Source organism: Kitasatospora sp. NPDC089509 (genome assembly GCF_044749365.1).
GTDB lineage: Bacteria > Actinomycetota > Actinomycetes > Streptomycetales > Streptomycetaceae > Kitasatospora.
Map to the genome: position 1 here is coordinate 360,786 of NZ_JBIVHS010000005.1, position 57,671 is coordinate 418,456.

Here is a 57,671-nt window from a genome sequence, read left to right on the forward strand (position 1 = left end):
GGACGACCCCGGCGACAGCCGGTGACACGGGCGGTGCCGCTGCTCAGGGACGGACCAGGAACAGGGCCACGCAGGCGAGCAGCAGCACCGCCCAACCGAACCAGAGCCAGCCGTCGGGGCCGATCGTCACGCTGTAGAGGCAGACCACCAGCAGTAGCGCCCCGGTCACCCCGGCGACCTGCCGGTTGTGCTGGGCGGCCGCCCGCGCGCGGCTGCGCGGTTGCCGTACGCGGTGCCGTACCGTCCTGGCCATGCCGACCTCCCGGGGAGGGTCGAAGCGGGCGACCGGTCAGCCCGGGGTCCGGGCCGAGGCCGCCTCGTCGTACTCGTAGCGCCAGAACCAGCTCAGCCCCCGCACCTGCTTGGTCCGGACGTACACCAGTGTGCGCGCCGGGGAGTCGCCGTGCGCGGGGACCGGGACCTTGTACTTCTTGGGCACGCCCAGCATCGGCCCCAGCGGGATCGGGAGGACCTTCCCGTCCAGGGGGCCGCCGACGAATTCGGTGTCCGCGCTCTTCATCCCTCCAGGGTCTCACCTCCACGCGGCGGCCACGGTGGGAGCACCGGGAGGGCACCCGGGGGGCACCGAGGGGGCACCTCGGGGCGCGGGCCCGGTGTGGGCGCGGTGCCCGGGATGTGACCGGAGAGGCACCGCCCCCGGTCATCCGGAGGCCCCGCGCACCCCTATCCTTGCCTGTACGCCCCTGGGGTCCACCCCGGGTCAGCGGGCCCCGTACGGGCCGGGCGAGGCGCGAGTCAGCGTGCCCTCCGGCCGTCACCGGCGCGGACAGCGTGCTGCCGCGACAGGCGTACCGAGACCCTGGCGCCGTCCGTCCGGTGACCCCGGGCCGCGGTCGGCGGGGCGCCGAACAGCAGGGCCGAGCACCGACCGGGAAGCAGCCGGGGGCGCCGTGCGTTGCGTCGGATGGTACGTCGGACGCTGTGTCGCACCAGGCACGGCAGTTGCGCGGAAGGGGCCCGATGGAAGCCGGCAACAGGTGGACGACCTGGTGGCAGAAGCGTGACCGGGAGCGGACCCGCCCGGGGGGTGCGGATCCGGCCGCCAGACTGGACCAGCTGCTCGGCGCGGTGCGCGCCGGATTCCCCCTCGCGCCCGCCGCCCACCCGGCCGGCTACCGATGTTCCTGCGACCGGGTGGCCTGTCCGGCCCCGGCCCGGCACCCGGTCTCCTTCGCCTGGCAGACCCAGGCCACCACCGACCCCGAGCAGCTCTCCCGCTGGCTCACCCGCGACCCCCAGGCCAACTTCGTCACCGCCACCGGCCGGGTGCACGACGTGCTGGACGTCCCGGCCGAGGCCGGCCGGCTCGCCCTGGAACGGCTGACCGCGCTGGGCGTCGAGGGTCCGGTCGCCGCCGTCGGCGAGGACCGCTACCTGTTCTTCACCGCCACCCGCGGCACCCCGCAGGACGAGGACGAGTGGTGGGACAGCGCGCTCGACTCCACCCCGGACACCGTGTCCGAACACCCGGGCCTACGCTGGCACTGCCGCGGCTCCTACACTCTGCTGCCGCCGGCCGCGCTGCCGGACGGCTCCGAGGTGCGGTGGCTGCGCGGGCCGGAGCTGCCGCTGCCGGACCCGCTGCGGGTGCTGGACGTGCTCACCGACGCCTGCACCGAGGTGGGCGCCGTCGCCGAGGAGCAGTGGCTCATCGGCTGACACGGTTACTCGCCCGCTCGCCTCCGGGGCTGTGTTTACGCCCGCTCGCCTCCGGGGCGCTCTGACCCGGTGCCGACGGTCGTCGCTCCCTCGCTCCTTCGTCGCTCCCTCGCTTCTCCCTTTCGGCACCGGCGCGCCCCTTCGGCTCGGGGCGGGCCGGGGCGCACCGGGGCGCACCGGGGCGGGCGGGCCGGGTCGGTCACGGCAGGGTGAGGATCTCCGCGCCGTCCGCCGTGACCACCAGGGTGTGCTCGAACTGGGCGGTGCGCTTGCGGTCCTTGGTGACGACCGTCCAGCCGTCCGGCCAGATCTCGTAGTCGTAGGTGCCCAGGGTGAGCATCGGCTCGATGGTGAAGGTCATGCCGGGCTTGATGACCTCGGTGGCCCGCTCGCTGTCGTAGTGCGGGATGATCAGGCCGGAGTGGAACGACGTGTTGATGCCGTGTCCGGTGAAGTCCCGCACCACGCCGTAGTCGAAGCGCTTGGCGTAGGACTCGATGACCCGTCCGATGACGTTGATCTGGCGGCCCGGCTTGACGGCCTTGATCGCCCGGTTGAGCGACTCCCGGGTGCGCTCGACCAGCAGTCGGGACTCCTCGTCCACGTCGCCGACCAGGTAGGTGGCGTTGAGGTCGCCGTGCACCCCGTGGATGTACGCGGTGGCGTCGATGTTGACGATGTCGCCGTCCTGCAGCACGGTCGAGTCCGGGATGCCGTGGCAGATCACCTCGTTGATCGAGGTGCAGACGGACTTGGGGAAGCCGCGGTAGCCCAGGTCGGACGGGTAGGCGCCGTGGTCGCACATGTACGCGTGGGCGACGGCGTCCAGCTCGTCGGTGGTGACGCCGGGGGCGATCAGCTCGGCGGCCGCCGCCATCGCCCGGGCGGCGATCCCGCCCGCGATCCGCATCTTCTCGATGGTCTCGGCGGTCTGCACCTCGGGCCCGGTGTACGGCGTCGGGGCGGGCTTCCCGACGTACTCGGGGCGCGTGATGTGCGCCGGGACCTTGCGGATGGGGGACTGGATGCCGGGTACGAGAGCCATGGCGGCGAGTCTAGGCCCTGTCCGGCCCGCGCCCGGAGGTTCCCCCGCGGTGTGCAGGGCGGCCCCGGCCGGGGAATGATCGGTACCGACCCCAGATCTGGAACGGGAGACTGCCATGCCCCTCGGATTCAACCGCAAGCCGACCGGCAAGCCCGGTGAGTGGTTCTACTGCATCAAGCACGGCAAGGTCGAGGAGGGCCCGGAGTGCCCGGCCAAGGACCGCCTCGGCCCGTACGCCACCCCGGAGGAGGCCGCCCAGGCCCTCCGGATCGCGGACGAACGCAACCGCGAGTGGCAGAACGACCCGCGCTGGACCGACCAGCCGAAGGACGAGGAGGGCCGGTAGTCGCTCAGGCCGGGGTGGCCGCCTCCCGTTCCGTGCGTTCGTGTTCGGCGCGGACGGCGGCGGTGTGCGGGTCGGTGCGGTCGTCGTAGGCGAGCAGGCGGGGGAGGGCGGCGGCTACGGCGAGGACGGCGGCGACGCAGGCCAGGCCGCCGGTCCAGACCGCGGCGCGGGCGCCGATCAGGCCGGCCATGGTGCCGGCCCGGACCTGGCCGAGCTGGGGGCCGACGGAGAAGCTGAGCAGCTCGACGCCGGCCATCCGGCCGCGGACCGCGTCCGGGATGGACTGGTTCCACATGGTCGAGCGGGCGATCCCGCTGATCTCGTCCGCACCGCCGGCCAGGGCCAGTCCGAGCAGCACCACCCAGACGCTCCCGGACAGCCCGGCCAGTGCCATGGCCGCGCCCCAGGCGACCGCGGCGGCCACCAGCAGCCGGCCGTGCCGGTGAACCCGGGAGGTCCAGCCGCTGGTCGCGCCGACCAGCAGGGCGCCGACGGCGGAGGCCGCGTACATCGGGCCGAGCGCCCAGTCCGCGCCCAACTCCGAGGCCAGGAAGGGGAAGACGGCCACCGGGAAGGCGAACAGCATGGCGCAGGTGTCGATCGCGTAGGTGCCGAGCAGGTCCTTGCGACTCCACGCGTACCGCACACCGGTCAACACCGCCCGCACGGAAGGCCGTTCGGCGCCGGTGGGCGGCGGTACCGCCTTGATCCGGACCAGCAGCAGCAGGGAGGCGGCGAAGGTGAGCACGTCCAGCGCGTACGCGGTCTGCACTCCGGAGAAGGCCACCACGACACCGGCCAGCGCCGGTCCGGCCACCGAAGCGACGTTGTGGTACAGGGACTTGAGGGCGAAGGCGGCCGACAGGTGCTGGTGCGCGACGATCCGCGGCAGCAGCGAGTCCAGCGCCGGGCGCTGTAGTCCGTCGCAGGCCGCGACCAGCGCGGCGACCAGGTAGATCGGCCAGAGCACCGGGTGCGGCAGCAGGGCGTTGAGCAGCAGCAGTCCGGCCAGCAGGCCGAGCGCGGCCTCGGAGCGCAGCACCAGCTTGCGCCGGTCCAGGGCGTCGGCGAGGGCGCCGCCCCAGAGGCCGAAGACGATCAGCGGGACGAGTTCGACGGCGCCGATCAGCCCGACCGCGAAGGAGGAGTCGGTGAGCTCCTTGATCTGCATCGGCACGGCGACGTACGTCAGGAAGCTGCCGAAGGTGGTGATGCAGCCGCTGATCCACAGGTGGCGGAAGTCGCGGGAGGCGCGCCACGGCGAGAGGTCGGGTGCGAGTGAGCGCAGCAGGGCGCGCCGCCGACCGGTATGGGGTGGTTCGTCGTCGTTCACGAACGACCATCCTGGGACCGCTGGTTGGCACCCCGCAACGGGTTTTTCACCAGCGGCTGAGCGTGGGCGCCGAGGTCAGCCGTTCGGCGAGCCCGGCCAGCCGGTCCAGGGCGGAGCGGCGGCCGGGCGGCTGTCCGGCGGCGGCGCTGACCAGGTGCTGGGCCAGGTCGAAGGGCTCCTCGGCGGCGGTCCCGACGGCGAGCCGCTCGTGCGCGAGACCGGCGAGGTCGGCGAGGTCGGTCAGGTCAGCCAGGTCGGCGGGGGCGCCGAGGCCACCCGGTGCGGCCGCGCCGTCCAGGGCGAGCACCGTCGCACCGTGCCGACGGGCGTCCTGCACCCGTTCCAGCAGCGGGGCGCCCGCCGCCCCCGGGGCCACCACCAGCACGGTGGCGCCGCGCCCGGCCTCGGTGAGCCGCCGCAGGTCGTGCGCCAGGTGGGCGGGGGCGGCGGCGGGCGGGCGGTGCCGCAGCAAGGTGGGGGCCAGCCGGGGGACGGCGGACCAGGCGGCCTCGTCCGCCAGATGGGCGGCCAGGTGCCAGGGCTCGTACGCCTCGGTGCCGACCAGCAGCAACTCGCCCGCCCCGCGCCGCTCCACCGAACGCCGCAGGGTGCCGGCGAAGCCGCCGACCGCCTCCAGCCAGCCGGTGCCGGTCAGTCGTTCCCGGAGTGCCGAAACTCTCACCGCGTCCATGCGGGCCAGGATGTCGCGCCGGGCGCGCGGTTTGGCAGGATCAGCCCATGACTTCCCTCGATTCAGCGACAAACCCGGCAACAAACCCGGCAGCAAACCCGGCTCACGAACTGCCGGACGTCTCCGAGCTGGTGGTCGGCGTCCTCGGCGGCACCGGCGACCAGGGGCGCGGCCTGGCCCTGCGGCTGGCCAAGGCCGGCCAGCAGGTGATCATCGGTTCCCGCGATGCCGCCCGGGCCGAGGCCTCGGCCGCCGAACTGGGCGTCGGCGTGCGCGGCGCCGACAACGCTACCGTCGCCCGGGAGAGTGACGTGGTGATCGTCGCCGTCCCGTGGGACGGTCACGCCGCCACCCTGACCGCGCTGCGCGCGGAGCTGGCCGGGAAGATCGTCGTCGACTGCGTCAACCCGCTCGGCTTCGACAAGCAGGGCGCCTACGCGCTCAAGCCGGAGGAGGGCAGCGCCGCCCAGCAGGCCGCCGCCCTGCTGCCGGACTCCCGGGTGACCGCCGCCTTCCACCACCTCTCGGCGGTGCTGCTGCAGGACGAGTCGGTGGAGCGGATCGACACCGACGTCATGGTGCTCGGCGACGACCGGGCCGCCACCGACGTGGTGCGGGCGCTGGCGGGCCTGATCCCCGGCATGCGCGGCATCTTCTCCGGCCGGCTGCGCAACGCCCACCAGGTGGAGGCGCTGGTGGCGAACCTGATCTCGGTCAACCGCCGCTACAAGGCCCACGCCGGCCTGCGGATCACCGACGTGTGACCGGTGGACCCCGTGTCGACCTCACCCCTGGAAGGCTTCCGGAGGTGAGGTCGGCGACAATGGGGGACGGCCGCCATCCGGCCGTCCGTACCCGGTCCTAGGAGTCCCGCGCCATGCCTCGCACGTCCCTGTTCGCCCTGCTCGTCGTCGTCCTCGCGCTGGCGGCCGCCGTGGTCTCGATGGTCGAGGGCTTCTGGATCGGGCTGATCTGGCTCCCGCTGGCCGGTGTGGCGAGCAACGTGCTGTGGATGAACCGGCGCAGGGCCAAGCTCGCCGAGGCGGCCGCCGCCGCCGAGCAGGGCTAGGGATTGTCGGACACGCCCTATCGTCGGCTAGCTCTTCCAGAAGCTGAACAGGTAGCGGCCGATCGTCGCGTAGTCGGTGCTCACGCCGAACAGGCCCATCAGGTCGTGGACGATCCCGAAGACGAACGAGTTCACCTCGGGCTGCCACAGCAGGGCGAACACCGCCAGCATCCCGTACGGGGCGAAGGGCTCGACCGCGCGCCGGGTCTTGGCGGAGAGCCAGGGCTCGACGATCCCGTAGCCGTCCAGGCCGGGGATCGGCAGCAGGTTCAGCAGCGCCGCGCTGAGTTGCAGCAGGCCGAGGAAGCCGAGGGCGCAGGCGAAGGGGGAGGCGTTGTACTCGTAGCCGTAGTACGTGGAGTGCAGGTCCGAGTCGTCCAGCCAGCCCGCGCCGACCGGGATCAGCAGCGCCGCCCCGATCAGCACGTTCACCAGCGGGCCGGCCGCCGAGATCAGGCTGTGCTTGAGCCGGCCGTGGATCCGGCTGCGCTCGATCCACACCGAGCCGCCGGGCAGGCCGATGCCGCCGAGGATCATGAAGACGATCGGCAGCACGAGGCTGAGCAGCATGTTGGCGTACTTCAGCGGGTTGAGCGTGAGGTAGCCCTTGGCCCCGACGGTGATGTCGCCGCCGTGCAGGGCGGTGCGCGCGTGGGCGTACTCGTGGAGGCAGAGCGAGACGACCCACCCCGACACCACGAACAGGAACACCCCGAAGCGGGCGTTGCCGAAGCCCGAGTACACCGCCCAGGCGGAGGTGCCCAGGGTGGCGAGGAGCACCCAGAACACCGGGCTGATCCGGCGGTCCTCGCTGCGGGAACGCGGCGTGGCGGCGAAGGTCATCTGTGGGTGCTCCGTGGACAGAGGGACGGGGGACTACCGGCAGGGACCGATCATGCCGGGCGGGTCGGTGGCCGGACAAGCCACCCGGGGTGAACGTCCGAGGTGCCGGGGCCGGTTCCACCGGACCGCCGGTGGCGGATCGGGTACAGCACAATTGTGCGCCCCCGCCGCCGCCGATCGACCAGAATGGCCCGGTGCACTACGGCATCCTCGGTACCACCACAGCCCATCACGACGACGGCACGCCGGTCGCGCTCGGCGGCGCCCGGCTGCGGGCGCTGCTCACCGCGCTGGCCCTGCGGCAGGGGCGGCCCGTTCCGGCCGACCTGCTGGTGGACGAGGTGTGGGAGGCCGAGCCGCCGCAGGACGCCTCGGCCGCGCTGCAGACCCTGGTCGGCAGACTGCGCCGCACCATCGGCCGGGACCGGGTCGGCTCCGGCCCGGCCGGGTACTGGCTGACCGACCCGGCCACCGACCTCGCCGACTTCCAGCGGCTGGGCGGCGAGGGCCGGCGCGCCCTCGACGCCGGCGACCACGCGCTGGCCGCCGAGCGGCTGGGCGCCGCGCTGGCGCTGTGGCGCGGCCCCGCGCTGGCCGACCTGCCGGACCGGGCCGGCCCGGCCGCCCGGCTGGAGGCCCAGCGGGAGGAGGCCCGCCGGCATCGGATCACCGCCGACCTCGGGCTCGGCCGGGCCGCCGAGCTGGTCGCCGAACTCGCCGAACTGTGCGAACGGCAGCCGCTGGACGAGCCCCTGCAGCTGCTGATGCTGCGGGCCCTGCACGGGAGCGGGCGCACCGCCGAGGCGCTGCGCCACTACGAGCGGACCAGGCGTGCGCTGGCGGACGAGCTCGGCGTCGACCCGGGCCGCCAACTCCAGGCCTGTTACGCCGAGTTGCTCGGCTCGGCGGCGTCGGCCCCGGCTCCAACTCCGGCCCCGGCCGCCGTCCCGCCGGCACCCGCCCCCGCCGCCCCCGCCACCCCGGCCCCGGCGCCCGAACCCATGCCCCAACTCCCGCGCCCCACCGGCAATCTGCGCGGCCGGCTGACCAGCTTCGTCGGCCGGGAGGGCGATCTCACCGCCCTGCGCGGCCTGGTGACGGAACGTCGGCTGGTCACCCTGACCGGTCCGGGCGGCTCCGGCAAGACCCGGCTGTCGGTGGAGGCCGGCCGCGCCGAGCAGTCCGCCGGGCACTGGCCGGACGGCGTCTGGGTGGCCGAACTCGCCCCGCTGGAGAGCCCGGAGGCGGTGCCCGCCGCCGTGGTCTCGGCGCTCGGCCTGCGCGAACTCGTGCTGCACGGCGGCGGCCGGGTCGCCGAGGTGATGGAGAAGCGCGCCGAGGACCCGCTGCGCCGACTGGTCGAGCACTGCGGCCACCGCCGGATGCTGCTGGTCCTGGACAACTGCGAGCACCTGATCCAGGCCGCCGCCGACCTGGCCGACACCCTGCTCGCCGAGTGCCCCGGGCTGACCGTGCTCGCCACCAGCCGGGAGCCGCTCGGCGTGCCCGGTGAGACCGTCCTGCCGGTCGAGCCGCTGCCCGACCCGGTGGCGCTGCGGCTGCTCGCCGAGCGGGCCGCCGCCGCCCGTCCCGGCTTCGACCCGGAGGGCGACCCGGAGGCCTGTGCCGAGATCTGCCGCCGCCTGGACGGCCTGCCGCTGGCCATCGAACTGGCCGCCGCCCGGCTGCGGGTGATGACGGCCCGGCAGATCGCCGACCGGCTGGACGGCCGGTTCGCCCTGCTCACCGCCGGCAGTCGCACTCTGCTGCCGCGCCAGCAGACCCTGCGCGCGGTGGTCGACTGGAGCTGGGACCTGCTGGGCAAGCGGGAGCGGGCGGTGCTGCGCCGGCTCTCGGTGTTCGCTGGCGGCTGGCAGTTGGAGGACGCCGAGGTGGTCTGCGCCGACGGCACCGAGGTGGTCGGCCCGGAGGTCGCCGACCTGCTGCTCTCCCTGGTCGACAAGTCCCTGCTGGTGGCGGACCTGGCGGACGACGGAGGCCAGCCGCGCTACCGGATGCTGGAGACCATCCACGAGTACGCCACCGAGCGCCTCGCCGAGTCCGCCGCCGAGCGCGACGCCACCGGCGCCCGCCACCTCTCGCACTTCCGGTCCGTGGTGGCCGCCGCCGACCTGGCCGTGCACGGGCCCCGGCAGCTGCACTGGCTCTCGGTGCTGGAGCGCGAGCAGGACAACGTCCGGGCCGCGCTGCGCCGGGCGATCGACCTCGGCGACGAGCAGCAGGCCCTGGTGCTGGCCCTCGGCATGAGCTGGTACTGGTCGCTGCGCGGCTACAGCCTGGAGGCCCGCGGCTGGTACGACGCGGTCACGGCGCTGGGCCCGGGCCCGTTCGGCCCGGACGTCCCGCCGCCGGTGCCGCTGGACCGCCCCGTGCTGGCGTACGGCCTGCCGATGCCCGAGGGGGTGGCCGAGGAGGCCCGCCGGCTGGTCGCGATGTACCGGCTGCTCGGGTTGTTCGAGGGGAACCTGGACGTGCTCGGCAGCGCCGAGGCGGTCGCGGTGGGGCAGCACCTGCTCGACGTCTACACCCCGGAACTGCCGCAGTCCTACCGCTTCCCGGCGATGATGCGGGTCTTCGGGGCCTTCCTGATCGGCCAGGTCGACCGGATGAAGGACCTGATGGACGACGCCGTCCGCGGCGCCGAGGTGCACGGCAGCCTGAACGACCTGGCGTTCGTCCTGCAGATCCGGGCCAAGATGATGAACGACTGGCCGGGCGGCTGGGAGCAGGGCGTCCGGGACGGCGAGCGCTCCCTGGAGCTGTACGAACGGGCCGGCAACCTCTGGGGGGTCTCCCAGGCGCTGGCGGCCCGCGGCGAGTCGATGGCGCTCCGGGGCGAGCCCGGGGAGGCGGTCGCCGCCTACCGGCAGGCGATCGAGCTGGCCGAGCGGCTGGGCGCGCTGCAGGAGGTGCCGGTGCTCCGGGTGAACCTCGGCAGCGCCCTGCTGGAGCTGGACCTGGACCGCGGGGAGCGGATCATCCAGGAGACGGTGGCGGCCCTCGGCCCGTTGGAGGCCGACCAGGCCTCCAACGGCGCGCTGCTGTTCGGCCGGCTGACGCTGGCCGGCATCCACTCCCAGCGCGGCGACCACGACCTGGCGCTGGCCGAACTGGACCTGCTGGAGACGGTCCGGACGGGCGGTGTCGCGCTGGGCATGGTCTCCGGGCTGGTCAGCTGCTCCCGGGGCTGGGTGGTCGCCCGGGCGGGGGATCCGGAACGGGGGCTCGACCTGCTCCGCGAGGGACGGCGGGCGCTGCGCTCGGCGGCCTCCGCCTCGGGCTTCGCCGGACAGATGGCGATCATGCTGGTGCCGGCCGTGGCCGGGGTGCTGCGCACCTTCGCCGAGCGTGACGGGGACCTCGACCGGGCCCGGCTGGCCGTCCGGTTGCTCGGCGCGCACGGCGGGCTGAACGGCCCGAAGGGCGGCTACCTGGACCGGGCCGAGCGGGACCGCTCGGCCGCCGTCCTGCGCGGGCTGCTGGGCGACGCCGAGTACGAGGCCGCGTACGCCTCCGGCGGCGGGATGACGCAGCAGCAGATCCAGGAGCTGCTGGAGGAGTTGATCGGTTGAGCGGTCGGCCGGTGCCCGTCCCCTGGTCACCGGCCGACCGCCCGTCCGTACCGGTCGGCGTCCCGTCCACGGCCGCCGGCCGGCTCCGACCCCGGCTCGCTCAGGTCCGCTTGCGGAAGCGGGCCACCGCGAGCGGGGCGAAGATCGCGGTCGAGGCGGCGGACCAGATCAGCACGATCATCACTGGGTGGGCCACCGCCCCTTCGCCGTTGAGCAGCGCCCGGGAGGCGTCGGCCAGCTGGGACAGCGGGTTGACCTTGGTGAAGGCCTGCAGCCAGCCCGGCATGGTGTTGGTCGGCGCGAAGATCGAGCTGCCGAACTGCAGCGGCATCAGGACCAGCATGGAGACGCCCTGGACGGCCTGGGCGCTCTTCATCGACATGCCCAGCAGCATCGAGATCCAGACGATCGACATGCCGAACACCAGCGACAGGCCGACGGCGGCCAGCAGTTGGAGGACGCCGGTCTTCAGTTCGAAGCCGAGGATGAAGGCGAAGGTCAGCAGGATCGCCGAGGAGAGCAGGGCGCGCAGGGTCTCCGCGACCAGCTTGGACAGCAGGACGGAGGACCGGCCGATCGGCAGGGTGCGGAAGCGGTCCATCACCCCGGTCTGGAAGTCGGTGTTCAGGCCGGTGCCGACGGCCAGCGCCAGCGTCATGCCGGTCTGCCCGAGCAGGCCGGGGATCATGAACTGCTTGTACTTGTCCTGGTCCCCGCCCATCATGGCGCCGCCGAAGACGTAGACGAACAGCACGGTGAAGACGATCGGCATCAGCACGGCGTCGAACATCGACTCCGGGTCGGCCTTGATCCGCATCAGGTTGCGGCGGGTCAGCGCGCCGATGTGGCGCAGGGTGGCGGACGGGCCGATCCGGGTCTCGTCGGCCGGGGCGCCGCCGACCGGGGCGGGGGCGAGCGTGGCGGTGGTCATGCGACGGGCTCCTTGACGAGGGCGGCGGACGCGGCGGGGGCGTCGGCGGTGGGCTTGCCGGTGATGGCGAGGAAGACCTCGTCCAGGCTGGGCACCTTGGTGTCGATGCCGGCGATCGCGAAGCCGCGCCCGCCGAGCACCCCGATCACGACGGTGAGCTGCTCGTCGTCGACCAGCGGCACCGCGAGCAGGCCGTCGTCGGGGGAGAAGGTGGCGGAGGTGATCCCGGCCTCGTGCAGGCAGCGGGTCATCTCCGGGAGCTCGGCCGGGTGGGCCGGGCGGACCTGGAGGATCTGGCCGCCGACCTTGGCCTTGAGCTCGGCGACGCCGCCGTTGGCGATCACCTTGCCGCGGTCGATCACGGTCAGCTCGTCGGCGAGCTGCTCGGCCTCCTCCATGTACTGGGTGGTCAGCAGCACGGTGCTGCCCTCGGCGACCATCCGCTGCACCTCGTCCCAGACCTCGTTGCGGGTGCGCGGGTCCAGGCCGGTGGTGGGCTCGTCCAGGTAGAGCACCCGGGGGCGGCCCATCATGCTGGCGGCCAGGTCGAGGCGGCGGCGCATGCCGCCGGAGTAGGTCTTGGCGATGCGCTTGGCGGCGTCGGTGAGCGAGAAGCGCTCCAGCAGCTCGGCGGCCCGGGCCTTGGCCTCGCGGCCGGAGAGGTCGAGCAGCCGGCCGATCAGGTAGAGGTTCTCGTAGCCGGAGAGCAGCTCGTCCACCGACGCGTACTGGCCGGTCAGGCCGATGGTGCGGCGCAGCTGCTTGGGCTGGCGCAGGACGTCGTAGCCGCCCACGAACGCGGTGCCGGCGTCGGGCTTGATCAGCGTGGAGAGCACCCGGACCAGGGTGGTCTTGCCGGCGCCGTTGGGGCCGAGCAGGGCGAGGACGGTCCCCTCGCGGACGGTGAGGTCGACGCCGTCCAGGGCCTTGGTGTCGCCGAAGTGCTTGACGATGCCGTGCACCTCGACGGCGTTGCCGGCTGTTCCCCGCGTCTTCGGGGCGGTCGCGATTCCTGTCATGCCTCCAGGGTGTCCGCCCCTGCTGTCAGCCCCCTGTCGCCCGCCGCCCGCCGCTGTCAGCCCGCTGTCACGGGGCGGCCGGCGGCGTCCGGGCGTGACAGCGGCCCTGCTCCGAGGGGTTCGGAGCAGGGCCGCGGCCGGGCGGGTCAGTGGAAGCTGTGCTCCTCCGCCGGGAAGGCGCCGGTGCGGACGTCCTCCGCGTAGGCGCGGGCGGCCTCGCCGAGGACGCCGCGCAGGTTCGCGTACTTCTTGACGAACTTGGGCACCCGGCCCGCCGTCATGCCGGCCATGTCGGTCCAGACCAGCACCTGGGCGTCGGTCTCCGGGCCGCCGCCGATGCCGACGGTCGGGATCGCCAGCTGCTCGGTGACCTGGGCGGCCAGTTCGGCCGGGACGGCCTCCAGCACCACCGAGAAGGCGCCGGCCTGCTGGACGGCCTTGGCGTCGCGCAGCAGCTGGTGCGCCGCCTCGTCGCCGCGGCCCTGGACCGGGTAGCCGCCGAAGGCGTGCACCGACTGCGGGGTGAGGCCGATGTGGGCCATCACCGGGACGCCGGCCTCGACCAGCAGCTCGATCGAACGGGCGCTGCGCTCGCCGCCCTCCAGCTTGACGGCGCCGACCCCGGCGTCCTTCATCAGCCGGGCCGCGTTGTGCATGGCCTGCGCGGGCGACTCCTGGTACGAGCCGAAGGGCAGGTCGGCGACGATCATGGCGCGCTGGGTGCCGCGGACGACGGCGGCGGAGAGCATCACCATCTGATCCATGGTCACCGGCACGGTGGTCTCGTAGCCGAGGTGGCAGTTGCCGGCCGAGTCGCCGACCAGCAGGACGGGGATCCCGGCCTCGTCGAACACGCCCGCGGTGAGGGCGTCGTAGGCGGTGAGCATGGCCCACTTCTCGCCGCGCTGCTTGGCGCCGGCGAGGTCGCGGACGGTGACGCGGCGGTTGGTGACCCCGCCGTAGAGGGTGGTGGTCGCCTGGTTCTGGGCAGGCGAAGGCGAAGAAGCGTTCATCGAACGGACTCCTGAAGGGTTGTCGTCTCGTGGCGCCGTACGGCGTCCCCGGATCACCTCCATGCTTGCACGCCCCGGCGCGAGCGCAAAGAGGGGTGCGATCGGTGGGGTGCGATCCGCACCACACCGGGCTCCCGCGCGCCGGGCGAAAGATGCCTGGTTTTTGCGAAACGGCCTCGTCTCGTATCGAATGTGCCACTAGGCTGGCCCCGGGGGTTACGAGACGTACGCGACTCGCAAATACCCGCCAGTGCCACGCCAACACGGACGGGAAGACCAATGACCACCGCAGCCGCGCCACCCCGTGTGCCGGAAGCCATCCACCGCCGACGCTGGGCGATCCTCTGGACCCTGGTGCTCGCCCTGCTCGTCGTCGTGCTCGACAGCTCGATCCTGAACGTCGCGATGAAGACCATCGCGACCCCCGCCCCGATCGGACTGGGCGCCACCCAGAGCGATCTGGAGTGGGCGATCAACTCCTACACCCTGGTGTTCGCCGGCCTGCTCTTCACCTCCGGCCTGCTCGGCGACCGCTACGGCCGCAAGCGGGCGCTGGTGAGCGGCATGGTGATCTTCGGCGCCGCCTCGCTGCTCTGCTCGATGTCCGACTCGCCCGGCCAACTCATCGGCTACCGCGGCCTGATGGGCGTCGGCGCGGCGCTCGCGATGCCCGCCACGCTGGCGATCCTGATGAACGTCTTCGAGCGCGAGGAGCAGCCCAAGGCGATCGGCATCTGGGCCGGCGCGGTCGGCCTGGCCATCGCCATCGGCCCGATCACCGGCGGTGTGCTGATCGAGCACTTCTGGTGGGGCTCGGTCTTCCTGATCAACGTCCCGATCGCGGTGGTCGCGGTGGTGGCGATGGCGATCCTGGTCCCCGAGTCCAAGGACCCCAACCCGGGGGCGATGGACCCGGTCGGGGTGCTGCTGTCGATCGTCGGCCTGGTCGCGCTGGTCTACGGCGTCATCAAGAGCGGCGAGCTGGCCGACTTCACCGCCTTCGCGGCCTGGGGGCCGACCGCGCTCGGCGTGCTCGCGCTGGCCGCCTTCGTGGTGTACGAGCGCCGCATCCCGTTCCCCGCGCTGGACGTCAGCTGGTTCCGCAACAAGGTGTTCAGCGCCTCCGTGGCCGTGGTCGGCGTGATCTTCTTCGCGCTGATGGGCGTCTCCTTCTTCGGCGTCTTCTACATCCAGAGCGTGCGCGGCTACAGCGCGCTGCAGTCCGGCCTGCTGATGCTGCCGCTGGCCGTCGCCCAGCTGCTGTTCGCCCCGCGGGCCCGGCTGGTGGTCGAGCGCTTCGGCGTCGCCGCCACCGCCGCCGGCGGCATGCTGCTGGTCGCGGTGGGCCTGGCCGGCTACGTCGTGATGACCGCCACCACCCCGATCTGGGTGCTGATCGTGCTCGGCCTGGTGATGGGCGCCGGCATGGCGCACGTCATGCCGCCGGTCACCGTCGCGATCATGAGCTCGCTGCCCCGCGAGAAGGCCGGCGCCGGCTCGGCCCTCAACAACACCTTCCGCCAGATCGGCGGCTCGCTCGGGGTCGCCGTGCTGGGCGCACTGCTCTCCATCGTCTACCGGGACGGGATGACCGATACCCTCACCCGCCTGCCGGAGAACCTGCGCGAGAAGGCGGGCGAGTCGCTGGAGTCCACCCGGGCGATCGCCGACGCGATCCCCGAGGGCAAGGGCCAGGCGCTGATCGCCCCGGCGAACGACGCCTTCATCCACGCGATGCACGTGGTGGCCTCGGTCTCCGTCGGCATCTCGCTGGTCGGCGTGCTGATCGCCTGGTTCCTGCTCCCGCGCCGCTCCGCCGCCCCGGGCGGGCCCGGCGGGAAGGCGCCCGGGCAGCCGGACCAGACCCGGGAGGCCGCGGCGGCCTGAGCCCGGCTCGACCGCTCCTTGATCAGCTGAGCGACAATGGCCCTGTCGGCCGGTGATCCGGTCGGCAGGGCTTTCGGCCCGGAGCGGGGACCCCGCCCGGGACCGGACCGACGGACACACCACGGCGTCCGCGCCCGGGCACAGCGAGGGAGACACGACGGGGATGAGGACGGACACGCCGACCGCCGGGACCGGCCGGCCCGACACGACGGTACGGCGCGGCCGGCCCCGCAGCGAGGCCGCCGAGCAGGCCATCTTCGCCGCCGTCGAGGACCTGATGGCCGACGGCAACACGCTGTCCGACCTCACCATCGAGGGCATCGCCACCGCGGCCGGTGTCGGCAAGGCCACCATCTACCGGCGCTGGCCCAACAAGGAGGCCCTGCTGGTCGAGGTGGTCGGCCGACTGGAGGAGCCGATCCCGGCCCCCACCGGCGCCGGCGCCCGCGCGGACCTGATCGCGATGGTCGACTACATCCGCCGCCGCGGCCTGGCCAAGCGCACCCGCTGGGTGCTCAAGGCCGCGCTCGGGCAGATGCAGACCCTGCCCGAGCTGTACACCGCCTACCGGGAGCGGGTGGTCAAGCCCCGCCGGGAGATCGGGCTCCAACTGATCCGGCAGGCCGTCGCCGAGGGCCTGGTCCGCGACGACCTCGACGTGGAGCTGCTCGGCGACCTGCTGATGGGGCCGATCCTCTACCGCACCATCCTCTGGGAGGACTCCGACCTGGAGGACCCGGACCTCTCCCGGCGCCTGGTCGACGCCGTCCTGGAGGGCATCGCCCCCCGGCCGTAGCCGCCCCTCCGGCAGGCCCGGACCGGCTCCTTCGTGCACGCCGCCCGGCTCCCGCGGCCACGTGGCCTGGCTCACCAAAGCGGGCCACGCCGGAACCCGGTCCCGGGGCCGCGCGTCTGTCCCGGCATAGGCTGAGCCGGGTATCCGATCAAACCGGCACCAGTCCGGCGCCGCGCCCGTACCCCCACGGACCGGACGGCGGACCGGCGACGGCACGAGCGACGGGAGCCACGGCATGGCGCAGGCGGACAGCACCGAACGGACCACGGCCCGTGGCGGTGTCGGCACGCCCGTCGGCCGCGGCGGCTTCCTCGGCCTGCGGCACTGGGGTCGGGACGCCCGCGGCAGCGGCCCCTGGCGGCGCGGGCTGCTGGTCGCCCTGCTGGCCGTGGCCACCGCCGCGCTGCTGGGCTTCCACGCCCGGGTGCCGAACAGCGTCGGCAACCTCGGCAGCCTGCTGGAGACCTTCCTGCCCTGGGTGGGCCTGGCCGTCCCGGTGCTGCTGGTGCCCGCGCTGCTGCGCCGCTCCGCCACCGCGCTGATCGCCCTGCTGCTGCCCGCCCTGCTGTGGGTCAACCTGTTCGGCGGGCTGGTGTCCGACAAGAGCGGCGGCAAGGGCGACTGGACGGTGGTCAGCCACAACGTCGCCGCCGGCAACACCGACGTGCCGGGCACCATCCGCGGCCTGGTCGCCTCGGGGGCCGAGATCGTCGCCCTCCAGGAGCTGGCCGGCCCGCAGGTGGGGGCGTACGAGACCGGGCTGGCCGGCAGCTACCCGCACCACACGGTGGAGGGGACGGTCGGGCTCTGGTCGAAGTACCCGATCGCCGACGTCTCGCCGGTGGACCTGAAGATCGGCTGGACCAGGGCGTTCCGGGCCGAGGTCAGCACCCCGCAGGGCCCGGTCGCGGTGTACGTCGCCCACCTGCCGTCCGTGCGGCTCAAGGCCGAGGGCGGCTTCACCGTCCGGCAGCGGGACGTCAGCGCCCAGGCGCTCGGCGACGCGATCCAGGCCGAGCCGGTGAAGAAGGTGCTGCTGCTCGGCGACCTCAACGGCACCATGAACGACCGCAGCCTGGCCCCGGTCACCTCGCAGATGCGCTCGGCCCAGGGCGCGGCCGGGGACGGCTTCGGCTTCAGCTGGCCCTCGGCGTTCCCGATGGCGCGGATCGACCAGATCATGAGCAAGGGCGGGCTCCGGCCGGTGGACTCCCGCACCCTGCCCCGGGACGGCAGCGACCACCTCGCGGTGGCCGCCGCCTACCGGTACAACTAGCCGCGTACCGGTACAACTAGCCGCGCCGCCAGCGGTTGGTGATCGGCAGCCGGCGGTCCCGGCCGAAGTTCTTGACCGAGATCTTCGGGCCCGGCGGGTACTGGCGCCGCTTGTACTCGGCGGTGTCGACCAGCCGGACCACCCGGTCCACCACGGCCGGGTCGAAGCCGGCCGCGACGATCGCGTCCCGGCCCTCGTCGCCCTCGATGTAGCGGGCCAGCACGCTGTCCAGCAGGTCGTAGTCGGGCAGCGAGTCGGCGTCCACCTGGTCCGGCCGCAGTTCGGCGGACGGCGGCTTGGTGATGGTGTGCTCGGGGATCGGCGGCGCCTCGCCGCGCCGCTCGGCCTCCTCGTTGCGCCAGCGGGCGAGCCGGAAGACCAGCGACTTGTAGACGTCCTTGATCGGGCCGTACGCGCCCACCGAGTCGCCGTACAGGGTCGAGTAGCCGACCGCCAGCTCGCTCTTGTTGCCGGGCGCGAGCACGATGTGCCCCTCCTGGTTGGAGATCGCCATCAGCAGGGTGCCGCGCAGCCGGGACTGCAGGTTCTCCTCGGCCAGGCCGGTCAGTTCGGTGGCGGCCAGGTAGGCGTCGAACATCGGGGCGATCGAGACGGTGCGGAAGTGCAGCCCGGTGCGGCGGGCCAGTTCGGCCGCGTCGTCCCGGGAGTGCTGGGAGGAGTAGCGGCTGGGCATCGAGACGCAGTGCACGTTGTCGGCGCCGAGCGCGTCCACCGCGATCGAGGCCACCAGGGCCGAGTCGATGCCGCCGGAGAGGCCGATCAGCACCGAGCGGAAGCCGTTCTTGGTCACGTACGCCCGGGTGCCGGAGACCAGCGCGGCCCAGATCTCGGCCTCGTCGGAGAGCCGCGGCGCGATGCCGGCGGTGCGCCTCTCGGCGGGGGCCGGGGCGGGCCGGTCGCCCAGCTCGGTGCGGACCAGGTGCAGCCCGTCGCCGAGCAGCAGGCCGTCGGTGTGGTCGCTGCTGGCGGCCGGCAGGTCGAGGTCCAGCACCATCAGGTACTCCTCGAACTGCGGTGCGCGGGCCAGGACTTGACCGTCCGCACCGACCACGACGGAGTCGCCGTCGAAGACCAGCTCGTCCTGGCCGCCGACCATGTTGACGTACGCCAGCGGGCAGCCCGCCTCGGCCGCGCGGCGCCGCACCAGCTCCAGCCGCTGGTCGTCCTTGTTCCGTTCGTACGGTGAGCCGTTGACGACCAGCAGCAGTCCGGCGCCGGCCTCGCGGGCGGCGGTGACCCGGCCGCCGTCCTGCCAGATGTCCTCGCAGATCGCCAGCGCGACGTCCACCCCGTGCAGCCGCAGCACCGGCAGCTGGTCGCCCGGGACGAACCAGCGGTACTCGTCGAAGACGCCGTAGTTGGGCAGGTGGTGCTTGGCGAAGCGGGTCAGCACCTCGCCCCGGTGCAGCACCGCGGCGCAGTTCTGCGGCGACCCGGCGGGGCGGCCGAACCGCGGTGAGGCGTGCTCGGAGCGGCCGAGGTAGCCGACCACCACCGGCACCTCGCCCAGTCCGTCGTCGGCCAGCCGGCCCGCCAGCGCGACCAGGGCGCCGCGCGAGGCCTCGACGAAGGAGCGGCGCAGTGCGAGGTCCTCGACCGGGTAGCCGGTCAGGGCCATCTCGGGGAACGCGACCAGCTGGGCGCCGGCCTCGACGGCCTGCTTGGTCCAGCGCACCACCTCGTCGCTGTTGCGGGCGAGGTCACCGACCCAGGGGTCGGTCTGGCTCAGGGCGAGACGGAGAGTGGGCATGGCAGGAGTCTAATCGTCTAACTGACGCAATGTCCCGTGCAGATGGTAGGACCGGGGGTCGGCCCTGCCGCGGCCCGCGGGGATCGGCCATGATGGTGGCAATCGCTTTACGGGGTCTTTCGGGGGCCGCCCGGGCGTAACACGAGCGTAAAGAGCAGAGGTGAGACTGTCCCCATGGGCAAGCAGCAGCAGTTCGTGCTTCGGACGCTCGAAGAGCGTGACATCCGGTTCGTCCGGCTGTGGTTCACCGATGTGCTCGGGTTCCTCAAGTCGGTCGCGGTGGCGCCGGCCGAGCTGGAACAGGCCTTCGAGGAGGGCATCGGGTTCGACGGCTCGGCGATCGAGGGATTCGCCCGGGTGTACGAGTCCGACATGATCGCCAAGCCGGATCCGACCACCTTCCAGATCCTGCCGTGGCGCTCGGAGACCCCGGGCACCGCGCGGATGTTCTGCGACATCCTGATGCCGGACGGCTCGCCCTCCTACGCCGATCCCCGGTTCGTGCTCAAGCGCACCCTGGAGAAGGCCTCCGAGCAGGGCTTCACCTTCTACACCCACCCCGAGATCGAGTTCTTCCTGCTGAAGAACCTGCCCGGCGACGGCACCGCGCCGATCCCCGCCGACCAGTCCGGCTACTTCGACCACACCCCGCGCGGGGTGGGCCACGACTTTCGCCGACAGGCGATCACCATGCTGGAGTCGATGGGCATCTCGGTCGAGTTCTCGCACCACGAGGGCGCCCCCGGCCAGCAGGAGATCGACCTGCGCTACGCCGACGCGCTGTCCACCGCCGACAACATCATGACCTTCCGACTGGTCATGAAGGAGGTCGCGCTGGAGCAGGGCGTGCACGCCAGCTTCATGCCCAAGCCGTTCTCCGAGCACCCCGGCAGCGGCATGCACACCCACCTCTCGCTCTTCGAGGGCGACCGCAACGCCTTCCACGAGTCCGGCGCCGAGTACCAGCTCTCCAAGGTCGGCAGATCGTTCATCGCCGGCCTGCTGCGGCACGCCGCCGAGACGGCCGCCGTCACCAACCAGTGGGTGAACTCCTACAAGCGGATCTGGGGCGGCTCCCAGCGCACCGCCGGCGCCGGCGGCGAGGCCCCCTCGTACATCTGCTGGGGCCACAACAACCGCTCGGCGCTGATCCGGGTGCCGATGTACAAGCCGGGCAAGCAGGGCTCCACCCGGATCGAGGTGCGCTCCCTGGACACCGGCTGCAACCCGTACCTCGCCTACGCCGTCACCCTGGCGGCCGGACTCAAGGGCATCGAGGAGGGCTACGAGCTCCCGCCCGGCGCCGACGACGACGTGTGGGCGCTGACCGACTCCGAGCGCCGCGCCCTCGGCATCCAGCCGATGCCGCAGAACCTCGGCGAGGCCATCGACCTGATGCAGCGCAGCGAACTGGTCGCCGAGACCCTGGGCGAGCACGTGTTCGACTTCTTCCTGCGCAACAAGCGCCAGGAGTGGGAGGAGTACCGCTCCGAGGTCACCCCGTTCGAGCTGCGGAAGAACCTCCAGGTGCTCTGAGCCCCGGACCCGCCCGGGCCGGTCCCGCCGCCGTCCGACCGGGCGACGGCGGGCCCGGCGCCCCGGTGTGACCGGGGGAGCGGAAGGGGCTCCGGTGACAGAACGTGAAGAAGCTGTGACGTAGTGGTGGCCGGGATGGAGAAGGCACCGGGTGAAACCGGCCGATCGCGGGCGGGGTCACGCGGACGGGTGCTCGTCCGGCGGGCGGGTCACCCCCGGGCGCGGCGCCCTGCGGGCGCGTAACCTGCTACCGAACTCTCGTCGTTCGTCCCGCAGCCGGGACTTCGCGGACGGGCCGGCGGGCGGACGGACGGAGGGGTCGATGGCGGTGGAGGAGCAGCGGGCCGGGAGCCGGGTCAGCCGGCCCGAGATCAGGTTGGTCCGGCGCGGGTTCACCGATCCCGCCAAGGCGGTGCGGCTGCTGGACGGCCCCGGGCTGGAGGGCCTGGCGGACGACCCGGTGCTGCTGGACGCGCTCGGCGCCACCGCCGACCCCGACCTCGCGCTGCTGGGCCTGGCCCGGCTGCTGGAGGCCGCCGACGAGGCCGACCGGCACACCCTGCGCGACACCCTCACCACCTCCAAGCCGCTGCGCGACCGGCTGCTCGGCGTGCTCGGCGTCTCCACCGCGCTCGGCGACCACCTGGCCCGGCACCCGCACGACTGGCACGCGCTGGTCACCTTCGAGCTGCGCGACATGCACCCCGGCCCGGCGGACTTCCGCCGGGCGCTCGCCGAAGGCGTCGCGCGCGGCCGCGACCACGGCCCGGAGAACGCGCTGCGGGTCGCCTACCGTCGCTGCCTGCTGGCCATCGCCGCCCGGGACCTCACCGGCACCACCGACCTCGCCCAGACCGCCGCCGAACTCGCCGACCTGGCCGGCGCCACCCTGCAGACCGCCCTGGACCTCGCCGCCGAACAGGACCCGGAGGCGGTCGCGGCCTGCCGGCTCGCCGTGATCGGGATGGGCAAGTGCGGCGGCCGCGAGCTCAACTACGTCTCCGACGTGGACGTGATCTTCGTCGCCGAGCCGCGCGAGGGCGTGGACGAGCAGACCGCGATCCGGGCCGCCACCCGGCTGGCCGCCGCGCTCACCCGGCTCTGCTCCGACACCACCGGCGAGGGCACCATCTGGCCGGTGGACGCCAACCTGCGCCCCGAGGGCCGCAACGGACCGCTGGTGCGCACCCTGGCCAGCCACCTCGCCTACTACCAGCGCTGGGCCAAGACCTGGGAGTTCCAGGCGCTGCTCAAGGCCCGCCCGGTCGCCGGGGACGCCGAGCTCGGCGCCGCGTACGTCGAGGCGCTCGCCCCGCTGGTGTGGCAGGCCGCCGCCCGGGAGAACTTCGTCACCGACGTGCAGCAGATGCGCCGCCGGGTGATCGACTCCATCCCGGCCACCGAACTGGACCGCCAGCTCAAGCTCGGCCCGGGCGGGCTGCGCGACGTCGAGTTCTCCGTCCAGCTGCTCCAGCTGGTGCACGGCCGCACCGACCCGGCGCTGCGCAGCGGCAACACCCTGGAGGCGCTGGCCGCGCTCTCCCGCGGCGGGTACGTCGGCCGGGCGGACGCCGTCTCGCTGGACACCGCGTACCGCTTCCTGCGCTCGCTGGAGCACCGCATCCAGCTGCACCGGCTGCGCCGCACCCATCTGATGCCCACCGCCGAGGAGGACCTGCGCCGCCTCGCCCGCTCGCTCTCCGGGCTGATCAACGACGACACCCGCTCCGACCCGGTGGCCGCGCTGCAGCGCGAGTGGAAGCGGCACGCGGTGGAGGTGCGGCGGCTGCACGAGAAGCTGTTCTACCGCCCGCTGCTCGACGCCGTCGCCGAACTGCCGCCCGGTGCGGCCGGGTTGACCCCGGAGGCGGCCCGGGCCCGACTGGAGGCACTCGGCTACACCGACCCGGCCGCGGCGCTGCGGCACATCAGCGCGCTCGCCTCCGGCGTCAGCCGCAAGGCCGCGATCCAGCGCACCCTGCTGCCGGTGCTGCTCGGCTGGTTCGCCGAGTCGGCCGACCCGGACGCCGGACTGCTCAACTTCCGCCTGGTCTCCGACGCGCTCGGCCGCACCCCCTGGTACCTGCGGCTGCTGCGGGACGAGAGCGCCGCCGCCGAGCAGCTGGCCCGGGTGCTCTCGGCCGGCCGGCTCGCCCCCGACCTGCTGCTGCGCGCCCCCGAGGCGGTGGCCATGCTGGGCGACCCCCGGGGCCCGGTCCCGCGCGGCCGGGCGGCGCTGCAGTCGGAGATACTGGCCGCCGTCGGCCGGGCCGGATCCACCGCCGCCGCGGTGGCCGCCGCCCGCTCGGTGCGCCGCCGGGAGCTGTTCCGGACGGCCGCCGCGGACGTGCTCGGCCGGCTCGGCGAGGACCCGGCCGAGGCGCTGGACGTCGCCGGGGAGGCGCTGACCGCGCTCAACGCCGCCACCCTCCAGGGCGCCCTGCGGGCCTGCATCGCCGGCTGGGAGGCCGAGCACGGGGACCTGCCGACCCGGATCGCGGTGATCGCGATGGGCCGCTTCGGCGGGCACGAGCTGGGCTACGGCTCGGACGCGGACGTGCTCTTCGTCCACGAGCCGCTGCTCGGCTCGCTGGAGCAGGAGGCGGCCCGGGCGGCCCAGGCGGTCTGCAACGAGCTGCGCACCCTGCTGGCCGCGCCGTCCACCGAGCCGCCGCTGCTGGTCGACGCCGACCTGCGGCCGGAGGGCCGTAGCGGCCCGCTGGTGCGCACCCTGGCCTCGTACGCGGCGTACTACCGGCGTTGGTCGCACGCCTGGGAGAGCCAGGCGCTGCTGCGGGCCGAGCCGGTGGCCGGGGACGAGGACCTGGGCGCCCGGTTCCGGCAGCTGATCGACCCGCTGCGCTACCCGGGCGCCGGGGTGCCGGAGCGGGACCTGGTGGAGATCCGCCGGATCAAGGCCCGGATCGAGGCCGAGCGGCTGCCGCGCGGCGCCGACCCGACCACCCACACCAAGATCGGCCGGGGCGGCCTGGCGGACGTCGAGTGGACGGTGCAGCTGCTCCAGCTCCAGCACGGGCACGAGGTGCCGGAGCTGCGCACCACCCGGACCAGGGCCGCGCTGGCGGCCGCCGCCGGGGCCGGGCTGGTGGAGCGGGCCGACGCGGAGGTGCTGGAGGCGGCCTGGGTGCTGGCCTCCAGGGTGCGGTCGGCGGTGATGCTGGTGCGCGGGCGGCCGGGGGACAGCTTCCCGGGGGAGGCCCGGGAGCTGGCCGGGGTGGCCCGCTACCTCGGGTACGGGGGCGGGCACAGCGGGGAACTGGTGGACGACTACCGGCGCACCACCCGGCGGGCCCGGGCGGTGGTGGACCGGCTGTTCTACGGCTCCTGAGCCGTCCCGCGCATGCGAGAGGGGCCCCACGCGGGGGCCCCTCCGGTACGTTCGCGGCTACCGCCGGGCGCTGCTCACGGCCGGCTCGCTCCACTGCTCGGGGACGGTGACCGGCGTCTCGGCGGTCTCCCGGGCGGGCACCCGCGGCAGCCGGTAGACCCACTCCCGGTAGAGCCAGCGGGCGGCCAGGAAGCCGACCGTCAGGCAGATCAGGCCGCCGACGGCGTCCATCCAGAAGTGGTTGGCGGTCGAGATGATCACCGTCAGGGTGGCCACCGGGTACAGCAGGCCGAGCACCCTGACCCAGGTCCGGCGGGCCAGGAAGAAGATCGTCAGGCCGCACCAGGTCGACCAGCCGATGTGCATCGAGGGCATGGCCGCGTACAGGTTGGAGACGTGCGCGGCCGGGCCGGAGGCGAAGGAGCCCCAGGTGTGGTGCACCGCCACGGTGTCGATGAAGCCGCCGTCGGTCATCAGCCGCGGCGGGGCCAGCGGGAAGAAGTAGAAGCCGACCAGGGCGATGCCGGTGGTGACGAACAGCACGGTGCGGGCCGCGACGTAGCGGCCGGGGTGGCTGCGGTAGAGCCAGACCAGCACGCCGATGGTGATGATGAAGTGCAGCGTCGCGTAGTAGTAGTTCATCCCGGTGATGAGCCACCCGACGCTGTCCATGGCGTGGTTGATCGAGCGCTCGACGGCGATGCCGAGGTGCTGCTCCAACTGCCAGATCCAGCGCGCGTTCCGCTGGGCCACCGCCTCCTGCTCGGGGACGGCGTTGCGGACGATCGAGTAGATCCAGTAGCTGATCCCGATCAGCGCCAGCTCGAACCAGATCCGCGGCCGGGCCGGCGAGCGGCGCTGGTCGCGGATGCGGGCCCGCAGTGCGGCGGTGCGGGACTGGGCGGCACGGGTGGCTCCGTCGGGCAGTCCGGCCGCGGTGGCCTGGGCTGCCCCGGAACCGCCACCGTGGGCCGCGTCGGCGCGCCGGACGTCGCCTCGCTGGATCTCGGTCGGTTCCCCCATGGACGAGAAGTCTGCCAGACCGCTCGTAGCCGTCTGCTCATCCTCTGGAAGTGGATTCTTCACCGGCTGTCCCCCTCCAGGGGTAGGGGGCGGATCCCACCGGGGTAGGGGGTGCGATCGGGTCTGGGGGTCACCGGTGGGACGGACATACGTTCCATTGTCACGCGCTCCGCCGTCAGGGCGTAACCGGGGTCCTCGGGACGGCCGCCGGCCAGGAATTTCCCGGCCCGAAACCGTTTCTGCATCTTGCTGAAACATATTGCAGGCCGCTAGCTTCCTGGGAAATCGATCGCCCCTTCCCCTAAGGGAGCCCCTCAGTGACCGATGTCGCGCTCCGCCCCCGGCGGAGCCGTCCCCGCCGCAGACCCGGCCGCACGGCCGTCCTGCTGGCCGCCGCGCTGACCGCCGCCACCCTCGGCGGCGCCCCCGCGGCCCTCGCCGCCGCCCCGCCGGCCCCGCCCTCGGATGCCGCCCTGGCGGCCACCGCCGGGCGGCACGACCTCACCCGCGAACAGTTCTACTTCGTCCTGCCCGACCGCTTCGCCAACGGCGACACCGCCAATGACACCGGCGGCATCACCGGCGGACGGCTGGACAACGGCTTCGACCCGACCGACAAGGGCTTCTACCACGGCGGCGACCTGGCCGGCCTGATCCAGAAGCTCGACTACATCCAGGACCTCGGCACCACCGCGATCTGGATGGCCCCGATCTTCAAGAACAAGCCGGTGCAGGGCAGCGGCGCCGAAGCGTCGGCCGGCTACCACGGCTACTGGATCACCGACTTCACCCAGGTCGACCCGCACTTCGGCACCAACGAGCAGCTCAAGGAGCTGATAGCCAAGGCGCACGCGCGCGGCATCAAGGTCTTCTTCGACGTCATCACCAACCACACCGCCGACGTCATCGACTACGCCGAGCAGCAGCACGGCTACCGCTCGACCGGCGCCTACCCGACCCTCGACGCCGACGGCAACCCGGTCGACGAGACCGCGGTCGCCGACGCCGGAGCGCCCTGGCCGAAGATCACCAAGAACTCCTTCCCCTACACCCCGGTCTTCCGCACCCCGGCCGACGCCAAGGCCAAGAACCCGTCCTGGCTCAACGACCCGGCGCTCTACCACAACCGGGGCGACTCCACCTTCGTCGGCGAATCCGCCACCGAGGGCGACTTCAACGGCCTCGACGACCTCGACACCCAGAACCCCCGGGTGGTGAAGGGCTTCGAGCAGGTCTACCAGCAGTGGGTCGAGGACACCGGGGTGGACGGCTTCCGGATCGACACCGTCAAGCACGTCGACATGGCCTTCTGGCAGCAGTGGGCCCCCGCGCTCAAGGACTTCGCCGCCAAGCAGGGCAACAGGAAGTTCTTCATGTTCGGCGAGGTCTACTCCGGCGACCCCGCCGTCACCTCGCCCTACGTCACCAAGGGCCGGCTCCAGGCCACCCTGGACTTCCCGTTCCAGGGCGCGGCCCGCTCCTACGTCTCCCAGGGCGGCTCGGCGAAGAACCTCGCCGACGTCTACGGCCAGGACTACCGCTACACCGGCGCCGACACCGACGCCTACGAGCTGCCCACCTTCCTCGGCAACCACGACATGGGCCGCTTCGGCTCCTTCCTGCTCGCCGACAACCCGGGCGCCGACGACGCCACCCTGCTGAAGAAGGACCGGCTCGGCACCGAGCTGCAGTTCCTCACCCGCGGCCAGCCCGTCGTCTACTACGGCGACGAGCAGGGCTTCACCGGCGCGGGCGGCGACAAGGACGCCCGGCAGGACATGTTCGCCTCCAGGACCGCCTCCTACAACGCCGACCGGGTGCTCGGCGGCCCCTCCGGGTCGGCCGACCGGTACGGGCAGGACGGCCGGCTCTACCAGGGCATCGCCGGCCTGGCCAAGCTGCGCCACGACAACCCGGCACTGGCCGACGGCGCGCAGATCGAGCGCTACGCCGCCGACGGACCGGGCGTCTACGCCTTCTCCCGGATCGACGCCGGGCAGCAGGTCGAGTACCTGGCGGCGGTCAACAACGCCACCGAGGCGAAGACCGTCACCCTGGACACCTTCTCGGCGGGCATGGGCTTCGACCGGATATACCCGGCGGCGGGGGAGCGGGTCACCAGCGGCGGCGACCGCAAGGTGACCGTCACCGTCCCGGCGCTGTCCTCCGTGGTGTTCAAGGCGGGCGGCCGGCTCGCCCCGGTCGCGGCGGCGCCGCAGCTGTCCGTGCAGCCGCCCGCGGACGGGTCCACCGGCCTCGTGACGGTGGGCGCCAGGACGGACGGCGGCGGCTTCGACCGGGTGAGCTTCGCCGCCCAGATCGGCAACGGGCCCTGGCGGACGCTGGGCACGGCCGACACCGGGAAGTACGCCGTCACCCAGGACCTGGGCGCCGTCGCCCCCGGCACGGTGGTGCGCTACAAGGCCGTCGTCCAGGACTCCAGCGGCCACCTGCGCTCCGCCACCGCGAGCTTCACCACCGGCACCCCCGCGCCGAAGCCGGTGCCCACCGCCGGCGCCCGCCCGTACGCCGTCGTCCACTACAACCGGCCGGACGGCGACTACGACGGCTGGAACCTCTACGCCTGGGGCGACCTCGCCGACGGCGAGGGCACCCAGTGGCCCGCCGGGCACCCCTTCATCGGGCGCGACGCGTACGGCGCCTTCGCGTACGTGCGGCTCAAGCCCGGTGCCTCGGACGTCGGCTTCGTCGTGGAGCGGAACGGCGTCAAGGACGTGGACGCCGACCGCCACCTCGACCTCGGCGCCACCGGCGAGGTCTGGCTGAAGCAGGGCGACCCGACCGTCCGCACCGCGAACCCCGGCCCGGCGAACACCCAACCCCCGAACACCGCCGTCATCCACTACAACCGGGCCGACGGCGCCTACGACGGCTGGGGCCTGCACGACTGGACCGGCGCCGCCACCCCCACCGACTGGGGCAAGCCGCTGCTGCCGGTGCGCCGGGACGCCTTCGGCGCCGTCTTCGAGGTGCCGCTCGCCCCCGGGGCGACCAGCCTCAGCTATATCCTGCACAACGGCAACGACAAGGACCTGCCCGCCGACCAGTCGCTGGACTTCGCCGTCAACGGCAGGGAGGTGTGGATCCTGGGCGGCCGTGAGGGCTACCTGCTGCCGCAGAACCCCGCCGCCTCCGCGCAGTTGGACCTCTCCGGCGCCAAGGCCCAGTGGATCGACGCGAGGACCGTCGTCGTCCCGGCGAACTACGGTGCCACGGACCAGGCCCTGGCCGGCGGCACCAGCGCCCAGCTGGTCTACGACCCCGAGGGCGGCATCCGTGCCGACAAGGGCGTGCTGACCAAGCCCGGCCGGTGGATCCGGCTCACCCCCGCCCCGGGCGGACTGACCGACGCCCAGAAGGCCAAGTACCCGCACCTGAGCGGCTACCGGGCCTTCACCGTGGACGCCCGGGACACCGCCCGCGTCCCGGCCGCGCTGCGCAGCCAGCTGCTGTTCACCGAACACCTGCCCAGCGGCGCGGTGCTGGCCGGCACCGGGGTGCAGACCCCGGGCGTGCTGGACGACCTGTACGCCGGCCGCACCGGGAAGGTGGACTTCGGCCCGGCCTACTACGACGGCAAGGTCGCCCTCTCGCTCTGGGCGCCGACCGCCCAGCAGGTGTCCGTCCAGGTCTTCGACAGCGCCACCGGGGGGACCCCGAGGACGCTGCCGCTGAAGCTGGACGACGAGACCGGAGTGTGGGAACTCGTCCGTGACAAGCGGGAGTTGGACGGCAAGTACTACCTGTACCAGGTGAAGGTCTGGGCGCCCTCGGTGCAGCGGCTGGTGGTCAACACCGTCACCGACCCGTACTCGGTGGCGCTGTCCGCCGACTCCAGGCGCAGCCTGGTCGCCGACCTGGACGCCAAGGAGCTGAAGCCCGCGGGCTGGGACGACCAGACCCGCCCGGCGGCCGTCCCGCCGGCGAAGGAGCAGATCCAGGAACTGCACGTCCGGGACTTCTCGGTGGAGGACGACACCGTCCCGGCCGCCGAGCGCGGCACCTACCAGGCGTTCACCGAGTCCGACTCGGCCGGGATGCGGCACCTGCGGGACCTCGCCAAGGCCGGGGTGACCACCGTCCACCTGCTGCCGACCTTCGACATCGCCTCGATCCCCAAGGACAAGGCGGGCTGGAAGCTGCCGCCCTGCGACCTCAAGTCCCTTCCGGCGAACGGTCCGAAGCAGCAGGAGTGCGTGGCCGCCGTCGCCGCCGACGACGGCTACAACTGGGGCTACGACCCGCTGCACTACAACGTGCCGGAGGGGACGTACGCCACCGACGCCACCGGGACGGCGCGCACCGTGCAGTTCCGGCGGATGGTCCAGGCGCTGCACGCGGCCGGGCTGCGGGTGGTGCTGGACGTGGTCTACAACCACACCGCCGCCAGCGGCCAGGACGACCACTCGGTGCTGGACCGGGTGGTGCCCGGCTACTACCAGCGGCTCGACGCCAACGGCAAGGTGACCGCGGACAGTTGCTGCGCCGACACCGCGCCCGAGCACGCCATGATGAACCGGCTGGTGGTCGACTCGGTGAGCCTGTGGGCCCGGGAGTACCAGGTCGACGGCTTCCGCTTCGACCTGATGGGCCTGGACCCGAAGTCCACCATGCTGGACGTGCAGGCCGCGCTGCGGAAGATGACCCCGGCCTCCGACGGCGTGGACGGCAAGAACGTCTTCCTCTACGGCGAGGGCTGGAACTTCGGCACCGTCGCGAACAACGCCCGGTTCGAGCAGGCCACCCAGGCCAACATGGCCGGCACCGGCATCGCCACCTTCGACGACCGGATCCGCGACGCCGCCCGCGGCGGCAACTTCATGCTGAGCTCCGCGCCCCAGCAGGGCTTCGCCTCCGGCCTGTACACCGATCCCAACGGCTCGGCGGCGAACGGCAGTCCGGAGGAGCAGAAGGCCCGGCTGTTGCACCAGATGGACCAGCTGAAGGTCGGGCTGACCGGCAACCTGGCCGGCTACTCCTTCACCGACAGCTCCGGCAAGGCCGTCACCGGCGCCCAGGTCGACTACAACGGCGCCCCGACCGGCTACGCGGCCAAGCCGGGCGAGGCGGTGGAGTACGTGGACGCCCACGACAACACCGACCTGTTCGACGCCCTCGCGTACAAGCTGCCGACCACCACCGCGCCCGCCGACCGGGCCCGGATGCAGGCGCTCGGGCTGTCGCTGACCGCGCTCACCCAGGGCGCGGGCTTCGCCCAGGCCGGCAGCGACCTGCTGCGCTCCAAGTCGCTCGACTCCAACTCCTACGACTCGGGGGACTGGTTCAACGCGATCCACTGGCCCGATCCATCGACAGGGGCCGTCCAGGGCAACGGCTGGGGTCGCGGCCTGCCGATGGCCAAGGACAACCAGGAGCTCTGGCCCACCGCGCGGACCCTGCTGGCCGACCCGCGGTTGACGGTCGGCGCGGCCGACATCCGGGCGACCACGGCGCAGTTCCAGGAGTTCCTGCGGATCAAGCAGTCCTCGCCGCTGTTCTCGCTGCCCACCCTGGCCGCCGTCCAGCAGCGGCTGTCCTACCCGCTCTCCGGTACGCCCGGTGAGACGCCCGGGGTGATCACCCTGCACCTGGACGGCACCGGGCTGGCCGGGGCGGAGCGGGGCGTCACCGTGGTCTTCAACGCCACGCCCACCGCGCAGACCCAGACGGTGGCCGCGCTGAAGGGGACGAGCCAGGCGCTGCACCCGGTCCAGGCGGGCGGGGTGGACCAGGTGGTGAAGCGGTCCGGATTCGACGGCGCCACCGGCACCTTCACCGTGCCGGGTCGCACCGTGGCGGTGTTCGTGCAGGGTTGATTCCGCCGCAGCCCGACTCCCGGCCCCGCACCGCCGTTCGGGCGGTGCGGGGCCCGGTTCCGTTCCGGGCGCACTATGGCCGGAACACGGTGGTGGCACGGCCGGAAGTGTGATGTGCCCTCGGGGTGCGGCGCTGTCCGGGGCCCGGTGGGGCGGGCGGCGACCCGGCGCCCTGGTCAGTCACGTCCGGTGGTGATCGAACTTTGCCGGGGGCATGAAAACCGTGTTCAAGACTTCGTCATGACGTAACACAACAGGTGGAAGGCGCTGCATACGGTTTCGGTAAATAATCGGCCAATCGGTGGCATGCATCTGTCATTAGCGCCGCGTTTACTGCCACGATTCCTCCGGCTGCAGACGAGGGGGCCCCACCCCCCGGTGCAGCTGCTCCAGTTCAGGTGCAGCGCGTCCCGACCTGCAACGAACCCTGCACGACTCGTGAGCCAGCAATCGCACCCCCGTCGCACCCGGCGGGGGCCCCCACTGCGCCGCAACCGCGGCCCAGGTTCTCTCCCACCGCGCACGCCGGGGTTGATCCCCTCGGCCGGCCGGTCGGAAAAGGAGTCCGCATGTCACGTCACGCTCACGTCCGGAAGGCGGCGGTCGTCCTGGCCGCCACCACCGCACTGCTGGTCACCGGCATACCGGTGATCGCGCAGGCGGCCCCGGACGCGCCGACCGCCGTCGCCTCCCAACAGGCGAGCCGGGCCGCGCTGATCGCCTCGGCCAACCAGCAGACCACCTCGCTCGCCCAGGCGCTCGGCCTGGATGGCAAGGAGCAGCTGGTCACCAAGGACGTCGTCCAGGACGCCAACGGCGGCCGGCACCTGCGGTACGAGCGCACCTACGCCGGACTGCCCGTCCTCGGCGGCGACCTGATCGTCCACCAGGACGCGGCCGGCGCCACCAAGAGCGTGACCAAGGCCAGCGAGGCCGCCCTCGCCGGCGTGGACACCACCCCGGCCGTGGCCGCCCCGAAGGCCAAGGAGGCCGCGCTGGCCGCCGAGCAGGGCTCCGTCGACGGCGCCCCCCGACTGGTCGTCTGGGCCGCCGAGGGCACCCCGAAGCTCGCCTGGGAGACCGTGGTCAACGGCCGCGAGTCCGACGGCACCCCGAGCAAGCTGCACGTCGTCACCGACGCCAAGACCGGTGCCGTGCTCAGCAAGGCGGACGGCATCAAGCGCGGCACCGGCACCGGCGTGTTCGTCGGCACCGTCCCGCTGACCACCACCCAGAGCGGCTCGACCTACTCGCTCAAGGACGCCAGCCGCGGCGGCCAGTACACCACCGACATGGCCAACGGCACCTCCGGCAACGGCACGCTGTTCTCCAAGTCCTCCGACACCTGGGGCAACGGCCAGGCCAGCAACCGCGAGTCCGCGGCCGTCGACGCCCAGTACGGTGCCGCCGCCACCTGGGACTTCTACAAGAACACCTTCGGCCGCACCGGCATCAAGAACGACGGCGTCGGCGCGATGAGCCGGGTGCACTACGACACCGGCTACGTCAACGCCTTCTGGGACGACAGCTGCTTCTGCATGACCTACGGCGACGGCAGCGGCGACACCCACCCGCTCACCGAGATCGACGTCTCCGGCCACGAGATGAGCCACGGCGTCACCTCGGCCACCGCCAACCTGAACTACTCGGGAGAGTCCGGCGGCCTCAACGAGGCCACCTCCGACATCATGGGCACCGGCGTCGAGTGGTACGCCAACCTGCCCTCCAACCCGCCGAACTACTGGATCGGCGAGCTGATCAACCTGAACGGCAACGGCACGCCGCTGCGCTACATGGACAAGCCCTCCAAGGACGGCACCTCGGCCGACTCCTGGTACTCGGGCGTCGGCAACCTGGACGTGCACTACTCGTCCGGCGTCGCCAACCACTTCTTCTACCTGCTGTCCGAGGGCAGCGGCGCGAAGACCATCAACGGCTTCAACTACAACAGCCCGACGGCCAACAACATCACCGTCACGGGCATCGGCCGGGACAAGGCGCTGCAGGTCTGGTACAAGGCGCTGACCGCCTACATGACCTCCACCACCAACTACGCCGCCGCCCGCACCGCGACCCTGAACGCGGCCACCGACCTGTACGGCGCCAACAGCGCCGAGTACAACGCGGTCGCCACCGCCTGGGCCGCCGTCAACGTCGGCTCGCTGCCCAACCCGGGCGGGGTCAGCGTCACCAGCCCGGGCAACCAGTCCACCGCGGTGGGCGGTTCGGTCAACCTGCAGATCAAGGCCTCGGGCGGGACGGCCCCGCTGTCCTACTCGGCCAGCGGCCTGCCGGCCGGCCTGGCCATCAACGCCAACACCGGTGTGATCACCGGCTCGCCGACCGCCGCGGGCAGCTCCAACGTGACGGTCACGGTGAAGGACTCGGCCGGCAAGTCCGGGACCACCAGCTTCACCTGGACGGTCACCGGTGGTGGCGGCGGTTCCTGCACCCCGGCCCAGCTGCTGGGCAACCCGGGCTTCGAGACGGGTACGGCGTCGCCCTGGACGGCGTCGTCCGGTGTGATCGACAACAGCACCTCCGAGCCGGCCCACGGCGGCAGCTGGAAGGCCTACCTGGACGGCTACGGCAGCGCCCACACGGACACGCTGTCCCAGACGGTGACCATCCCGGCGGGCTGCAAGGCGACGCTGAGCTTCTGGCTGCACATCGACACCGCGGAGACGGGTTCGACGGCGTACGACAAGCTGACCGTCGCGGTGAACGGGACCACGTTGAAGACCTACTCCAACGTGGACGCCGCGGCCGGCTACCAGCAGCGCACCTTCGACCTGTCGGCGTACGCGGGCCAGACGGTCACCCTGAAGTTCACCGGCACCGAGGACGCCTCGCTGCAGACCAGCTTCGTGATCGACGACACCTCCATCCAGACCGGCTGACACCCGGTCGGTAGGCAGGTCCGGTAGGCAGGTCCGGTAGACAGGACTGGTAGACGGGACCGGCAAGCAGGCCCGGCGGCTTCGGCCGCCGGGCCTGTGGCGTGTCCGGCGCCGGTCCGCACCGCTTCCCGTACCGCCTCCCTTGCTGCCTCTCGCACCGCTTCCCGTACCGATGAGGAAACGTTTCACCGCCTGTCTTGACGGTGTCATTCCATGGCTCTAGGTTCTCTGCAAGTTTCCGGCAAGTTTCAGAAACCTCATGCAGGATCCCTCGGCTGCCCCGCACCAGCCACCCCCATGGAGACGACGTGGTCACCACCCCCACCCGCCGGTCCGCCCGCACGGCCGGCGCGCTCGCCGCCGCGGCGGCGCTCGCGCTCTCGCTCGGCACCGCCCTGGGCACCCCCACCGCCCAGGCCGTACCGCCCGCCAACAACGGCAAGGACGTCACCGCCACCCTCTTCGAGTGGCGCTTCGACTCGGTCGCCCAGGCCTGCACCACCACCCTCGGCCCCAAGGGCTACGGCTTCGTCGAGGTCTCGCCGCCCCAGGAGCACATCCAGGGCCCGCAGTGGTGGACCTCGTACCAGCCGGTCAGCTACCGGATCGCCGGCCGGCTCGGCGACCGGACCTCCTTCAAGAACATGGTCGACACCTGCCACGCGGCCGGCGTCAAGGTGATCGCCGACACCGTGATCAACCACATGACGGCGGGCTCCGGCACCGGCACCGGCGGCACGGTGTACACCAAGTACAACTACCCGGGCACGTACCAGGACCAGGACTTCCACACCTGCCGCCAGCCGATCACCAACTACCAGGACCGCACCAACGTGCAGGACTGCGAGCTGGTCAACCTCGCCGACCTGGACACCGGCAGCAGCTACGTCCAGACCACCATCGCCCACTACCTGGACGACCTGGGCTCACTGGGCGTGGACGGCTACCGGATCGACGCCGCCAAGCACATCGCCGCCACCGAACTCGCCGCCATCAAGGCCAAGATGGCCAACCCCAACGCCTACTGGGTGCAGGAGGTCATCTACGGCGCCGGCGAACCGATCCAGCCGAGCGAGTACACCGGCAACGGCGACGTCGACGAGTTCCGGGTCGGCACCGACCTCAAGCGCGTCTTCACCAGCGACAAGCTCGCCAACCTCAGCGGCTGGGGCGCCTCCTGGGGCTACCTGCCGAGCAGCCAGGCGCGCAGCTTCGTCGACAACTGGGACACCGAGCGCAACGGCTCCACCCTCAACTACACCTACGGCAACACCTACACGCTGGCCAACGTCTTCCTGCTGGCCTCGACCTACGGCTCGCCCAACGTCTACTCCGGCTACGCCTTCACCAACAACGACGACGGCCCGCCCAACGGCGGCACCGTCAACGCCTGCTACCAGGACGGCTGGAACTGCACCCACGCCTGGCGGCAGATCGCCAACATGGTCGGCTTCCGCAACGCGGTCGCGGGCACCGGGGTGACCGACTGGTGGTCCAACGGCAACAACGCGATCGCCTTCGGCCGCGGCAACCGGGGCTACGTCGCGATCAACCACGAGAGCGGCGCGATCACGCAGACCTTCCAGACCGGGCTGCCCGCCGGGACGTACTGCGACGTCCAGCACGGTGACCCCCAGCCCGGCGGCGGCTGCACCGGCCCGACCTACCAGGTCGGCGCCAACGGGCAGTTCACCGCGACGGTCGGCGCGGGCGACGCGGTCGCGCTGTACGTCCAGCCCGGGACGACCGTCTCCGGCGCCTCCTTCAACGTCAACGCGACCACCGTGCCCGGGCAGAACATCTACCTGGTGGGCGACGCCCCGGCACTCGGCGGCTGGGACCCGGCCAAGGCGCTGCCGCTGTCCTCGGCCGGCTACCCGGTCTGGTCGCTCGCGCTCTCGTTGCCGGCCGGCACCCCGTTCCAGTACAAGTACCTGCGCAAGGACGCGAGCGGGGCGGTGACCTGGGAGTCCGGCGCCAACCGGACGGCGACCGTGCCGGCCTCGGGGAACGTCACCCTGAACGACACCTGGCGGCCGTGAGGCCCGTCGCCGCCCGTCGCGGACCCCCGTCAGCCGTGGGCTGACGGGGGTCCCCCGTCCTCAGCCCAGCCCTCAGCCCCGCCCGATGTACGGCATGGCCGTCGCCATCACCGTGGCGAACTGCACATTGGCCTCCAGCGGCAGCGCCGCCATGTGCCGGACGGTGCGCGCCACGTCCGCGACGTCCATGGTCGGCTCGGGCGCGATCCGGCCGTCCGCCTGCCGCACCCCCGCGCCCATCGCGGCCGTCATGTCGGTCGCCGCGTTGCCGATGTCGATCTGCCCGCAGGCGATCCGGTACGGCCGGCCGTCCAGCGACAGCGACTTGGTCAGGCCGGTGACGGCGTGCTTGGTCGCGGTGTAGGCGATCGAGTGCGGGCGCGGGACGTGCGCGGAGATCGAGCCGTTGTTGATGATCCGGCCGCCCTGCGGGTCCTGGGCCCGCATCTGCCGGAAGGCGGCCCGGGCGCACAGGAAGGCGCCGGTCAGGTTGAGGTCGACCACCGCGCGCCAGTCCTCGACGGACAGCTCCTCCACCGGGACGGCCGGGCCGAAGGTCCCGGCGTTGTTGAACAACAGATCAACGCGGCCGCACCGCTCGACGGCCGTCGCGAACAGCGCGTCCACCGCGGCCGGGTCGGTGACGTCGGTCGGCACCACCTCGGCGGGGGCGGAACCCGGGACGGCGCAGAGCGCGGCCGTCTCCTCCAGCTGTCCGGCCCGGCGCCCGGCCAGCACCGTCCGCCAGCCGGCCGCGGCCAGCTCGACCGCGACGGCCCGGCCGACGCCGCTCCCGGCTCCGGTGACGACGGCGATCTGCTCGGGCATGGCGCTCTCCTCGTGGGGTCGGTACCGGTACGGTCACGTTCCGCCCGGACGGCGCCGGGGGCGTGCTGAGGCGATCGTTCCGGATGTGCGGCCCGCCGTCACTGGTCAAAGCGCCCAAAATCCGGGCGGCCGGGCCGGTCGGCCACTGTGGCCCCCGCCGTCCGGCCCCCGCCGTCCGACGGTGGTGGTGCGGGCCTTTACCTGATCGCGAACAAACATTGGATTTCCGGTGGCCACCTCGCAACCGGCCGACCCCGGGCCACGTCATAAGATCGCAGGAAGGTGCGCTTCCGCGAGGGGCGGTGCACCAGCCGCTCCGGGGACGCACAGCGCCGCGCCCCGAGCCTGTCCGGCCCCACCGGGGGGCCGCCGCCCGGTCCCACCGCCGGGCGCGACATCGGTCGGAGAGTCCTCACCGTGCTTAGGCAGTCGTCCCGTTCCCGTGCCGTCCTGACCGGCGCCGCCGTGCTCACCCTGGCCGCCTCGCTCGCGGCCTGCGGAGGCTCCGACGGCGGGAAGGGGAACGGCTCCTCGGCCGACGGGAGCCCGGTGGCGACCACCGGCAGCCCGACCGCGGGCGGCAGCGGCGCCGCCGGGACGCCCTCCGCCGAGCAGCCGCCCACCCCGGCCAACGGCAAGGTGATGATGCCGACCGGCCCGGCCGCCGACCTGAAGAAGGTCCGGGACACCGGCGCCGGTCCGATCATGATGACCAAGGTGGCCGGCGCGAAGTCCGGCGTCACCGGTCAGGTCTGGGTCTGGCTGCCGCCCGAGTACAACGACCCCAAGTTCGCCAAGACCGGCTTCCCGGTGCTGACCCTCTACGCGGGCGGCCAGAGCAACGGCTACAACACCTGGACCGACAACCAGCTGCCGATCCAGGAGGTGGATGAGCAGCTGGCCAAGCAGGGCAAGGCCCACCCGTTCATCATGATCATGCCGGTGCAGAACTTCAACAGCGACGAGAAGAACGCGCTGGACTGCTCCGACATCCCGGGCCAGCCCAAGATGGGCACCTGGATGGCCGAGGACATCCCGGCCTGGGTGCGCGCCAACTTCCGCACCCTGAAGGGCCGGGACAGCTGGGGCGTGATGGGCGCCTCCACCGGCGGCTTCTGCAGCGCCAAGATGGCACTGCAGTACCCGGACGTCTACAAGGCCGCGGTGCCGATCGACGGGTACTTCATCCCGGACTCCGGGCTGTGGAAGGGCCACGACGCCGAGAAGGCGGCCAACAACCCCAACCTGCTGATCACCCAGGGCAAGGCCGACGTCAAGATGTACGTCACCGCGGGCGGGGCCAACGGCTACGAGAAGGACGTGGTCAAGAGCTGGGTCGCCAAGGCCGTCGCTCCGGTGACCATCCAGTACTACGAGCAGCCCGGTGGCAAGCACCTCACCTCGGACTTCAAGAAGATGATCCCGGACACCCTGCAGTGGCTCTCCACCAACCTGGAGGGCCCGGCCTCGGACTGACCCGAGCAGGACCCCGAGCGGCACCCCTAGCGGCACCCGGGAGCCCTCCCGCCCACCTGGCGGGAGGGCTTCCGTCGTACCCGGCGGCGGTTGTCGGGGGCGGTGGTCGGGGGCGGTGGTCGGGGCGGGCGTCGCGGGCGGTCGCCGAGGCGGGCGTCGCAGCTGCGCGCAGGCCCGTGACCTGCGCGTCAATCGGACATTGATTCGCTTCTGATCGACTGCGGGCACCTTGGATGGGGCGGTCCTCACCGGCCGCCCCGTCCGCCTCGCCCCGTCGTGAAAAGAGTGTCATGCCGATCCACCTGCTGCCCCCGCCCGCCGTCTCCGTCCCCGCCCAGGCGGCGCCCGGAGTCGACCCCCGGGACACGTACGGGCCGGCCATGGACGAGGAGCCGGTCACCGCCCGGTTCGCCGGACTGCGGCTGGTGCACGCCGCCATCCGCCGGGACCTCGCCCGGCTCCCCAACGCGCTGCGACTGCTCCAGCCCGACGAGGAGGACAAGGGCGAGGCACTGCTGCGGCACTGGACCTTCATGACCGCGATGCTGACCTGCCACCACGAGCAGCAGGACACCCGGATCTGGCCGATCGTGCGGCGCTTCGCCCCCGAGCTGCGGCTGCTGCTCAACTGGCTGGAGGCCGACCACCACAACCTGGACCACTCCTTCACCCGGGTCACCACGCTGGTCCGGATCGCCAGCCGGGACACCGGCAGCGCCTGGCCGGTCGCGTACGCGATGGAGGACCTGGCGGCCCGGCTGGAGACCCACCTGCGGATCGAGGAGCGGCAGTTGCTGCCCCGGATGGACCGGGTGGTCCCCGACACCTCCCGGCTCGGCGGGCTCGCCGAACTGCTCGACCTGCTGCGCTCGGCGGACGGCCCGGGCACGGCCGACGCGCTGGCCTGGCTGCTGGACGGGGTCGCCCCGGAGCTGGTCGAGCGGCTGCTGGCCGAGTGCGACGACGACGTGGCCCGCAACTGGCCGCACTGGCAGGCGACCTACCAGCGCTGCACCGCGCCGCTGTGGGGACCGACGGGCGGCACGGCGGACAGCGGCCGGGGAAGCCTGGCCGAGTGACCACCGAGCGCTTTTCGCGGTCGTCGATCTACGCGCGTGGCATGTGCGGCTGACATATGCCCGGGCGCCGGGCGCCTGGCGTCGAAGGGCGACGTCCGCTACTCCGGCAGCCGGTTGAGCCACTCCAGCGGAGCGACCCGGATCGCGGTGTGCGGCGACCCGTCCCACTCCACCGGCAGCCCGACCGTCTCCACCGCGGCCACCACGGCCCGCCCGATCTCCACCGTCCGCCGCTCCGACACCTCCTCCGACTCCTCCCCGGTACGGAAACCGCCGTAGCGCAGCATCAGTCCGCGTCCGGCCACGGCGGCCTCGGTGTCCTGCTGGTGGAAGAAGACGAAGCCCCGCGAGTCCTCCTCGGCCTCGCCGCCGATCTCCGCGTACCCGCACCCGGCGCAGCAGGTGAAGTCCATCGCCGCGACGATGCCCTGATCCTCCAACAGGTCGAAGGCCTCCTCCAGCCTGTCCACGTCCGTGAACTCCGGCCAGTCGGCCTGCTCGGCCAACCGCTCGGTCCACAGCGGAGCGACGATCCGCTCCGCCTCCTCCTGCGTCAGCCCCTGGTCGTCGAGGACCTCGACCAGGGACTCGGCTATCTCGTCCGGCTCCTGGAAGCCGCACCGGATCAGCTCGCGAGCCCGCTCCTGGGCTTCGAGCAGCACGTCGGGGGTGAGCGCCGTCTCCTGGGTCATGTCCGCATCCTCGCACCCAGCACTGACAATTCCGGCGCGCGCTCCGCGCCGGTGCGCTACCGTCCGCCGGTGATCTCTCTGCTGCAACCCCCGTTGCTCACCCGGCTGCTGGCCGCCGAGCGCATCCTGGTCGCCGGAGCCGGCGGCGGCTTCGACGTGTACGCCGGGCTCCCGATCGCCCTCGCCCTGCGCGCCGCGGGCAAGGAGGTGCACCTGGCCAACCTCTCCTTCACCCACCTCTACGGCCTGCCCGGCGAGGTCTGGCAGGAGCCGGACGTGGCCAGGATCGGGCCGGACACCGAAGCCCCCGAGGGCTACTTCCCGGAGCGCACGCTGGCCCGCTGGCTGCGGCTGCACGGCATGCCCGACACCGTGTGGGCCTTCCCCACGGTGGGCGTCCGCCCGCTGCGCGCCGCCTACCGCAGGCTCGTCGCCCACCTGGGCGTGGACGCGATCCTGCTGGTGGACGGCGGCACCGACATCCTGATGCGCGGCGACGAGGCCGGACTCGGCACCCCCGAGGAGGACATGGCCAGCCTGGCCGCGGTGGCGGGGCTCACCGAGGTGCCCGAACGGCTGGTCGCCTGCCTGGGGTTCGGCATCGACGCCCACCACGGAGTCAGCCACGGCCTGGTGCTGGAGAACCTCGCCGCGATCGACCGGGCCGGCGGCTACCTCGGCGCCTTCTCCATCCCGCGCGGCAGCCGCGAGGGCGCGCTCTACCTGGACGCCGTCGAGCACGCCCGGGCGGCCTTCCCCACGCACCCCAGCATCGTCAACGGTTCGGTCGCGGCGGCGCTGCGCGGCGAGTTCGGCGACGTGCGGTTCACCGAGCGGACCAAGGACAACGAGCTGTTCGTCAATCCGCTGATGACGCTCTACTTCGGCGTCACGGTCGAGGCGCTGGCCGCCGAGAACCGCTACCTGGAACGGCTGGAGCACACCGTGCAGACCCGGCAGATCGCCACCGTGATCGAGGAGTTCCGGGACGAACTGCCCCGTCGGCGCCCACCCCGGCCGTTCCCGCACTGACCCTCCGCGCACGGGACCGCGGGCGGGGCGCCGTCGCGGTCAGTGCGGGGAGAGCCGGAACTCCAGGTTCCCGAACCGCACCTGGTCGCCCGGCCGCACCGGGATCCCGCCCGCGATCCGCCGCCCGTTCACATGGGTGCCGTTGGTCGACCCGAGGTCGTACAGCACCCAGCCGCCGTTCTCGTGCCGCAGCTCGGCGTGGTGCCGGGAGACCGAGGCGTCGTGCAGCCGCAGCCCCGAGCCGGGGATCCGTCCGATCGTCAACAGCCGTGCCCCGGCCTGCGGCAGGCTCAGCCCGGGCAGCCGCTCGGCCCGCCAGGCCCGGTTCAGCCGGGCGCCGAAGCCCGACACCCGGCCGACCGTCCGCAGCACGAAGCGCTCGACCGGCCCGCCGGTGGGCAGCCCGGCCACCGCCGCGTCCAACTCGGCGCGGCTGGTGGCCTGGAGGACGACGTCCATCCGGCCGAGGAAGGTGTCGTACGACAGCCGGCCGCTGCCCGCGCCGTCCCGGAGCAGTCCGAGGGCCTGGTCCCGTTCGGCGTCGGAGGGCCGGACGTGGCCGGTGGGGAACTCAGGCTGCGTCATGGCCCGATTGTCGGATCGCCCGGCTCCGACTGTCCAGATCACGCGGTGCCCCGGCGCTTGGTTCGTACCTCACTGAGCGACAGACGCCCGCCCCACCCGCGCGGTTCCAGCCGGCGGACGGGTGTTCGGCCGGGCGTTCGGCCGGGTGCCCGGTCGGGCGTTCAGCCCTTCCGGGCGGCCGCCAGGATCTTCACCGTGGTGTGCAGGAACCGGGAGGTCACCGCCCCGCGGTACTGCTTGCCGAACATCTCCTTGGTGACCCACTTGCCGTCCTGGAGGTGCACCACGATGTAGGCGGCCCCCGGATCGGCGCCGAGCACCTCGACGTCGCCCTTCGCCGAGCGGTGCGGCACGGCCAGCTCGGCCGGCAGCGGCTCGGAGAGGAAGGCGATCACCAGCCGGACGTCCGGCGTCACCTCGACACCCCGGAACGGTTCGGCGGCGAGCAGCTCGGCCACCTCGTCGACCGTCCGCAGCAGCACCGGCACCGGATAGCCGAGCTCCTGCTCCAGGTGCGCCTCGATCCGTGCGGTCAGCGCGGCCCGGTCCGGTTCGTCCGTGCTGAAGAAGACGTTCCCGCTCTGGATGTACGAGCGGACGTTCCCCAGGCCCAGTTCGGCGAAGAGCGCCCGCAGCCGCTCCATCTTCACCGTCCGGCCACCGACGTTGATGGCCCGCAGGAAGGCGATGTACGTGGTCGTGGAGGTCGTGGTGGTCACCCGGCCAGTGTGGCACCGGCCACTGACACCGCCCCTCCCGAGGGCCGCCGCCCGCCCGGCGGCTGTCCGTGCCCGGTGTCACACTGGCGCCATGGCAACCTGGCAGGACTTCGAGCAGGAGGCACCCGAACTCGCCGCCCTGGTACGGGCCCGGTTCGAGGCGAACAAGCACCACGTCCTGGCGACGCTGCGCAAGGACGGCTCGCCCCGGGTGAGCGGCACCGAGGTCGACTTCGTCGGTGCCGACGCCTGGATCGGGTCGATGTACGGCGCGGTCAAGGCCCGCGACCTCCAGCGGGACGCCCGCTTCGCGCTGCACGCCCATCCGGGGGACGAGACCATGGCCGGCGGGGACTCCAAGCTGGCCGGTCGCGCCGTGGAGGTCACCGACGAGAGCGAGCTCGCCGCCTTCGCCGCCGACCTGCCCGAGCCGCCGCCCACCCCGTTCCACCTCTTCCGGCTGGACCTCCGGCAGGTGGTGCACACCGCGCTGGAGGAGGAGGCCCTGTGGGTCCTCAACTGGCACCCGGGCCGGCCGGTGGAACAGATCCGGCTCCACTGACCGGCCCGGTCCGGCCGACCGCGCGCCGCGCGGGCCTTACGGCAGAACGGACTTGAGCGCCTCGGGGGTCCGGGCCACGATCGCGTGCCCGTCGTCCGCGGTGATGATCGGGCGCTGGATCAGCACCGGGTGCTCGGCCATCGCCGCGATCCAACGCTCCCGGTCGCCCGCCTCCCGCGGCCACGCCCGCATCCCCAGGTCCTTGGCGATCTGCTCGTCGATGCGGGTGATGTCCCACGGTTCCAGGCCCAGGCGCTCCAGCACCTGCTCCAGCTCGGCCACGCTCGGCGGGTCCTCCAGGTAGCGCCGCACGGTGTACTGCATCCCGGCGGCGTTCAGCCCGGTGAGGGCCGCGCGGCACTTGCCGCAACGCGGGTTGATCCAGATCTCCATGCCGACCAGCCTAAGGCGTGTCCGACGATTCCCGCCGGGTGTGGAACGGCGGCGCCGCCCGGACGGCGGCCGGGGGAGCCGCGCGCCGACCCGGCGGCACCGACCGGACCGGGCCCCGGCCCGACCCCCTTCCGTCGGGAACTCCGCCGCGCCCGCCCGTGGTTCAGGAACCAGGGAACCGGGACGGCGGAGCCGTCGGAGGGGAGCACCGCATGGACGGCGAGGCGATCATCGAGCAGCTGATGACCACGGAGGTCAGGGCCGACCCGTACCCGCTCTACGCCAGGGCGCACGAGCTCGGCCCGGTGGTCCCGGCCGGGGACGGGATGTTCCTGGTGAGCGGGTACGCGGCGGTCAACCGGGTGCTGCGCACCCCCGCCTTCGGGGTGGCGACCGCCGACATGATGGCCGGCGTCGCCCCCGAGTTCGCCGGGCACTCCTCGCTCGCCCTGTTCGGCCGCTCGATCCTCCAGCGCAACGCCCCCGACCAGCTCCGGGTCCGCTCGCTGATCGCCTCGGTGTTCACCGCCCGGCGGGTCGCCGCGCTGCGCCCGGCCGTGGCGGCGGCCGTCGCCCGGCTGCTGGACGAGCTGGCCGAGCGGGGCGCCGACGGCTCCCCGGTGGACTTCATGGACGCCTTCGCCTTCCGGCTGCCGGTCGGGGTGATCTGCGAGCTGCTCGGCGTCCCGGAGCGGGACCGCTACCGCTTCCGCGACCTCGCCGCCGACCTGACCGTCGCACTGGAGATCATCCAGGACCTCGACGACCTGGACGCGGCCGACCGGGCCGCCGACGAGCTGTCCGGGTACTTCGTCGAGCTGGTCGCCGAGCGCCTGGCCCGCCCGCAGGACGACCTGGTCAGCGACCTCGCCCGGATCGCCGTCGCGGACGGCGAGCGGCTGTCCGGCCCCGAGCTGCTGGCCAACCTGGTGCTGCTGCTGGTGGCCGGCTTCGAGACCACCACCAACCTGCTGGGCAACGGCCTCGCCCTGCTGTTCCGCCACCCCGGGGCGGCCGCCGAGCTGCGCGGCGGCGCCGTCACCCCGGCCGGGTTCACCGACGAGGTGCTGCGCTTCGACTCCCCGGTGCAGGCCACCGCGCGGGTCGCCCTCGACGAGGGCCTGGCCGTCGAGGGGCTGCCGGTCCCGTCCGGCAGCGGGCTGACCCTGCTGCTCGGCGCGGCCAACCACGACCCGGCCCGGTACGACCGCCCCGGGGTGTTCGACCCGCACCGCACCGACAGCCAGCCGCTGAGCTTCGGCGGCGGCCAGCACTTCTGCCTGGGCTACCAGCTGGCCCGGCTGGAGGGCGAGGTCGCGGTGTCGGCCCTGCTGGACCGTTTCCCCCGGCTCGCCCCCGGCGGCGTCCCGACCAGGCGTGACCGTCTGGTGCTGCGGGGTTACGAGACGCTGCCGGTGACGGTGCGGTGACCGCCCGCCGTCGATCCGGCCCGCGGTCCGGTCCGGAAAACCGGGACGTTCGGCCGTTCGTGACCTGGCCGTCCGTAGAGGAGCATGGAGGGACGAATCCGGTCATTCCTGGCGAATGACCGGAGCCGGCCAGCCAGGAGGTCCTCGCCGTGTCAGCACCCCGCCCGCCGCAGCTCGCGGTCGCGAAGCCCCGGGTGCCGCGCTGGGTGCCGTGGCTGCCGGTCATCCTGCTGGTCCTGGACCTGACCGCGGAGGCCGTCGTCCCGGACGCGGTCGCCGCCGGCTTCCTACTGACCGCCCTGCCGGTGGTGGCCGCGTTCAGCTACGGCCCGGCGCTGACCGCCGCCACCACGGGCGGCGCGCTGACCCTCCAGCTGCTGCTGGCCCTGCGGGCGGGCCACATCAACGAGCAGCACCACGTCTGGGTCTACATCGCCACCGCCCTGTCCGGCGTGATGGGCACCGCCCTGTCCTGGCAGCGCACCCGGCAGAACCGCAACCTGCTGCACGCCCGTACGGTCGCCGAGACCCTCCAGCGCACCGTGCTGCGCCCGGTCCCGGAGCGGGCCGGCGGCCTGCGGGTGGCCGGGCTGTACCGCCCGGCCCAGGCCGAGGTGCTGGTCGGCGGGGACCTCTACGAGGTGTGCGACACCCGCTTCGGGGTCCGGGTGCTGCTCGGCGACGTCCGCGGCAAGGGCCTCGGCGCGGTCCGCACCGTCGCCGACGTGCTCGGCGCCTTCCGGGCGGCCGCCCACGACACCCCGGGCCTGGTCGAGCTCGCCGACCAGCTGGACCGCGCGGTGCTGCGCGACGCGGCCGACCGCGGCGACGACGAGCTGTTCGTCACCGCCGTCCTGCTCCAGTACCGCGCGGGCACCGACTGCGTGGAGATCGTCAACCGCGGCCACACCACCCCGCTGCTGCTCACCAGGGGCACCATCGCCCCGGTGTCCTGCGCCGACGAGCTCCCGCTCGGCCTCGGCCACCTCGGCCCCGAGGACGAACCCGCCAAGCCGACCACCGTCGCCCTGCCCCCGGGCCACACCGTGCTGCTCTACACCGACGGCGTCAGCGAGGCCCGCGACGCCGCCGGCGCCTTCTACCCCCTCGCCCCACGGCTCGCCGCCCTCGGCAGCACCGCACCCGACCGCCTGGTCTCCTTCCTCGCCCAGGACGTCCACGAGTACGCCGGCCTCCTCGCCGACGACCTCGCCGTCCTGGCCCTCACCCCCGAGTAGCGCCGTCCGGAGCACGCCCCGCTCCAGCCCCGACACGGATGTACCCGGCCGGATCACTCCCCGGCCGGGCACACCTCGTCCTGCGGCCGCTGCCACTGGCCGACGCGACGTTCAGACCTGCTCGCGCGAGGGAGGGGAGACGTGGAAGACGAACGACAGGGCGTCCACCGTCGAGCGGGCGGCCGCGAGCGCCTCGTCCGCCGTCGGGGCCGCTGCGCGGGCGCGGGCGATACGGGTGAAGGACCCGGCGAGACCGGTGAGTTGCGAGCCCTCGGGCAGCAGTACCGTGACGTTCGGGTCGGTCAGCCCCGGGTCACCGTCCGCCAGGCCCATGAAGGTGCCGGTGACCTCCGGGGCGGTGTACCAGATGGCCTCACAGTGCCGGGCGCGCTCGGACTCCAGGACGGCGCGGATCTCCGGCAGTACCTTGAGGCCGGAGGCCTGCTGGGTCTGGAACTCGATCATGTCCACCCCCGTGGCGTCCTTGGCCAGGTTGAAGATCTCGTCGCCGCCCACCCGCAGATGGGTCTCGATGATCCGCGGGCCCTCGGCGGTGAGGACGATCTCGGTGTGCGTCGGGCCGAACTCGATGCCGAGGGCGTCCAGTACGCGCATCACGTGATCACCGATCGCCTCCTGCGCGGCGGCGTCCAGCGGGGCGGGGAGGACGTGGCCGAGCTCGACCATGTCCCGAGGATCGGAGTACTTCCGGGTGATCGCGACGACCACGTGCTCGGCGGCCTCGGAGAATGCCTCGACGCTGTACTGCGGCCCCGTGTGGTACTGCTCCGCGAGCACGCCGAGACGGGCGATCCCCGGGAAGTCACCGGTCGCCGCGCGGTAGGCCGCGGACGCCTCCTGCGGAGTGTGCACGAGGGTGACCCCGAAGCTGGCCGTACCCGCCGTCGGCTTGACGATGAACGGGTACCCGGTGTTCTCGCCGAACGAGAGCAGGTCGGACTCCGCCTCCGCGCGTGCCGCCGTCGTGTCCTCCACACCCGCCTCGCGCAGCCGCTCCCGCATCGAGTGCTTGTCCTGCACCAGGCGTACCGTCTCCGGGCTGTGCGTGGCGACGCCCAGTGCCGAGCCCACCGCGGCCGCGCGGTCCTGGTCGTGCTCCCAGAACGCCGTGATCCGGGTGACGGGCTGAGCCGCGTGGACGGTGCGGGCGAGCGCGACGACCTCGTCCAGCGGGGCGTCCTGGCGCACCGCGAGCACTCGTGCGTAGTGGCCGGACTCGGTGATCCGGGCCAGGTGCTCGGGCCGGCAGATCACCGAGATCGTGGCGCCCGGGTCCAGTTCCAGAAGCCGGGCCGCGAAGTCCAGGCGCGGGCCGATCGCGAACATCAGGTAGTGGTCGCGAGCGGGGGAGGGGACGAGGTCAGACACGGGACACGGTCCTTTCGAAGGTGGGAGTCGAGGTGGCGACGGTGAAGGGCCGCGCGGCCACGGAGAAGGCCGCGGTGGCGGCGGCGAAGAGAGCGGCGAGGACCAGCCAGCCGACCGGCCCGGCCGGCAGCACGAAGGCCGTCATCAGGAACGGACCGACGATCAGCTGAGCGCTCATGCCCATGCTGAACACGGACAGGTACTGCGGGCGCGAGCGCTCCGGGGCCATTTCGTACGACAGCTCCCAGGCGGCCACGGCGTGCAGGTTCTCGCCGACCGTCAGCGAGACCACGGCGAGCAGCACGGCCACCAGCGCGACGGCGACACCGCCGCCGTCCGCTGCGGCGAACAGCACACAGGAGAGGACCAGCGGAACGCAGGTCCAGCGCAGCAGCCGCAGCGCGTTCGAGAAGCCCTGGGCGAACCGGGCCACGAACACCTGGAGGACCACTGTCAGCACGGTGTTGACGGCGAGGACTACGGAGCTCGCCCCCGCGGGCAGTCCGGCCTGCCTGGTCATCCACAGAGGCACGAGGATGAACAGGACCGAGTCGTTCAGCAGGAGGACGGAGTTGGCGAGCGTGGCCGTCAGGAACCGGCGGTCCCGGTACGGCGAGCCCGTCGGACCGGGACGCTGGCCGCGGCCCGGTGGTGCATTCGGCTCCGGACGGTCCCCGGGCTCCGCCACCGCCGCCGGCTGCGCGGCCGGGCGTGCCCCCGCCTTGCGGATCAGGAGCGCCACCGCCACGAACGCGGCCCCGTTGAAGACGAAGAGCGCGGTGAACGCGGCGCGTGAGTGGGCGGACTGTACGACGGCCGCGAGGAGGAAGCCCACGGTCATCCCGGCGTTGCTCACCGCGCGCAGCGAGGCCATGGTCCGGGTCCGCCGGTCCGGTGACTCCAGCTCGCCCACCACCACCTGCAGCAGCGGCAGCGCCGCGCGCGTGGTGACCGTGATCAGGCAGGTGACGGCGAAGTAGCCGGCGTACCCGTCGACGAAGGCGTACGCGATGAAGCCTGCGGCCCGCGCCAGGGTCAGACCCACGTACACGGGCAGTGTCCCGATCCGCCCGGCCAGCGCCCCGAAGGGAGCCGGACCGAGCAGGCCCAGTACGTTGGCCGCGGTGAGTGCGCCACCCACCGCCACCGCCGGGATCCCGACGAGGCCCACGAAGTAGAGGGTCGCGGCGGCCAGGAACATGCCGACGGCGACGGCGTCGACGGCCGCACCGAGCGCGAGGGTCCGTCCGTTGCGGGAAGCCGGGAGCAGGTCAGCGAACTTCATGCGGCAGCCCCTGAGCGAGTACCGCGAGCGGTGGCCTGGGGATCAGGTAGAAGTGGTCGCCCGGCACGGTGTGGTGGTGGAACGACCCTTCGGTCACGGCCGCCCAGGCCGCGGCGTGCGCTCGGCCCACCTGGGGGTCGGCGTCGCCGGCGATGGCGGTGACCGGGCAGGCCAGCAGTGGTCCGGGCCGGTGCCGGTAGGCGTCGAACATCCGGAAGTCCCCGCAGACGTACGGCAGGACCAGCTCGCGCAGGTCCGGGTCGCTCAGCAGCTCGGCGTCGGTGCCGCCCAGCGACACCAGGGCGTCCGCGATGGCCTCGTCGTCCATGTCGGTCGTGTCGGAGCCGCCGTCGGGGTGCGCCAGGTGCGGGGCGCGGGCGCCGGAGGCGTACAGGTGGACCACCGGCCGGCCGGCTGCCTGGAGCCGTCGGGCCGTCTCGTACGCGACGACCGCGCCCATGCTGTGGCCGAGGAAGGCCATGGGCCGCTCGTCCGGCAGCGACTGCAGGGTGTCCGCGATGTCTCCGGCCAGCCGGTGCAGATCGGTGGCGGGCGCCTCGTCGAGCCGGGCCGCGCGGCCCGGGTAGCAGACCGCGTGGATCTCGTACTCGGGCAGGTGCCGGGCCCATCCGTGGAAGAAGGAGGCCGATCCGCCGGCGTGCGGGAAGCAGACGAGGCGGTGGGTCGCCTCCGGGCGAGGGACGGGGCACTTCAGCCAGGTCGTCACTGTTGTCGTCATCGTCGCTCTCCCGCCGTGATCAGCGATTCCACGAGGGCCGTCTGCTGTGCCAGGCTCGGGCCCGTCATCAGCGCGCGGACCGGAACACGGACTCCGAGGTCCTCGCCGAGTCGGCGGGCCAGCCGGACCGCCAGGAGCGAGTCGCCACCGAGGTCGAAGAAGTCCGACTCGGGCGACAGCTCGGGCCGGCCGAGCAACTCGGTCCACCGGGCCGACACCGCCTCGCCGGGCGTGGCCGACGTGGCCGCGGTCGGCGGCGAGACGGCGTCACCGCCATCGCCATCGCCACCGCCACCGTCCGACGCGGCCGGCACGCGTGTCCGGATCCGCGCCGCCGGCGCCACCAACTGCGGCCCCGCGAACGCGTAGCCGGGAAGACGCACCGGACGTCCGGGTCCCGCCAGGGTCACCGCGTCGAGCGGAAGTCCGGCGCTCCACAGGCCGGCCAGCGCCGCCAGGGTCTCCTCACCGGGACGCTCCGAGTAGCCCGCGGCGAGGGGTACGGCGGTCAGTCCCGCAGCCTCCGCCATACCGCTCAGCGCCTTGCCGGGGCCGACCTCGACGGCCAGTGCGTCCGGGTGGGCTTCGGCGATCGCCGCCAGCCCGGCCGCGAACCGTACGGTGCTGCGCGCCTGTTCGGCGAACGAACGGGCCTCGACCTCGCTGCCGGCCGCCACCACGGTTCCGGTGGCATTGGACAGGTACGGCAGCCGCGGGCGCCCCAGGGGCACCCCGGCGACGAGTCGCCCGAGCTCCCGGACGGCCGGATCGATCATCGAGGTGTGGAAGGCGTGGCTGGTGTGCAGGCGCCGGGCGCGCTCCCGGTCCCCGAGCCAGGCCTCGAACGCGTTCACCGCGTCGCGGGGCCCGGCCAGGACCGAGCTCTCGGCCGTGTTCACGGCGGCGAGTTCCAGCAGGGGTCCGCCCGCCTCGGTGAACTGCCCGGCCAGCGCCAGCGCCAGGTCCTCACCCACGGCGAGGGACAGCATCGCGCCGGGCGGACAGGACTGCATGGCCCGGCCGCGCAGCGCCACCAGCGCCGCGGCGTCGCCGAGTGGCAGTACGCCCGCCAGCGCCGCCGCGGTCAGTTCGCCGAGGCTGTGGCCGGCCAGGGCGACCGGGGTGAGGCCGAGATCGATCAGGGCGGTGGCCGCCGCGTACTCCACGCAGAACAGGGCCGGCTGGGCCAGCTCGGTCCGCGCCAACTCCTGGGCGGGGAAAGCCGGATCGAAGAGGGCGGAGCTCAGCCGCGCCGCCAGGTCCGGTACGAAGTGCGCCAGGCACCTCTCCAGTGCGGCGCCGAACCCGGGCAGCGCGTCGCGGAACGGCAGCGCCATGCCAGGGCGTTGGCTCCCCTGGCCGGGCAGCAGGAAGATCACGGGGACCGGCCTGCCCGGGTTCGAGGGGGAGCAGGCCGCTTCGCGCAGCCGCTCGGCGAGTTCCCGATGGGTGCGCCCGGTGACGGTCGTGCGGTAGGGCAGCCGGGCCCGGCCGACGGCCAGGGTGTGGGCGATGTCGCCGACGGCTGTGGCGTCCTCCAGCTCCGGCAGCCGGTCGGCGAGGCGCCGCGCTGTGCGCGCCAGCGCCTCCGGGCCGGCCGCGGAGAGCATCAGTACCCGGTCCTGCGGACCACCCGTCGCGGGCTGCGGTTCGCGGGGCCGTGCGGGGGGCTGCTCGACGACGACATGGGCGTTGGTCCCGCCGATGCCGAAGGAACTGACACCCGCCCGGCGCGGGCCCGGGCCGGTCCAGTCGAGCAGGCCGGTGGGCACGTACAGCGGCGAACCGTCGGTCTCCAGCAGCGGGTTGAGGCTGCGGAATCCGGCGACCGGCGGGATCCGGCCCTCGCGCACCACCAACAGGGTCTTGACGAGGGAGACGAGCCCTGAGGCCGCGTCGAGGTGGCCGATGTTGGCCTTCACCGCGCCGACCGCGATCCGGCCCGGTGCGGCGCCCAGGCCGCGCAGCGCGGAGGAGGCGGCCGACCACTCGATGGGATCGCCGACCCGGGTGCCGGTGGCGTGTGCCTCCAGGTAGCCCAGGGTGTCGGCCCCGATACCCGCAGCCGTGAGGGCGGACCGGATGACGGCTGCCTGCCCGGTGGCGGACGGCGCCTGGTAGCCGGCCTTGGCGGAGCCGTCGTTGTTGACCGCGCTGCCGATGATCAGCCCGTACGGGTCGGCGCCGTCGGCGAGGGCGTCCTCGGCCGGGCGCAGGACCACGGCCACCACACCGGAGCCCGCCAGCGCGCCGTCGGCCGAGGCGTCGAAGGGTCGGCACTCGCCGGACGCGGAGAGGATGCCGCCGGGCAGGTGGACGTGCCCGGTCTGTGGGAAGTCGACGGCCGCCGCGACGACCACGGCCTGCTCGCACTCGCCGGCCAACAGGGCCTGCACGGCGAGGTGCACCGCGACCAGCGAGGAGGAGCACGCGGTCAGCACACTCAGCGCCGGGCCGGTCAGCCCGAGCCGGTAGGCGATCCGGGTGGCCATGTAGTCCGGCTCGTTGGCGCGCAGGGCCTCCTCCACACCCGCCGCGTCCAAGGTGTTCGAGGTGAGCATGGCGCGTAGGTAGGCGCTGCTGCTCGCGCTCGCGTACACGCCGGTGACCCGGGGCTCCGTCAGCGGATCACAGCCTGCGTCCTCCAGTGCCGACCAGGCGGCCTCCAGCATCAGTCGGTGCTGGGGGTCCATGAGTTCGCCCTCGCGGGGGCTGATGCCGAAGAGCTCGTGGTCGAACCGGTCGGCGTTCTCCATCAGGCCCCGTACGGGTACGTAGTCGGGGTCGTCCAGGACGGTCGCCGACTCGCCGTCGGCCAGGAGCCGCCCACGGTCCAGGCGCGAGGTGAGGATCTCTCCGCGCAGCAGCGCTTGCCACCAGGAGCCGATGTCGTCGGCGCCGGGGAAGCGGCCCGCGATGCCGGTGACGGCGATGTCGAGGGACGGGTCCCGTTCGTCCCCGGGGGTACCGGGGACGACGGGCTGCACGTTCGGTGCGCTCATCGGGCGGCTCCCTGGAGGGCACGGCGCTGGCGGGCGCGGGCGGCGCGCTCGCGGCGGGCGCGATCGGCACGCGCGTCGGCCGGAGCGGCCTCGCCCGCGCCCGCCCCGCCACCGGCCCGAACGAGCTCGGCCTGGGCCTCGACGGTGGAGCTGCGGAAGAGTTCCACGACGGAGAGGCGTACTCCGGTATGGCGGCCCAGTGCCTCCTGGAGCTGCAGCATGAGCAGTGAATGCCCGCCCAGGTCGTAGAAGTTGACGGTGCTGGGCACCGAGGGGATCCCCAGGACCTCCGCCCACGCGGCCGAGACCTGCGCCAGCACGTCACCGCTGCCGACGGCGGCCTGCGCCGCCTGAGCGACCGGCGCCTGAGCGTCCGAGGTCCGAGCCCGGTCGGCTGCCGCCCGTGCGGCCCGCTCCGTCTCCGCCTCCCGCTCCAGGAGCGAGGCCAGGGCCGTCCGGTCCGCCTTGCCGTTGACGGTGACCGGGAAGGCGTCCACCGCCCGCAGCCCGGCCGGCACGGCCGTCGCGGGCAGCAGCTGTGCCAGCCGTTCCCGTACGGAGGGCAGCGCCGAGGGATCGTCCGTGAGCACGAACCCGGTCAGCCGGGTCCCCGCCGTGTCCGGTACGGCGACGGCGTCGCGGATACCGGGGCAGGACCGCAGCGCCGCCTCCACCGCGCCCAGCTCGACCCGGTGCCCGCGGATCTTGACCTGGCCGTCGCGCCGCCCGAGGAACTCCAGGGTGCCCGTCCCGGTCCAGCGGACCGAGTCGCCCGTCCGGTACATCCGGGCGTCGCCGCCCGCGAACGGGTCCGGGACGAAGGCCTTCGCGGTGGCCTCCGGCTGCCCGAAGTAGCCGCGGGAGACACCGGCGCCGCCGATGTGGAGCTCGCCGGTGATCCCCGGCGGTACCAACCGGCCCGCCCGGTCCAGCACGTACACCCGGGTACCGGGCACGGGGCCGCCGATGTCGACGGGGCCGGCGGCCTCGAAGCGCCGGTAACTCGCCCACACGGTCGTCTCGGTGGGCCCGTACTCGTTCACCAGGGCGGTGGAACCGAGCAGTTCGGTGTGCCGGCGCAGGAGGTTCTCCGGAAGCGCCTCCCCGGCCGTGATCACGGTGGTCAGGCCGGCCGGCAGCCGGCCCAGCCGCTCGCCGGCGGTGAGGATCGCGTCGTACAGGGACGGTACGCACAGCAGGTGTGTCACCGCGTGCCGTTCGATCAGCCCGATCAGCGCTTCCGGGTCGCGGTACTCGTCGGGGCCCGCCACGACGAGCTGCCCGCCCGCGGTCAGCGTGCCCCAGAGCCCGGCGACGGAGGAGTCGAAGGCGAGCGGGGACAGGAGCAGGAAGACGGGCCGACCGGGGTAGATCTCGCGGCGTGCGAGGGTGGAGGCCGCCAGTTGGGCGTGCTCCACCACCACGCCCTTCGGGGTGCCGGTGCTCCCCGAGGTGTAGATGAGGTACGCGGGGTCCTCGGGACGGGTCGCCACCGCCGGGCGTGCCGCGGCCGGCACGTCGGTCACGGGCACACCCCCTCCGCGCAGGGCCGGGTCGTCGACCGCGATGACGGTAGGAGCGCCCGCCGCGACCCGGTGTCCGAGTTCCCCGGTCACCAGGACCGCACCGACCCCGGCATCGGCGAGCACGGCTGCGATCCGCGCGTCCGGGTTCGCGGGATCGACCGGTACGTACGCCGCTCCCGCGCGCAGCGTGCCGAGCACCGCCGCGACCATGGCGACGGACCGGTCGGCCAGCACGGCGACCCGGTCGCCCGTGCCGACGCCGGCCGCGGCCAGGCGGGCGGCGATCCGGTCCGCCCAGGCGTCCAGTTCGCCCCGGTCGGCCCGGTCCGTCCCGCAGACCACCGCGGTCCTGCCCGGCTCGCTGCGGGTGAGCGCGGCGACCTGCTCGTGCACGGGCTCGCGGCCCCCGGCCGGCAGTTCGCGGCCCTGCCCGAGTGCCAGCAGCTCCCGCTGCTCGGCCTCCTCCAGCAGCTCCAGCGCGCCGACGGACGGAGTCCGCCCGTCGGTCAGCCCGTGCAGGACCGTGCGCAGTTGGCTGAGCAGCCGCAGGACGCCCCAGGCGGAGTACCGCTCCTCGCTGTAGCGCGCCACGAGTTCGGCCGCACCCGCCGCCTGGTCGGTGTCCCACAGGGCGACGGAGATCTCCAGCGTCCCCGTCAGTGCGGCAGGGGCGGCACCGTGCCGGAACTCCACCAGGTGGCCGGGGAACGGGCCGTCCGCGCCGTCGGCCCACAGCGAGGCGGACCGTTCCAATGCCCGGTCGGTGCCGGCGATGAGATCGGCGGGGGCAGCCTCGTCGCGTACCTCCAGTACGACGGGCACCTGCAGCGCCCCGGCCACCGCCCGGTCCGTACCGGTCCGTCGGGTGAGCGTCACGGCGAGGGCGGCGAGCCCCACGGTCAGCGGGGTGACCCGGTGCGCGTGGGCTGTCCGCCCGACTGCGGCGCGCAGGGCGGCGCCAACGGGCAGCCGTACCAGCGCGGATCGCCCGCCGGGGGCTGGACGGGCCCCGCCGATGCCCAGCGGGCGATCGGTGGTGGCGGCGCGGACCTCGTCGGCCCACTGCCGGAACTCCTCGGTGCCGCGGTGGGCCGGAGGCAGGCCGGCCCGGGCGGCGGACGGCGTTGACATCGGTACTCCTTCGGTGACGGTCGGGACGCGCGTGGTGGGGGTCAGTCGGCCAGCGTCATGGTCAGGTGGATGCGGTCGGTGCCACCGGCGTTGTAGGCGGAGTGGTGACGCAGGGTGTTGAGGATGTGGACGCGGCCGTCGGTCGGCACGTGGTAGGTGTGGCCGCTGCGGAACAGCAGACGGCTGTCCTCGTTGGTGGTGAGCGCCACGTGCGCGACGCGCGAGTGGTCGGTGTGCATGTGGTAGATCTCGCCCGGGTGCAGGGTGACCAGGCGCATCCGGCCGGGGCGGAACGGCAGAGCCTTGAAGAGCTCGTGGAAGTACGTGTCCTTCATCGCCTCGTTGAAGAACGCGAACTCGCCCTCCTCGAAGTTCTTGCGGCCGGTCAGCTGGTCGAACTGGCCGTTGCCCGCGTCGCGCCACGGGTCCTCGGCGCCGGCGCGGTGGGTCAGGCCCAGACGGCGCAGGCGGTCCTCCGGCTTGCCGGACGGGGCGTCGGGGAGGCGGTCGAGGTACTGCTGGTGGGCCTTGAGCAGCTCGTCGTGGTCGAGCGTGAGCCCGGGGACGATCTCGACGAGCTCGGGGTCGATGGCTGCGAGGGTCGGGGTGGTCATGGTGATCTCCTGAAGAGGTGTGAACACGGCAGACAGGAAGGGCGGAACGGAAGGGAAGGAGCGAGGAGGGCGTCCGGTACGGACCCGGTTCAGACGACCGGGCCGTCGTACGTCCGGGTCCGCGGATCGGTCCGGACGGCCCAGGCGACGAGCGGGCGGGCGGCGCAGCCGACGGCGAGGAACACGACCGCGAGCAGCAGCCAGCCCGGGCGCCCGAGGCCGAGCGCCAGGGCGCCGAGCACAGCGGGGGCGAGGGCTTCCGCGAGACCGCCGCCGAGGCCGAAGACGCCGGCGTACTGGCCCTGGGCGTGCGGGGCGGCGAGCCCGAAGGAGTACTCCATCGAGGCTGCCGCGTGCCACAGTTCGCCGAGCGTGTAGACGGCGGTGGCCGCCAGCAGGAGAGCGACGGAGGCCCAGGTGGACAGTTCGCCGGCCGACATCATCAGCACCAGCCCGGCGGCGATCGCGCCGCCCGCCCAGCGCATCCGGGAGCTGGCGGACGCGGGGTCGCTGACGCTCTTGCTGACCGTGACCTGGAGGGTGATGACCAGCACGGTATTGAAGACCAGGACTGCGGAGACCATCCAGCGGGGGGCCGAGGTGTGCTCGACGATCCACAGCGGGAGCAGGAAGGTCGGCACGGCGAAGTGCAGGGACATCAGGGAGTTGAGCAGGGTGGCCGCGAGGTACGGCCGGTCCCGCAGGGCCTCCCAGCGGCCACTGAGCGGCGGCGCCTCGACGGGGGCGAGCCGGGGCAGCCGCAGGAGCGCGAGGGCGCAGCCGGCGAAGGCGAGGCTCCGACCGCCGACCAGGCTCAGATAGGCCGGCGCGGTGTCGAGCTGGATCGCCACTCCCGCGGCCAGTGCCCCGAGCGAGATGCCGAGGTTGGTCCCGGCCCGCAGGTAGGCGCGGAACCGGGCGGGGTCCTCGCCGCCGAAGCCCCGTACCAGCGGCGCCCGGCTGGACTTGTCGGCCGCGAACACCACTCCGGTCAGGACCGAGATGAGCAGGAACGACCAGAAGGCGTCGACCAGCAGGAAGCAGCCCATGAAGACCGCGCCCGAGAGCATCACCGCGATCTGGGTCTCCCGGGCACCCCAGCGGTCCGCGATCCGGCCGCCGAGGACACCGGCCACCAGGCCGACCATGGCTCCGGCGAAGAGCCCGAACGCGACCTGGGACATCGGGAGGTGGACGACGCGGGTGAAGTACAGGGCGCTGGACGACATGAACATTCCGCTGCCGAACGCGTTGACGAAGGTCGCTCCCGCCAGGGTCCGCCGGGGACCCGCCTCCGGCAGGAGCCGTTCGAGCGGCCCCCGCCGTCCGGCCGCGCCGCCGGGCTGCGGGTTCTTCACGGGTGCGGTCACGGCCACAGCGGGTCCCGGAAGTCGGCCTCGGGTCGCAGCTCGCGGCCCCAGGCACGGATCTCGCGGCCGGTGACGCCCTGCGGGGCGATCACCAGGCGCTCGTCGAACCAGGCACCCACCTCGGCGAACCGGGAGTGCAGCTCCTCCTCGTCCTGCGCCGACACGAGCACCTGTCCCACACGGTGGTTGGTGTTGTCGATGTCACCGAGGAAACGCTCGCCGGCAGGGAACTCGACCCGGGCGAACTCCACACCCGGCAGGGCACGGAGCTCGGCGGGGGAGGGGCAGGAGAACATGATGCCGGCCCGGCCCTTGAGGTAGCTGGTGCCGAAGATCCCGGGACGGCGCTCCACCGCGGCCGAGGGGGTCCGGCCGAGCGCGCTCAGCAGCGCCGCCTCTCCCAGGTGGAGGCCGAACTTGGCCTGGATCTGCTCGTGGATCAGCCCGCCGCCGCGGCGTGCCGCGCACTCGCTGAACGTCAGCTGCCCGGTGGCGGGGTCGTGGAAGAGCTCCATGTGGAAGACGCCGTCCTGCAGGCCTAGGGCCTCCAGGGCCCGCCGTACCACCGGTTCGCCCAGGTCGTAGGCCCAGGTGTCGTCCT

At 73.1% G+C, this 57,671-nt stretch carries 43 protein-coding genes (1 of these 43 only partly in view); 19 read left to right on the forward strand and 24 right to left on the reverse strand.

Annotated elements, in window-relative coordinates:
- Window positions 1-43: 43 nt before the first annotated feature.
- Both ACIP4P_RS13885 and ACIP4P_RS13890 read right to left on the reverse strand, forming a co-directional pair.
- Window positions 44-253 carry a hypothetical protein gene (locus tag ACIP4P_RS13885; protein ID WP_400917627.1) on the reverse strand — a complete coding sequence of 70 codons (210 nt, stop codon included), beginning with the start codon at window positions 251-253 and terminating at the stop codon, window positions 44-46.
- 36 nt (window positions 254-289) lie between these two features.
- Window positions 290-520, reverse strand: coding sequence for a hypothetical protein (locus ACIP4P_RS13890; protein ID WP_350511175.1), 231 nt, complete (start codon window positions 518-520; stop codon window positions 290-292).
- Between the two features lie 461 nt (window positions 521-981).
- On the opposite strand from ACIP4P_RS13890, the gene ACIP4P_RS13895 reads away from it, so the two are divergent.
- Complete coding sequence (locus ACIP4P_RS13895; protein ID WP_350511176.1) at window positions 982-1,680, forward strand: bifunctional DNA primase/polymerase; 699 nt, start codon at window positions 982-984, stop codon at window positions 1,678-1,680.
- Between the two features lie 199 nt (window positions 1,681-1,879).
- Here ACIP4P_RS13895 and map read toward each other — a convergent pair whose 3' ends face one another.
- Window positions 1,880-2,725 (reverse strand): type I methionyl aminopeptidase, encoded by an 846-nt coding sequence (gene map, locus ACIP4P_RS13900; RefSeq protein WP_350511177.1) that lies wholly within the window; start codon window positions 2,723-2,725, stop codon window positions 1,880-1,882.
- A gap of 115 nt (window positions 2,726-2,840) precedes the next feature.
- On the opposite strand from map, the gene ACIP4P_RS13905 reads away from it, so the two are divergent.
- Complete coding sequence (locus tag ACIP4P_RS13905; RefSeq protein ID WP_400917629.1) at window positions 2,841-3,071, forward strand: hypothetical protein; 231 nt, start codon at window positions 2,841-2,843, stop codon at window positions 3,069-3,071.
- 4 nt (window positions 3,072-3,075) lie between these two features.
- Here the strand turns inward: ACIP4P_RS13905 and ACIP4P_RS13910 are convergent, their stop codons facing one another.
- Together ACIP4P_RS13910 and ACIP4P_RS13915 are read right to left on the reverse strand one after the other, a co-directional pair.
- Window positions 3,076-4,404: an MFS transporter gene (locus tag ACIP4P_RS13910; protein ID WP_400917631.1), complete on the reverse strand. Its 1,329-nt coding sequence runs from the start codon at window positions 4,402-4,404 to the stop codon at window positions 3,076-3,078.
- A gap of 46 nt (window positions 4,405-4,450) precedes the next feature.
- The gene (locus ACIP4P_RS13915; protein WP_400917633.1) at window positions 4,451-5,095 is read right to left on the reverse strand and encodes a hypothetical protein; all 645 of its coding nucleotides are present in this window, start codon (window positions 5,093-5,095) and stop codon (window positions 4,451-4,453) included.
- A gap of 47 nt (window positions 5,096-5,142) precedes the next feature.
- On the opposite strand from ACIP4P_RS13915, the gene npdG reads away from it, so the two are divergent.
- On the forward strand, window positions 5,143-5,859 hold the full coding sequence (npdG, locus tag ACIP4P_RS13920; RefSeq protein ID WP_400917635.1) for an NADPH-dependent F420 reductase: 717 nt from the start codon (window positions 5,143-5,145) through the stop codon (window positions 5,857-5,859).
- A gap of 113 nt (window positions 5,860-5,972) precedes the next feature.
- Window positions 5,973-6,164, forward strand: coding sequence for a hypothetical protein (locus tag ACIP4P_RS13925; RefSeq protein ID WP_350511182.1), 192 nt, complete (start codon window positions 5,973-5,975; stop codon window positions 6,162-6,164).
- 27 nt (window positions 6,165-6,191) lie between these two features.
- On the opposite strand, the gene ACIP4P_RS13930 is transcribed toward ACIP4P_RS13925, so the two are convergent.
- A complete protein-coding gene (locus ACIP4P_RS13930; RefSeq protein ID WP_400917638.1) occupies window positions 6,192-7,007 on the reverse strand; it encodes a site-2 protease family protein in 816 nt (271 codons plus the stop codon).
- Between the two features lie 194 nt (window positions 7,008-7,201).
- On the opposite strand from ACIP4P_RS13930, the gene ACIP4P_RS13935 reads away from it, so the two are divergent.
- A complete protein-coding gene (locus tag ACIP4P_RS13935; RefSeq protein ID WP_400917639.1) occupies window positions 7,202-10,600 on the forward strand; it encodes an AfsR/SARP family transcriptional regulator in 3,399 nt (1,132 codons plus the stop codon).
- 100 nt (window positions 10,601-10,700) lie between these two features.
- Here the strand turns inward: ACIP4P_RS13935 and ACIP4P_RS13940 are convergent, their stop codons facing one another.
- The 3 genes from ACIP4P_RS13940 to panB form a co-directional block, all read right to left on the reverse strand.
- Window positions 10,701-11,531, reverse strand: coding sequence for an ABC transporter permease (locus tag ACIP4P_RS13940; protein WP_400917640.1), 831 nt, complete (start codon window positions 11,529-11,531; stop codon window positions 10,701-10,703).
- A complete protein-coding gene (locus ACIP4P_RS13945) occupies window positions 11,528-12,550 on the reverse strand; it encodes an ATP-binding cassette domain-containing protein (protein ID WP_400917642.1) in 1,023 nt (340 codons plus the stop codon). The genes ACIP4P_RS13940 and ACIP4P_RS13945 overlap by 4 nt, the downstream gene beginning before the upstream one ends.
- Before the next feature lie 146 nt (window positions 12,551-12,696).
- Window positions 12,697-13,563 carry a 3-methyl-2-oxobutanoate hydroxymethyltransferase gene (panB, locus tag ACIP4P_RS13950; protein WP_400917644.1) on the reverse strand — a complete coding sequence of 289 codons (867 nt, stop codon included), beginning with the start codon at window positions 13,561-13,563 and terminating at the stop codon, window positions 12,697-12,699.
- Between the two features lie 279 nt (window positions 13,564-13,842).
- Between panB and ACIP4P_RS13955 the strand changes: the two genes are divergently transcribed.
- From ACIP4P_RS13955 to ACIP4P_RS13965, 3 genes are all read left to right on the forward strand, one after another.
- Window positions 13,843-15,450 carry an MFS transporter gene (locus ACIP4P_RS13955; RefSeq protein WP_400917646.1) on the forward strand — a complete coding sequence of 536 codons (1,608 nt, stop codon included), beginning with the start codon at window positions 13,843-13,845 and terminating at the stop codon, window positions 15,448-15,450.
- Window positions 15,451-15,613: 163 nt separating this feature from the next.
- The gene (locus ACIP4P_RS13960) at window positions 15,614-16,246 is read left to right on the forward strand and encodes a TetR/AcrR family transcriptional regulator (RefSeq protein WP_400917648.1); all 633 of its coding nucleotides are present in this window, start codon (window positions 15,614-15,616) and stop codon (window positions 16,244-16,246) included.
- 235 nt (window positions 16,247-16,481) lie between these two features.
- Window positions 16,482-17,522, forward strand: coding sequence for an endonuclease/exonuclease/phosphatase family protein (locus tag ACIP4P_RS13965; protein ID WP_400917650.1), 1,041 nt, complete (start codon window positions 16,482-16,484; stop codon window positions 17,520-17,522).
- A gap of 16 nt (window positions 17,523-17,538) precedes the next feature.
- Here the strand turns inward: ACIP4P_RS13965 and ACIP4P_RS13970 are convergent, their stop codons facing one another.
- Complete coding sequence (locus ACIP4P_RS13970; protein ID WP_400917652.1) at window positions 17,539-19,293, reverse strand: NAD+ synthase; 1,755 nt, start codon at window positions 19,291-19,293, stop codon at window positions 17,539-17,541.
- A 174-nt stretch (window positions 19,294-19,467) separates the two neighbouring features.
- Here ACIP4P_RS13970 and glnA point away from each other — a divergent pair, with 174 nt between their 5' ends.
- The gene (gene glnA, locus ACIP4P_RS13975; protein ID WP_350511192.1) at window positions 19,468-20,829 is read left to right on the forward strand and encodes a type I glutamate--ammonia ligase; all 1,362 of its coding nucleotides are present in this window, start codon (window positions 19,468-19,470) and stop codon (window positions 20,827-20,829) included.
- 322 nt (window positions 20,830-21,151) lie between these two features.
- Window positions 21,152-24,178 carry a bifunctional [glutamine synthetase] adenylyltransferase/[glutamine synthetase]-adenylyl-L-tyrosine phosphorylase gene (locus ACIP4P_RS13980; protein WP_400917654.1) on the forward strand — a complete coding sequence of 1,009 codons (3,027 nt, stop codon included), beginning with the start codon at window positions 21,152-21,154 and terminating at the stop codon, window positions 24,176-24,178.
- Between the two features lie 57 nt (window positions 24,179-24,235).
- Here the strand turns inward: ACIP4P_RS13980 and ACIP4P_RS13985 are convergent, their stop codons facing one another.
- Window positions 24,236-25,201, reverse strand: coding sequence for a phosphatase PAP2 family protein (locus tag ACIP4P_RS13985; RefSeq protein WP_400917656.1), 966 nt, complete (start codon window positions 25,199-25,201; stop codon window positions 24,236-24,238).
- A gap of 317 nt (window positions 25,202-25,518) precedes the next feature.
- On the opposite strand from ACIP4P_RS13985, the gene pulA reads away from it, so the two are divergent.
- The 3 genes from pulA (at window position 25,519) to ACIP4P_RS14000 (ending at window position 35,980) form a co-directional block, all read left to right on the forward strand.
- The gene (pulA, locus tag ACIP4P_RS13990; RefSeq protein WP_400917657.1) at window positions 25,519-31,038 is read left to right on the forward strand and encodes a pullulanase-type alpha-1,6-glucosidase; all 5,520 of its coding nucleotides are present in this window, start codon (window positions 25,519-25,521) and stop codon (window positions 31,036-31,038) included.
- A gap of 569 nt (window positions 31,039-31,607) precedes the next feature.
- A complete protein-coding gene (locus tag ACIP4P_RS13995) occupies window positions 31,608-33,938 on the forward strand; it encodes a M4 family metallopeptidase (RefSeq protein WP_400917659.1) in 2,331 nt (776 codons plus the stop codon).
- A gap of 308 nt (window positions 33,939-34,246) precedes the next feature.
- The gene (locus ACIP4P_RS14000; protein ID WP_400917661.1) at window positions 34,247-35,980 is read left to right on the forward strand and encodes a carbohydrate-binding module family 20 domain-containing protein; all 1,734 of its coding nucleotides are present in this window, start codon (window positions 34,247-34,249) and stop codon (window positions 35,978-35,980) included.
- A gap of 72 nt (window positions 35,981-36,052) precedes the next feature.
- Here ACIP4P_RS14000 and ACIP4P_RS14005 read toward each other — a convergent pair whose 3' ends face one another.
- Window positions 36,053-36,808, reverse strand: coding sequence for an SDR family oxidoreductase (locus ACIP4P_RS14005; protein ID WP_400917663.1), 756 nt, complete (start codon window positions 36,806-36,808; stop codon window positions 36,053-36,055).
- A 417-nt stretch (window positions 36,809-37,225) separates the two neighbouring features.
- Between ACIP4P_RS14005 and ACIP4P_RS14010 the strand changes: the two genes are divergently transcribed.
- On the forward strand, window positions 37,226-38,284 hold the full coding sequence (locus tag ACIP4P_RS14010; RefSeq protein ID WP_400917665.1) for an alpha/beta hydrolase: 1,059 nt from the start codon (window positions 37,226-37,228) through the stop codon (window positions 38,282-38,284).
- A 290-nt stretch (window positions 38,285-38,574) separates the two neighbouring features.
- Window positions 38,575-39,363: a hemerythrin domain-containing protein gene (locus ACIP4P_RS14015; protein ID WP_400917667.1), complete on the forward strand. Its 789-nt coding sequence runs from the start codon at window positions 38,575-38,577 to the stop codon at window positions 39,361-39,363.
- A 98-nt stretch (window positions 39,364-39,461) separates the two neighbouring features.
- Here ACIP4P_RS14015 and ACIP4P_RS14020 read toward each other — a convergent pair whose 3' ends face one another.
- Window positions 39,462-40,055, reverse strand: a complete 594-nt coding sequence (locus ACIP4P_RS14020) for a DUF6891 domain-containing protein (RefSeq protein WP_350518829.1) — start codon at window positions 40,053-40,055, stop codon at window positions 39,462-39,464.
- Between the two features lie 69 nt (window positions 40,056-40,124).
- Here ACIP4P_RS14020 and ACIP4P_RS14025 point away from each other — a divergent pair, with 69 nt between their 5' ends.
- Entirely contained in the window at window positions 40,125-41,087 is a 963-nt protein-coding gene (locus tag ACIP4P_RS14025; RefSeq protein WP_400917669.1) for a DUF1152 domain-containing protein, read from the forward strand.
- Between the two features lie 39 nt (window positions 41,088-41,126).
- Here the strand turns inward: ACIP4P_RS14025 and ACIP4P_RS14030 are convergent, their stop codons facing one another.
- Together ACIP4P_RS14030 and ACIP4P_RS14035 are read right to left on the reverse strand one after the other, a co-directional pair.
- Complete coding sequence (locus tag ACIP4P_RS14030) at window positions 41,127-41,672, reverse strand: FHA domain-containing protein (protein WP_400917671.1); 546 nt, start codon at window positions 41,670-41,672, stop codon at window positions 41,127-41,129.
- Window positions 41,673-41,833: 161 nt separating this feature from the next.
- Entirely contained in the window at window positions 41,834-42,391 is a 558-nt protein-coding gene (locus tag ACIP4P_RS14035; RefSeq protein ID WP_400917673.1) for a DUF1697 domain-containing protein, read from the reverse strand.
- A gap of 91 nt (window positions 42,392-42,482) precedes the next feature.
- Here ACIP4P_RS14035 and ACIP4P_RS14040 point away from each other — a divergent pair, with 91 nt between their 5' ends.
- Window positions 42,483-42,953: a pyridoxamine 5'-phosphate oxidase family protein gene (locus ACIP4P_RS14040; protein ID WP_350518825.1), complete on the forward strand. Its 471-nt coding sequence runs from the start codon at window positions 42,483-42,485 to the stop codon at window positions 42,951-42,953.
- Window positions 42,954-42,989: 36 nt separating this feature from the next.
- On the opposite strand, the gene ACIP4P_RS14045 is transcribed toward ACIP4P_RS14040, so the two are convergent.
- The gene (locus tag ACIP4P_RS14045; protein WP_350518824.1) at window positions 42,990-43,346 is read right to left on the reverse strand and encodes an ArsC/Spx/MgsR family protein; all 357 of its coding nucleotides are present in this window, start codon (window positions 43,344-43,346) and stop codon (window positions 42,990-42,992) included.
- Window positions 43,347-43,558: 212 nt separating this feature from the next.
- Between ACIP4P_RS14045 and ACIP4P_RS14050 the strand changes: the two genes are divergently transcribed.
- Together ACIP4P_RS14050 and ACIP4P_RS14055 are read left to right on the forward strand one after the other, a co-directional pair.
- On the forward strand, window positions 43,559-44,776 hold the full coding sequence (locus ACIP4P_RS14050) for a cytochrome P450 (RefSeq protein ID WP_400917675.1): 1,218 nt from the start codon (window positions 43,559-43,561) through the stop codon (window positions 44,774-44,776).
- 149 nt (window positions 44,777-44,925) lie between these two features.
- Window positions 44,926-46,014, forward strand: a complete 1,089-nt coding sequence (locus ACIP4P_RS14055) for a PP2C family protein-serine/threonine phosphatase (protein WP_400917677.1) — start codon at window positions 44,926-44,928, stop codon at window positions 46,012-46,014.
- 111 nt (window positions 46,015-46,125) lie between these two features.
- Here the strand turns inward: ACIP4P_RS14055 and ACIP4P_RS14060 are convergent, their stop codons facing one another.
- The 8 genes from ACIP4P_RS14060 to ACIP4P_RS14095 form a co-directional block, all read right to left on the reverse strand.
- A complete protein-coding gene (locus ACIP4P_RS14060; protein WP_400917679.1) occupies window positions 46,126-47,403 on the reverse strand; it encodes an acetyl-CoA carboxylase biotin carboxylase subunit family protein in 1,278 nt (425 codons plus the stop codon).
- Window positions 47,396-48,688 carry an MFS transporter gene (locus tag ACIP4P_RS14065; protein ID WP_400917681.1) on the reverse strand — a complete coding sequence of 431 codons (1,293 nt, stop codon included), beginning with the start codon at window positions 48,686-48,688 and terminating at the stop codon, window positions 47,396-47,398. The genes ACIP4P_RS14060 and ACIP4P_RS14065 overlap by 8 nt, the downstream gene beginning before the upstream one ends.
- Window positions 48,675-49,427 carry a thioesterase II family protein gene (locus ACIP4P_RS14070; protein ID WP_400917683.1) on the reverse strand — a complete coding sequence of 251 codons (753 nt, stop codon included), beginning with the start codon at window positions 49,425-49,427 and terminating at the stop codon, window positions 48,675-48,677. The genes ACIP4P_RS14065 and ACIP4P_RS14070 overlap by 14 nt, the downstream gene beginning before the upstream one ends.
- Entirely contained in the window at window positions 49,424-52,429 is a 3,006-nt protein-coding gene (locus ACIP4P_RS14075; protein WP_400917685.1) for a type I polyketide synthase, read from the reverse strand. The genes ACIP4P_RS14070 and ACIP4P_RS14075 overlap by 4 nt, the downstream gene beginning before the upstream one ends.
- On the reverse strand, window positions 52,426-55,086 hold the full coding sequence (locus tag ACIP4P_RS14080; RefSeq protein ID WP_400917687.1) for an amino acid adenylation domain-containing protein: 2,661 nt from the start codon (window positions 55,084-55,086) through the stop codon (window positions 52,426-52,428). Before ACIP4P_RS14080 ends, ACIP4P_RS14075 begins: the two co-directional genes overlap by 4 nt.
- Window positions 55,087-55,127: 41 nt before the next feature.
- Window positions 55,128-55,700 carry a hypothetical protein gene (locus ACIP4P_RS14085; protein ID WP_400917689.1) on the reverse strand — a complete coding sequence of 191 codons (573 nt, stop codon included), beginning with the start codon at window positions 55,698-55,700 and terminating at the stop codon, window positions 55,128-55,130.
- A gap of 89 nt (window positions 55,701-55,789) precedes the next feature.
- Entirely contained in the window at window positions 55,790-57,070 is a 1,281-nt protein-coding gene (locus tag ACIP4P_RS14090; RefSeq protein WP_400917691.1) for an MFS transporter, read from the reverse strand.
- A protein-coding gene (locus ACIP4P_RS14095) for an ATP-grasp domain-containing protein (RefSeq protein ID WP_400917693.1) crosses the window boundary here: on the reverse strand, window positions 57,067-57,671 show its 3' end. Its footprint extends 1,996 nt past the window's final position; 605 of the gene's 2,601 nt are visible here — the last part of the coding sequence; its start codon lies off the right edge, out of view — the gene reads right to left on this strand; the stop codon is at window positions 57,067-57,069. The genes ACIP4P_RS14090 and ACIP4P_RS14095 overlap by 4 nt, the downstream gene beginning before the upstream one ends.

What these genes read in the sequence shown, in the direction of transcription:
- ACIP4P_RS13890 (WP_350511175.1), bottom strand. Translation starts at nt 520, where the DNA reads ATGAAGAGCGCGGACACCGAATTCGTCGGCGGCCCCCTGGACGGGAAG.
- ACIP4P_RS13955 (WP_400917646.1), top strand. Translation starts at nt 13,843, where the DNA reads ATGACCACCGCAGCCGCGCCACCCCGTGTGCCGGAAGCCATCCACCGC.
- ACIP4P_RS14050 (WP_400917675.1), top strand. Translation starts at nt 43,559, where the DNA reads ATGGACGGCGAGGCGATCATCGAGCAGCTGATGACCACGGAGGTCAGG.
- ACIP4P_RS14005 (WP_400917663.1), bottom strand. Translation starts at nt 36,808, where the DNA reads ATGCCCGAGCAGATCGCCGTCGTCACCGGAGCCGGGAGCGGCGTCGGC.
- ACIP4P_RS14045 (WP_350518824.1), bottom strand. Translation starts at nt 43,346, where the DNA reads ATGGAGATCTGGATCAACCCGCGTTGCGGCAAGTGCCGCGCGGCCCTC.
- ACIP4P_RS13995 (WP_400917659.1), top strand. Translation starts at nt 31,608, where the DNA reads ATGTCACGTCACGCTCACGTCCGGAAGGCGGCGGTCGTCCTGGCCGCC.
- ACIP4P_RS14085 (WP_400917689.1), bottom strand. Translation starts at nt 55,700, where the DNA reads ATGACCACCCCGACCCTCGCAGCCATCGACCCCGAGCTCGTCGAGATC.
- ACIP4P_RS13980 (WP_400917654.1), top strand. Translation starts at nt 21,152, where the DNA reads ATGGCGGTGGAGGAGCAGCGGGCCGGGAGCCGGGTCAGCCGGCCCGAG.
- ACIP4P_RS13970 (WP_400917652.1), bottom strand. Translation starts at nt 19,293, where the DNA reads ATGCCCACTCTCCGTCTCGCCCTGAGCCAGACCGACCCCTGGGTCGGT.
- ACIP4P_RS13965 (WP_400917650.1), top strand. Translation starts at nt 16,482, where the DNA reads ATGGCGCAGGCGGACAGCACCGAACGGACCACGGCCCGTGGCGGTGTC.
- ACIP4P_RS14030 (WP_400917671.1), bottom strand. Translation starts at nt 41,672, where the DNA reads ATGACGCAGCCTGAGTTCCCCACCGGCCACGTCCGGCCCTCCGACGCC.
- ACIP4P_RS13925 (WP_350511182.1), top strand. Translation starts at nt 5,973, where the DNA reads ATGCCTCGCACGTCCCTGTTCGCCCTGCTCGTCGTCGTCCTCGCGCTG.
- glnA (WP_350511192.1), top strand. Translation starts at nt 19,468, where the DNA reads ATGGGCAAGCAGCAGCAGTTCGTGCTTCGGACGCTCGAAGAGCGTGAC.
- ACIP4P_RS13895 (WP_350511176.1), top strand. Translation starts at nt 982, where the DNA reads ATGGAAGCCGGCAACAGGTGGACGACCTGGTGGCAGAAGCGTGACCGG.
- ACIP4P_RS13940 (WP_400917640.1), bottom strand. Translation starts at nt 11,531, where the DNA reads ATGACCACCGCCACGCTCGCCCCCGCCCCGGTCGGCGGCGCCCCGGCC.
- ACIP4P_RS13885 (WP_400917627.1), bottom strand. Translation starts at nt 253, where the DNA reads ATGGCCAGGACGGTACGGCACCGCGTACGGCAACCGCGCAGCCGCGCG.
- ACIP4P_RS13930 (WP_400917638.1), bottom strand. Translation starts at nt 7,007, where the DNA reads ATGACCTTCGCCGCCACGCCGCGTTCCCGCAGCGAGGACCGCCGGATC.
- npdG (WP_400917635.1), top strand. Translation starts at nt 5,143, where the DNA reads ATGACTTCCCTCGATTCAGCGACAAACCCGGCAACAAACCCGGCAGCA.
- ACIP4P_RS13915 (WP_400917633.1), bottom strand. Translation starts at nt 5,095, where the DNA reads ATGGACGCGGTGAGAGTTTCGGCACTCCGGGAACGACTGACCGGCACC.
- ACIP4P_RS13985 (WP_400917656.1), bottom strand. Translation starts at nt 25,201, where the DNA reads ATGGGGGAACCGACCGAGATCCAGCGAGGCGACGTCCGGCGCGCCGAC.
- ACIP4P_RS14070 (WP_400917683.1), bottom strand. Translation starts at nt 49,427, where the DNA reads ATGACGACAACAGTGACGACCTGGCTGAAGTGCCCCGTCCCTCGCCCG.
- ACIP4P_RS13905 (WP_400917629.1), top strand. Translation starts at nt 2,841, where the DNA reads ATGCCCCTCGGATTCAACCGCAAGCCGACCGGCAAGCCCGGTGAGTGG.
- ACIP4P_RS13960 (WP_400917648.1), top strand. Translation starts at nt 15,614, where the DNA reads ATGAGGACGGACACGCCGACCGCCGGGACCGGCCGGCCCGACACGACG.
- map (WP_350511177.1), bottom strand. Translation starts at nt 2,725, where the DNA reads ATGGCTCTCGTACCCGGCATCCAGTCCCCCATCCGCAAGGTCCCGGCG.
- ACIP4P_RS14040 (WP_350518825.1), top strand. Translation starts at nt 42,483, where the DNA reads ATGGCAACCTGGCAGGACTTCGAGCAGGAGGCACCCGAACTCGCCGCC.
- ACIP4P_RS14015 (WP_400917667.1), top strand. Translation starts at nt 38,575, where the DNA reads ATGCCGATCCACCTGCTGCCCCCGCCCGCCGTCTCCGTCCCCGCCCAG.
- ACIP4P_RS14065 (WP_400917681.1), bottom strand. Translation starts at nt 48,688, where the DNA reads ATGAAGTTCGCTGACCTGCTCCCGGCTTCCCGCAACGGACGGACCCTC.
- ACIP4P_RS14020 (WP_350518829.1), bottom strand. Translation starts at nt 40,055, where the DNA reads ATGACCCAGGAGACGGCGCTCACCCCCGACGTGCTGCTCGAAGCCCAG.
- panB (WP_400917644.1), bottom strand. Translation starts at nt 13,563, where the DNA reads ATGAACGCTTCTTCGCCTTCGCCTGCCCAGAACCAGGCGACCACCACC.
- ACIP4P_RS14080 (WP_400917687.1), bottom strand. Translation starts at nt 55,086, where the DNA reads ATGTCAACGCCGTCCGCCGCCCGGGCCGGCCTGCCTCCGGCCCACCGC.
- ACIP4P_RS13945 (WP_400917642.1), bottom strand. Translation starts at nt 12,550, where the DNA reads ATGACAGGAATCGCGACCGCCCCGAAGACGCGGGGAACAGCCGGCAAC.
- ACIP4P_RS14075 (WP_400917685.1), bottom strand. Translation starts at nt 52,429, where the DNA reads ATGAGCGCACCGAACGTGCAGCCCGTCGTCCCCGGTACCCCCGGGGAC.